36 protein-coding genes, 2 tRNA genes, 1 rRNA gene and 1 pseudogene are annotated in these 42,738 nt (G+C 53.0%); 18 read left to right on the top strand and 22 right to left on the bottom strand.

Translation table 11 applies throughout. The features are described from left to right. Positions 1 to 111 precede the first annotated feature (111 nt). Positions 112 to 227: ribosomal RNA gene (gene rrf / locus HA51_RS24880) — 5S ribosomal RNA — on the top strand. Positions 228 to 386: 159 nt separating this feature from the next. On the opposite strand, the gene HA51_RS24875 is transcribed toward rrf, so the two are convergent. The 14 genes from HA51_RS24875 to msrP form a co-directional block, all read right to left on the bottom strand. Beyond that, positions 387 to 1,148, bottom strand: a complete 762-nt coding sequence (locus HA51_RS24875) for an amino acid ABC transporter ATP-binding protein (RefSeq protein ID WP_084938030.1) — start codon at positions 1,146 to 1,148, stop codon at positions 387 to 389. Positions 1,149 to 1,156: 8 nt separating this feature from the next. Further along, the gene (locus HA51_RS24870) at positions 1,157 to 2,257 is read right to left on the bottom strand and encodes an amino acid ABC transporter permease (RefSeq protein WP_084938027.1); all 1,101 of its coding nucleotides are present in this window, start codon (positions 2,255 to 2,257) and stop codon (positions 1,157 to 1,159) included. A gap of 15 nt (positions 2,258 to 2,272) precedes the next feature. Beyond that, positions 2,273 to 3,451: an amino acid ABC transporter permease gene (locus HA51_RS24865; protein WP_084938024.1), complete on the bottom strand. Its 1,179-nt coding sequence runs from the start codon at positions 3,449 to 3,451 to the stop codon at positions 2,273 to 2,275. A gap of 66 nt (positions 3,452 to 3,517) precedes the next feature. Then, on the bottom strand, positions 3,518 to 4,543 hold the full coding sequence (locus HA51_RS24860) for an amino acid ABC transporter substrate-binding protein (RefSeq protein ID WP_084938021.1): 1,026 nt from the start codon (positions 4,541 to 4,543) through the stop codon (positions 3,518 to 3,520). Positions 4,544 to 5,084: 541 nt separating this feature from the next. Beyond that, positions 5,085 to 5,381 (bottom strand): DNA-binding transcriptional regulator Fis, encoded by a 297-nt coding sequence (gene fis, locus HA51_RS24855; RefSeq protein WP_003855228.1) that lies wholly within the window; start codon positions 5,379 to 5,381, stop codon positions 5,085 to 5,087. 24 nt (positions 5,382 to 5,405) lie between these two features. After that, positions 5,406 to 6,371 carry a tRNA dihydrouridine synthase DusB gene (gene dusB / locus HA51_RS24850; protein WP_084938019.1) on the bottom strand — a complete coding sequence of 322 codons (966 nt, stop codon included), beginning with the start codon at positions 6,369 to 6,371 and terminating at the stop codon, positions 5,406 to 5,408. A gap of 394 nt (positions 6,372 to 6,765) precedes the next feature. Then, positions 6,766 to 7,647, bottom strand: coding sequence for a 50S ribosomal protein L11 methyltransferase (gene prmA, locus HA51_RS24845; RefSeq protein ID WP_084938016.1), 882 nt, complete (start codon positions 7,645 to 7,647; stop codon positions 6,766 to 6,768). Positions 7,648 to 7,659: 12 nt separating this feature from the next. Further along, positions 7,660 to 9,105, bottom strand: coding sequence for a sodium/pantothenate symporter (panF, locus tag HA51_RS24840; RefSeq protein ID WP_084938014.1), 1,446 nt, complete (start codon positions 9,103 to 9,105; stop codon positions 7,660 to 7,662). Beyond that, positions 9,095 to 9,337 carry a YhdT family protein gene (locus HA51_RS24835; RefSeq protein ID WP_084938011.1) on the bottom strand — a complete coding sequence of 81 codons (243 nt, stop codon included), beginning with the start codon at positions 9,335 to 9,337 and terminating at the stop codon, positions 9,095 to 9,097. Before HA51_RS24835 ends, panF begins: the two co-directional genes overlap by 11 nt. A 71-nt stretch (positions 9,338 to 9,408) precedes the next feature. Then, complete coding sequence (gene accC / locus HA51_RS24830; protein ID WP_084938009.1) at positions 9,409 to 10,758, bottom strand: acetyl-CoA carboxylase biotin carboxylase subunit; 1,350 nt, start codon at positions 10,756 to 10,758, stop codon at positions 9,409 to 9,411. 11 nt (positions 10,759 to 10,769) lie between these two features. Next, positions 10,770 to 11,237 carry an acetyl-CoA carboxylase biotin carboxyl carrier protein gene (gene accB / locus HA51_RS24825; RefSeq protein WP_084938007.1) on the bottom strand — a complete coding sequence of 156 codons (468 nt, stop codon included), beginning with the start codon at positions 11,235 to 11,237 and terminating at the stop codon, positions 10,770 to 10,772. Between the two features lie 21 nt (positions 11,238 to 11,258). Continuing rightward, a complete protein-coding gene (aroQ, locus tag HA51_RS24820) occupies positions 11,259 to 11,711 on the bottom strand; it encodes a type II 3-dehydroquinate dehydratase (protein ID WP_038644361.1) in 453 nt (150 codons plus the stop codon). A gap of 232 nt (positions 11,712 to 11,943) precedes the next feature. Continuing rightward, positions 11,944 to 12,546 (bottom strand): protein-methionine-sulfoxide reductase heme-binding subunit MsrQ, encoded by a 603-nt coding sequence (msrQ, locus tag HA51_RS24815; RefSeq protein ID WP_084938004.1) that lies wholly within the window; start codon positions 12,544 to 12,546, stop codon positions 11,944 to 11,946. Continuing rightward, positions 12,547 to 13,551 carry a protein-methionine-sulfoxide reductase catalytic subunit MsrP gene (gene msrP, locus HA51_RS24810; protein ID WP_084938002.1) on the bottom strand — a complete coding sequence of 335 codons (1,005 nt, stop codon included), beginning with the start codon at positions 13,549 to 13,551 and terminating at the stop codon, positions 12,547 to 12,549. Between the two features lie 327 nt (positions 13,552 to 13,878). Here msrP and csrD point away from each other — a divergent pair, with 327 nt between their 5' ends. From csrD to tldD, 8 genes and pseudogenes are all read left to right on the top strand, one after another. After that, positions 13,879 to 15,825: an RNase E specificity factor CsrD gene (csrD, locus tag HA51_RS24805; protein ID WP_084938031.1), complete on the top strand. Its 1,947-nt coding sequence runs from the start codon at positions 13,879 to 13,881 to the stop codon at positions 15,823 to 15,825. 310 nt (positions 15,826 to 16,135) lie between these two features. Further along, entirely contained in the window at positions 16,136 to 17,179 is a 1,044-nt protein-coding gene (gene mreB / locus HA51_RS24800) for a rod shape-determining protein MreB (RefSeq protein WP_007891976.1), read from the top strand. Positions 17,180 to 17,324: 145 nt separating this feature from the next. After that, a complete protein-coding gene (mreC, locus tag HA51_RS24795; RefSeq protein WP_084937997.1) occupies positions 17,325 to 18,350 on the top strand; it encodes a rod shape-determining protein MreC in 1,026 nt (341 codons plus the stop codon). Further along, the gene (gene mreD, locus HA51_RS24790; RefSeq protein WP_084937995.1) at positions 18,347 to 18,835 is read left to right on the top strand and encodes a rod shape-determining protein MreD; all 489 of its coding nucleotides are present in this window, start codon (positions 18,347 to 18,349) and stop codon (positions 18,833 to 18,835) included. The genes mreC and mreD overlap by 4 nt, the downstream gene beginning before the upstream one ends. Before the next feature lie 8 nt (positions 18,836 to 18,843). Beyond that, the gene (locus tag HA51_RS24785) at positions 18,844 to 19,437 is read left to right on the top strand and encodes a Maf family protein (RefSeq protein ID WP_084937992.1); all 594 of its coding nucleotides are present in this window, start codon (positions 18,844 to 18,846) and stop codon (positions 19,435 to 19,437) included. Continuing rightward, a complete protein-coding gene (gene rng / locus HA51_RS24780) occupies positions 19,427 to 20,896 on the top strand; it encodes a ribonuclease G (protein WP_084937989.1) in 1,470 nt (489 codons plus the stop codon). The genes HA51_RS24785 and rng overlap by 11 nt, the downstream gene beginning before the upstream one ends. A gap of 47 nt (positions 20,897 to 20,943) precedes the next feature. Then, a complete protein-coding gene (gene yhdP, locus HA51_RS24775) occupies positions 20,944 to 24,762 on the top strand; it encodes an AsmA2 domain-containing protein YhdP (protein WP_084937987.1) in 3,819 nt (1,272 codons plus the stop codon). Positions 24,763 to 24,826: 64 nt separating this feature from the next. Continuing rightward, positions 24,827 to 26,271 (top strand): annotated as a pseudogene (tldD, locus tag HA51_RS24770) (metalloprotease TldD). 300 nt (positions 26,272 to 26,571) lie between these two features. On the opposite strand, the gene aaeR reads toward tldD, so the two are convergent. After that, positions 26,572 to 27,489, bottom strand: coding sequence for an HTH-type transcriptional activator AaeR (gene aaeR / locus HA51_RS24765; protein ID WP_084937985.1), 918 nt, complete (start codon positions 27,487 to 27,489; stop codon positions 26,572 to 26,574). Positions 27,490 to 27,747: 258 nt separating this feature from the next. On the opposite strand from aaeR, the gene aaeX reads away from it, so the two are divergent. The 5 genes from aaeX to HA51_RS24740 all read left to right on the top strand — a co-directional run bounded on the left by aaeX (position 27,748) and on the right by HA51_RS24740 (position 32,704). Further along, positions 27,748 to 27,951 (top strand): p-hydroxybenzoic acid efflux pump operon protein AaeX, encoded by a 204-nt coding sequence (gene aaeX, locus HA51_RS24760; protein WP_084937982.1) that lies wholly within the window; start codon positions 27,748 to 27,750, stop codon positions 27,949 to 27,951. A gap of 9 nt (positions 27,952 to 27,960) precedes the next feature. Then, a complete protein-coding gene (gene aaeA / locus HA51_RS24755) occupies positions 27,961 to 28,890 on the top strand; it encodes a p-hydroxybenzoic acid efflux pump subunit AaeA (RefSeq protein ID WP_084937980.1) in 930 nt (309 codons plus the stop codon). 11 nt (positions 28,891 to 28,901) lie between these two features. Further along, positions 28,902 to 30,854: a p-hydroxybenzoic acid efflux pump subunit AaeB gene (gene aaeB / locus HA51_RS24750; RefSeq protein WP_084937977.1), complete on the top strand. Its 1,953-nt coding sequence runs from the start codon at positions 28,902 to 28,904 to the stop codon at positions 30,852 to 30,854. 111 nt (positions 30,855 to 30,965) lie between these two features. Then, complete coding sequence (locus tag HA51_RS24745; protein WP_084937975.1) at positions 30,966 to 32,420, top strand: NAD-dependent succinate-semialdehyde dehydrogenase; 1,455 nt, start codon at positions 30,966 to 30,968, stop codon at positions 32,418 to 32,420. A 14-nt stretch (positions 32,421 to 32,434) separates the two neighbouring features. After that, on the top strand, positions 32,435 to 32,704 hold the full coding sequence (locus HA51_RS24740; RefSeq protein ID WP_084937972.1) for a barstar family protein: 270 nt from the start codon (positions 32,435 to 32,437) through the stop codon (positions 32,702 to 32,704). 59 nt (positions 32,705 to 32,763) lie between these two features. Here HA51_RS24740 and yhcN (HA51_RS24735) read toward each other — a convergent pair whose 3' ends face one another. From yhcN (HA51_RS24735) to argR, 4 genes are all read right to left on the bottom strand, one after another. Further along, positions 32,764 to 33,030 carry a peroxide/acid stress response protein YhcN gene (gene yhcN, locus HA51_RS24735; RefSeq protein WP_084937970.1) on the bottom strand — a complete coding sequence of 89 codons (267 nt, stop codon included), beginning with the start codon at positions 33,028 to 33,030 and terminating at the stop codon, positions 32,764 to 32,766. A 105-nt stretch (positions 33,031 to 33,135) separates the two neighbouring features. Continuing rightward, the gene (locus tag HA51_RS24730) at positions 33,136 to 33,402 is read right to left on the bottom strand and encodes a YdgH/BhsA/McbA-like domain containing protein (RefSeq protein WP_084937967.1); all 267 of its coding nucleotides are present in this window, start codon (positions 33,400 to 33,402) and stop codon (positions 33,136 to 33,138) included. Between the two features lie 90 nt (positions 33,403 to 33,492). After that, complete coding sequence (yhcN, locus tag HA51_RS24725) at positions 33,493 to 33,756, bottom strand: peroxide/acid stress response protein YhcN (RefSeq protein WP_084937965.1); 264 nt, start codon at positions 33,754 to 33,756, stop codon at positions 33,493 to 33,495. Between the two features lie 490 nt (positions 33,757 to 34,246). Further along, a complete protein-coding gene (gene argR / locus HA51_RS24720) occupies positions 34,247 to 34,717 on the bottom strand; it encodes a transcriptional regulator ArgR (RefSeq protein WP_084937964.1) in 471 nt (156 codons plus the stop codon). Between the two features lie 422 nt (positions 34,718 to 35,139). Between argR and mdh the strand changes: the two genes are divergently transcribed. Beyond that, complete coding sequence (gene mdh / locus HA51_RS24715; protein WP_084937963.1) at positions 35,140 to 36,075, top strand: malate dehydrogenase; 936 nt, start codon at positions 35,140 to 35,142, stop codon at positions 36,073 to 36,075. Between the two features lie 45 nt (positions 36,076 to 36,120). Here mdh and mscM read toward each other — a convergent pair whose 3' ends face one another. From mscM to rsgA, 3 genes are all read right to left on the bottom strand, one after another. Further along, complete coding sequence (gene mscM, locus HA51_RS24710; RefSeq protein ID WP_084937962.1) at positions 36,121 to 39,456, bottom strand: miniconductance mechanosensitive channel MscM; 3,336 nt, start codon at positions 39,454 to 39,456, stop codon at positions 36,121 to 36,123. Positions 39,457 to 39,470: 14 nt separating this feature from the next. After that, positions 39,471 to 40,367, bottom strand: a complete 897-nt coding sequence (gene asd, locus HA51_RS24705) for an archaetidylserine decarboxylase (RefSeq protein WP_084937961.1) — start codon at positions 40,365 to 40,367, stop codon at positions 39,471 to 39,473. 92 nt (positions 40,368 to 40,459) lie between these two features. Further along, the gene (gene rsgA, locus HA51_RS24700) at positions 40,460 to 41,506 is read right to left on the bottom strand and encodes a small ribosomal subunit biogenesis GTPase RsgA (RefSeq protein ID WP_084937960.1); all 1,047 of its coding nucleotides are present in this window, start codon (positions 41,504 to 41,506) and stop codon (positions 40,460 to 40,462) included. Between the two features lie 103 nt (positions 41,507 to 41,609). Here rsgA and orn point away from each other — a divergent pair, with 103 nt between their 5' ends. The 3 genes from orn to HA51_RS24685 all read left to right on the top strand — a co-directional run bounded on the left by orn (position 41,610) and on the right by HA51_RS24685 (position 42,734). Continuing rightward, on the top strand, positions 41,610 to 42,158 hold the full coding sequence (gene orn / locus HA51_RS24695) for an oligoribonuclease (protein WP_084937959.1): 549 nt from the start codon (positions 41,610 to 41,612) through the stop codon (positions 42,156 to 42,158). A 346-nt stretch (positions 42,159 to 42,504) separates the two neighbouring features. Further along, a tRNA-Gly gene (locus HA51_RS24690) sits at positions 42,505 to 42,580 on the top strand. A gap of 78 nt (positions 42,581 to 42,658) precedes the next feature. Then, positions 42,659 to 42,734: transfer RNA gene (locus HA51_RS24685), tRNA-Gly, on the top strand. The last annotated feature ends 4 nt before the right edge of the window (positions 42,735 to 42,738 follow it).

The raw sequence follows: 42,738 nt of genomic DNA, 5'->3' as shown, positions 1-42,738 counted from the left end.
CTGATATGGCTCAGTTGGTAGAGCGCACCCTTGGTAAGGGTGAGGTCCCCAGTTCGACTCTGGGTATCAGCACCAGTTTTAAAGCGTGAGTTCGGTAAATTACAGAATTTGCCTGGCGGCTTTAGCGCGGTGGTCCCACCTGACCCCATGCCGAACTCAGAAGTGAAACGCCGTAGCGCCGATGGTAGTGTGGGGTCTCCCCATGCGAGAGTAGGGAACTGCCAGGCATCAAACACTGAAGCCCTGAACGAAAGTTCAGGGCTTTTTTGTATGCAAAATTCCATATAAATCATCCTGAAATGCCCTTTTTCTAACCAATACTTGTCCAAAAGCTGAAAAAAAGCCCCTGTTCCTGGGAACAGAGGCGCGGCCTAACGCATTAAATTTTAATGAATAACTTGGGACAAGAATGCGCGAGTACGTTCTGATTTTGGATTAGCGAAGAACTCTTGTGGCGGAGCTTCTTCAACGATCTCACCACGATCCATAAAGATCACGCGGTCTGCCACAGTGCGCGCAAAGCCCATCTCGTGTGTGACGCACAGCATGGTCATACCATCTTCTGCCAGACCAATCATGGTATCGAGGACTTCTTTAACCATCTCTGGGTCGAGTGCGGAGGTGGGCTCATCGAACAGCATAATTTTCGGTTTCATACAGAGCGACCGAGCGATCGCCACACGCTGCTGCTGACCACCCGAAAGCTGGCCGGGAAACTTATGAGCATGTTCCGCAATCCGTACGCGCTGAAGATAATGCATCGCCAGCTCTTCTGCTTCCTTCTTCGGTAGCTTGCGCACCCACATCGGTGCCAGAGTGCAATTCTGCAAAACGCTCAGGTGCGGGAATAAATTGAAGTGCTGAAATACCATTCCAACTTCAGTGCGAACACGCTCAATATTGCGGACATCATCATTCAAATGGATGCCATCTACCACAATACGGCCCTGTTGATGCTCTTCCAAATGATTGATGCAGCGAATGGTGGTCGATTTACCCGAACCCGAAGGCCCGCAAAGTACAATGCGTTCGCGAGGTTTCACCTGCAAATTGATATCTTTCAAAACATGGAACTGTCCGTACCACTTATTTACGTTCTCGAGCGTAATCATCATGGTGTCAGCCGCATTCGTCATAATTTGTGTCATGTAAAACCTCAGTGCGATTTAAGCCCGGTGTGGAAACGCTTCTCCAGATACTGGCTATAGCGCGACATGCTAAAACAGAAAATCCAGTAAACCATGGCAGCAAAGACATAACCTTCGGTCGACATTCCCAACCAGGTGGGGTCAACGGTCGCTTGCTGCACGCTACTGAAGAGATCGAATAGGCCGATGATGATCACCAGGCTGGTATCTTTAAACAGTGCAATGATGGTGTTCACCAACCCGGGGATAGTCAACTTCAGTGCCTGCGGTAAAATCACCAGCATCTGCGTTTTCCAATACCCGAGCGCCAGCGACTCCGCTGCTTCTGTCTGGCCCTTTGGCAGCGCTTGCAAGCCGCCACGTACCACTTCCGCAACATAAGCTGACTGGAATAAAATGACGCCGACCAAAGCACGTACCAGTTTGTCGATGGTTGTGCCTTCCGCCATAAACAATGGCAGCATCACTGAAGACATAAACAGAACGGTAATCAGTGGTACACCGCGCCAGAACTCGATGAAGATCACCGATAACGTGCGAACTACCGGCATTTTAGAGCGACGCGCCAGCGCCAGCAGAATACCCAGTGGCAGTGCGCCAGCAATACCTACCGATGCAATGATCAGCGTGAGCGTCAAGCCACCCCATTGGCGGGTTTCAACGCGCTCCAGCCCCAAATAACCGCCGTAAAGCAGCAGCCAGACGACAATGGGATAAACCACGACCCAGCAGGCAATGTAACGACCACGGCGAGGCATCGATTTGATAAACATCGGTACCAGTGAGAGCAAGCCAATCACCAGCGCTAGATTAATGCGCCAGCGAAGTTCGTGAGGGTAAAGCCCATACATAAACTGGCCAAAACGCGCATGGATAAACACCCAGCACGCGCCCGCTTTGGTACAGTCGGCACGAGTTTCACCAATCCAGTTGGCCTGAAAGACCAACCAGTTCAGTGCTGGCGGGATGAAGCTCCAGATAATCCAGAAACTGAACAATGTCAGTAGTGTATTTAACCAACTGGAGAACAGGTTTTTACGTGCCCAAAGCCAGGCTTTTCCAAGTGGATTGCTTGGTACTGGCGGTGTTTCATGTGTGGTAACAGACATAATGATCCCGTTCTCTTAACGCTCAACCAGCGCGATTTTGCGGTTATAGAGGTTCATCAGCAGCGAAATGATCAGACTGATAATCAGATAGACCGCCATAGTAATCGCAATGGTTTCAATTGCCTGGCCGGTTTGGTTCAGTACGGTCCCGGCAAACAGCGATACCATATCGGGATAACCAATCGCGGCCGCAAGCGATGAGTTCTTCACGATGTTGAGATATTGACTGGTCAGCGGCGGGATGATCACACGCATTGCCTGCGGGATGATGACCTGGCGCATCGTGACGGGGTTTGGCAAGCCAAGCGAGCGGGCTGCTTCACTCTGACCGTGCGGAACGGACTGAATACCTGAACGGATAACTTCTGCAATAAAGGATGAGGTGTAGACCGATAATGCGACCGTTAGGGCTGCCAACTCCGGAATCATGACAAAACCGCCGCGGAAGTTGAATCCGCGTAGCTCAGGCACATCCCAATGTGTTGCTGCACCAAAAATCGTGTGTGCGATCAGCGGCAGCAGCACAATTAATCCGGCTGCGGCGGGCCATGTAGTGCGTAGCTGTCCGGTTTTTAGTTGGTGCTTACGGTTAAAACGAAACAGCGCCCAGCTCGCCAGTACAGCTATCGCCAGTGCAATCAGGAAAGGCCAGGTACCTGGTGCATATTCAGGCCAGGGTATGTACAGGCCGCGGTTACTGACAAAGGCCAGATCAAAGGCATTGAGCGCCTGACGCGGCCCTGGTAGGTTACGCAGTACGGCAAAATACCAAAAGAAGATCTGCAGCAGTGGCGGGATATTACGGAACGTCTCTATATAAATGGTGGAGAGTTTACGCAGCAGCCAGTTATCAGAAAGGCGCGCAAGGCCGATGGCGAAGCCAAGAATAGAGGCAAACACAATACAGAGTGCGGAAACCAGTAAGGTGTTAGTTAACCCCACCATAAACACGCGTGCGTAGGTATCGCCTTCGGTGTAATCGATCAGATGCTGAACGATACCGAAGCCGGCATTGCGTTCAAGAAATCCGAAGCCGGATGTTATGCCGCGATTGGCCAGGTTGATCACTGTGTTGTGGATCAGATACCCCACCACAGCGAACACGACCACAATCGCGACGATCTGGTAAAGCCAGGCGCGAACCGTAGGATTACCAAACGAAAAATCCCTCTTTACGGTTGGGCGTTGTGACATGTTGAAACCTCACTGAATAAAACGCGTGGGCACCGCAGGGTGCGGTGCCCGACTGGCAAACCAGAATTAGCGTACTGGTGGAGCGTACTGAATACCGCCCTGGTTCCAGAGTGCGTTCTGACCGCGCGCGATTTTCAATGCACTGTCTTTACCAACGTTACGATCAAACACTTCCTGATAGTTGCCGACCTGCTTGATGATGTTGTAAGCCCATTTATTATCCAGCTTCAGGTCTTTACCAAAGTCACCTTCTGCACCCAGCAGGTGAGCCATGTCAGGTGTCGTCGGTTTTGCTGCCATCTGGTCAACGTTCTTCGAATTGATGCCCATTTCTTCCGCGTTCAGCATCGCAAAGAGCGACCACTTAACAATGGTGAACCAATCATCATCACCACGGCGAACCACTGGACCCAGAGGCTCTTTAGAGATCACCTCTGGCAGCACGATGAAATCATCCGGCTTGCCGAGTTTCACGCGCAATGCATACAGCTGAGATTGGTCAGAAGAGAGGGTATCGCAGCGACCGCTGTCGAGCGCTTTAGCAGATTCATCAGAACGGTCAAAGGTCACTGGCGTGTACTGCATTTTGTTGGCTTTGAAGTAATCAGCCACGTTCAGTTCGGTATCGGTACCGGCCTGAATACAGACGGTAGCGCCATCCAACTCTTTGGCGCTTTTCAGGCCCGCTTTCTTGTGGGTCAGGAAGCCGATGCCGTCATAATAGTTGACGCCAGCAAACAGGAAGCCCATGCCACCATCACGTGAGGAGGTCCAGGTGGTGTTGCGTGAGAGAATATCCACTTCACCTGACTGCAATGCGGTGAAACGCTCTTTAGCTGTCAGTGGGGTGTACTTCACCTTGCTGGCATCCCCGAACACTGCTGCTGCAGCTGCACGGCAAACATCAACGTCAATACCGGTGAACTTGCCGCTGGCATCAGCGTAGGAGAAACCCGGTAAGCCATCACTGATACCGCACTGTACAAAACCTTTCTTTTTAATGGCGTCCAGCGTGGTGCCTGCGTGCGCTTGTTGAGCTACGGCTAACAGTGAGGCTGCAGCGACCAGGGTGGAAAGCATCATCTTTTTCATAAAGCATCCTGTGTGACGTGATCGTGTGTTGTTATGTTTACGCGTACTTTTATGTACGCTTTTTTCTGTCTATGGCGGTGTGCCATCCACAACTCTGCAAAGGTAATGCCAGGTTTGCAGAATCCTGAATTCACTGGAAAGATCTTTTAATAATCGGAAGTAACCTGAAAACAGTCGATACTATCGCGCACCAAAAGGCAGCATGACGAGACGCCACGATCACAAATAGTGCAAAAAGTTTCACTATATGGAAGTAGTGTGAGCTACCACTCAGGACAAAATGAACAGGTTTGAAGGCTTGCGACTGAAACAGTGCAAGATCACAGAGAGCAGGGTGCGGCGGGCGTTATGGCGCACGGCATGAAGCCATTTTGGGACAATGACAGGGTTTTGAGAAAGGCTAAAGGTCACGGAAGCAATTGCAACTATCGTTACCATATCCGCGACAATTGTTTCATGCGTTGTTAACGCAGAGAAACTATTAGGAAAAGACAAACAAAAACGCCAACCCGAAGGTTGGCGTTAGCGCAGCAAAGAACAATTAGTTCATGCCGTATTTTTTCAGCTTCTTACGCAGGGTACCACGGTTGATACCCATCATCAGGGCTGCACGGGTCTGGTTGCCACGGGTGTACTGCATCACCATGTCCAACAAAGGCTGCTCGACTTCAGCCAATACCAGCTCATACAGATCACTAACATCCTGACCATTCAGTTGAGCAAAATAGTTCTTCAGTGCCTGTTTCACCGAATCACGAAGTGGCTTTTGCGTCACCTGATCCTGTGAGTTAACGGTAGAAACGGTCAGTACATCAGAATTTACGCGTTGTTCGAACATAGTTCTTTCAGCTCTTTATTTCGTTTACGCAAGATTTTCGAAGTATGCCTCCAACGCCTCCAGCTGTTCGCTGGCATCCTCTATGGCGTTGAATGTGCGCCGAAACTGGTCATCAGGAGCACTTTCCTGCAAATACCAGGAAACGTGTTTACGAGCAATACGGTATCCCTTGCGCTGACCATAAAAGTCGTGCAGCTCCCGTATGTGCCCAATCAGCATTTGCTTCACTTCAGCCAGCGGCTTCGGTGCCAGCAGCTCCCCTGTGTCCAGATAATGCTGGATTTCCCGGAAGATCCACGGTCTTCCCTGAGCAGCGCGACCAACCATCAGAGCATCAGCTCCGGTATAGTCGAGCACCGCTCTGGCTTTATGCGGGTCAGTAATGTCACCATTCGCGATAATCGGAATGGAAACGCTCTGCTTAACTGTCCGAATGCTGTCGTATTCAGCTTGCCCTTCAAACAAACAGGCGCGCGTGCGGCCATGAATGGTGAGAGCCTGAATGCCACAGCGTTCAGCCAATTGGGCAATCTCTACACAATTACGATTTTCTCTGTCCCAGCCGGTGCGAATCTTCAGCGTAACCGGTACATCAACGGCATTCACGACCGCACGGAGGATTGACTCCACCAGTGACGGATGCTGCAGCAACGCTGAACCAGCCATCTTACGATTCACTTTTTTAGCCGGGCAGCCCATGTTGATATCAATAACCTGCGCGCCAGACGCCACATTAATGCGCGCGGCAGCAGCCATCTCATCAGGATCGCAACCGGCAATTTGCACGGCGCGAATACCGGGCTCGTCACTATGCACCATACGCAAACGGGATTTGTCACTGGCCCAAACTTCTGGGTTTGATGACAGCATCTCGGAGACAGTCATACCGGCGCCGTTCTCATAACATAACGTGCGAAATGGCTTATCGGATACTCCGGCCATAGGCGCAGCAATGAGTCGATTACGTAGCTGATGATGTCCAATGCGCATGAAAAAGAAGTGACCCTAACTGTTCGCAAGGCGGCGTATATTACGCATTTTTTACCGAAGATGAAAGGCCAAACTTTGAACAATTCGCCGTCAAACAGCAAGGAAATTAGCCTCTTCAGTAAGTAGCTAACTAAAAATGCATATAATTCATTTGGTTATAAAAAAATGCTGAAATTGTGAACAAACATTTTTCTTAAAACATGCGTGAAATCACAACATAAAAACCGCTACATCAGGGAATTAGCCAAAGAAATGACGGTGAAGTGATTATTAATTGTACTAATTTTGCGGCGAAGGGAGGGTTTTCAACGGTTAATGAAGTCACTGTCACGTAACGTCATTATTTTGCGATGGGCAGAGGAAATCGGCCAGAGGAGGCTGGCCGATGTTCGGTTTAGCGGCGCACACCCGTGATGCGGCACCACTCTTCTTTTTCAGCCACCGGATCAAGTGTGAAGCGCTCAATATAAGCTTCACAGACACCCTCAGCCTGGCTGGCCAGCACACCCGATAAGCCCAGATGTCCGCCCGCCTTTGGCAATACGCTAATCAGTGGCGCAAGCTCACGCAGCGGGCCTGCGAGGATATTGGCCACCACGACGTCTGCCAGGAGGTTCTCAGGCTGCTGATGCGGCAGATAGAGTGACAGGCGTTCAGATACGCCATTGCGTTCGGCGTTATCGCGGCTGGCCTGAATTGCTTGTGGATCGATATCGATACCAATCGCCTGCGCCGCGCCCAGTTTCAGTGCAGCAATGGCAAGAATGCCGGAACCACAGCCGAAATCGATGACGGTTTTGCCTTGTAGGTCGAGCCCGTCAAGCCAAGTCAGACACAATGAGGTGGTAGGATGGGTACCTGTACCAAACGCCAATCCTGGATCCAGCATCACGTTGACGGCATTCGGATCCGGCACGTCGCGCCAGCTCGGGCAGATCCACAAACGTTCACCGAAACGCATAGGGTGGAAGTTATCCATCCATTCACGTTCCCAGTCTTTATCTTCGATCTGCTCGATCTTATGGTGGAAATGCGATCCTAACAGCGGATGTTGACCCAACTCAGCGACCACATCATCCATTTCGGTTTCGGCATCAAACAGGCCGATGACATCGGTATCACCCCATAAGCGCGTTTCACCCGGCAGCGGTTCATAAACCGGGTTGTCATGGGTATCCTGGAAAGTCACGGATACGGCGCCGGCATCCATCAACGCATCGCTGAGCGGTTCGGCATTTTCACCGGTACTGTTAATTTTGATTTGAATCCAAGGCATAGCGTTTCTCTTTTATTCCACTGCAGCATTGCGCGCGTCAGGCGTGCTGCCAAACAAGTTGCCCACCACAAAGGCCAGCAGGCTTAAGATCAATGAGGGAACGATAGGGTGGAAACCCCACAGTTCGATATTCATGCTGGCGAGTAGCGTATAACAGGCTGCGCCAATCACCATGCCACTGATGGCTCCTGTTGAGTTGGCGCGTTCCCAATACAGTCCCAGTACCAGCGGCCACAGGAACACCGCTTCAAGGCCACCAAAGGCCAGCAGATTGAGCCAGATAATCATATCTGGTGGATTCCACGCAGCCAGCAGCAGTAATACACCCAGTACAAACGTGATAGTGCCCGAAAGCATGCGCAAGCGTGCTTCATTCTCGCTGTGCTGCGGTGCAATGCGCAGATAAAGATCTTTGATCAGCGTAGCGGAGGATTGTAGGAGCTGCGCATTAATCGTCGACATGATCGCTGCCATGGGCGCGGCGAGAAATATGCCCGCTGCCATCGGCGGTAGTACGGTGATCATCAGGGTGGGGATAACCCGATCCGGGACCGTCAGGTTCGGAATAATCGCGCGGCCCAATGCACCGGCCAGATGCATACCAAGCATCAAGATAACCACCACAATCGTGCCGAGCACAATGCCCCGGTGCATGGCCTTACTGTCTTTATAGGAGATACAGCGTACTGCCGTGTGCGGCAAACCAATCACGCCAAAGCAAACCAGTACGGCAAAGGAGCTGAGGAAGGTGGGATTGATAACATTGCCCACGCCTTCCGGTGACACCAGCTGCGGGTCAATAGTGCGTAGTTTGATGACGGCGGTTTCCAGCCCCCCAGCTTGATGTATCACCGCAAACAGCAGCAGGAAGGTACCAATCAGCATCACCAAACCCTGCATCGCATCATTGAGCACGCTGGCGCGAAAGCCGCCAAACGCGGTGTAGAGTGCGATGGTGCCGCCAAAAATCAACAGACCGGTGTCGTAAGGAATACCTGCCGCGGTTTCCAGCAGGCGCGCGCCACCGATAAACTGCACCGTCATTGCGCCGATGAAGGCTACAAGCAAGCTAATGCTGGAGAGCCAGATCAGTAGCGTGCTGCCATAACGGCCATACAGCATGTCATTCAGCGTCACAGCGTTATAGCGGCGGGCCAGAATGGCAAATTTTTTGCCCAGTACGCCAAGCGAAAGCCACACGGCGGGTACCTGAATCATCGCCAGCAATACCCAACCGAGACCATATTTATACGCCGCACCGGGGCCGCCAATAAACGAGCTGGCGCTGATGTAAGTGGTGGTAATGGTCATGGCCAAGACAAAACCGCCCATCGAACGGCTGCCAAGGAAATATTCAGTCAGGAAGTTGCCTTGCCGCTGTTTGCGCATGGCAAATACGGAAACTGCAGCGATGAGCACCAGATAAGCTAACAGGGGAAGAATGATTTCAGAGTCCATCATTGTCCTCCAAAGACATATCACGGAACAGGATGCGTACCATCAGCCAGCACAACACGATAAACAGTAACGGAGCGAATACGCAGGAAAACTCAAACCAACGTGGTAAGCCAAACATGCCGATCTCATTTCCGCCCAACCAGGCAGAAAGCCCCCAAACGGCGAGGTAAGCCAGCGTGAGATAAAACGACCAGCGCGCCTCTTTGTTCGCTTGTAAAAAACGCCAATCCATTATGCAACCTCAAAGGCAACAAAAATGAAAAAGGCCGGATTAACCGGCCTCTGTTTTGCTCTGCGCTGCAATTACTTCTCGTGCAGGCCGAGTTTTTTCTCCAGATAGTGGATGTTGGTACCACCCTGCTGGAAGTTTTCATCGGACATGATTTTCATCTGCAGTTCGATGTTGGTCTTGATGCCATCGATAATCAGCTCCGCCAGCGCGTTCTTCATGCGCGCAATCGCCACTTCACGGGTATCACCGTAAGTGATCAGCTTGCCGATCATTGAATCGTAGTACGGCGGCACGCTGTAACCGGAATAGATATGCGATTCCCAACGCACGCCAAAACCGCCTGGCGCGTGGAAACGGGTGATCTTGCCCGGGCTTGGCAGGAAGGTGTTCGGGTCTTCGGCGTTGATACGGCATTCCACCGCATGACCGCGTACGATCACGTCTTCCTGTTTGATCGACAGCGGCTGACCGGCAGCAATGCGCAGCTGCTCTTTGATCAGATCCACGCCGGTGATCATCTCGGTCACCGGATGCTCCACCTGAATACGGGTGTTCATCTCGATGAAGTAGAATTCACCGTTCTCGTACAGGAACTCGAAAGTACCCGCACCGCGATAACCGATTTCGACACAGGCTTTTGCGCAGCGCTCGCCAATGTAGCGACGCAGCTCGGCCGTGATGCCTGGCGCTGGCGCTTCTTCGACGACTTTCTGGTGACGGCGCTGCATTGAGCAGTCACGTTCCGCCAGATAGATAGCGTTGCCCTGACCGTCAGCCATGACCTGAATTTCGATATGGCGTGGGTTCTCGAGGAATTTCTCCATGTAGACCATGTCGTTGTTGAAAGCCGCTTTGGCTTCCGCTTTCGTCATGCCGATGGATTGTTCCAGATCTTTTTCGTGGCGCACCACGCGCATACCACGACCGCCGCCGCCGCCAGAGGCTTTGATAATCACCGGGTAGCCGATGCGCTTAGCGATGGCACGGTTTTTATCCATGTCTTCGGTCAGCGAGCCGTCAGATCCTGGCACGGTAGGTACGCCGGTTTTCTTCATCGCGGTGATCGCGGACACTTTGTCGCCCATCAGGCGGATGGTGTCAGCTTTCGGACCGATGAAAATAAAACCAGAGCGCTCAACCTGCTCGGCAAAATCGGCATTCTCAGAGAGGAAGCCGTAGCCTGGGTGGATCGCCACTGCGCCAGTGATTTCGGCGGCGGAGATCAGTGCAGGGATGTTCAGGTAGCTTTTGACCGACTGCGGCGGACCGATGCAGACAGTTTCGTCTGCGAGCAGCACATGCTTCAGGTCGCGATCAGCGGTTGAGTGAACCGCAACGGTCTTGATGCCTAATTCTTTACACGCGCGGAGAATACGCAGAGCGATCTCACCGCGGTTAGCAATGACAATTTTATCCAGCATGCTTCGCCTCGTTATTCGATGACGACCAGCGGCTCGTCAAATTCAACCGGTTGGCCGCTTTCCACCAAGATCGCCTTCACAACGCCGGATTTATCGGCTTCGATCTGGTTCATCATTTTCATCGCTTCAACGATGCACAGGGTATCGCCTGCGTTCACTTTCTGGCCCACTTCCACGAAGGCTTTCGCGTCCGGGCTTGGGGTACGGTAGAAAGTGCCGACCATCGGAGAACGCACGATGTGGCCAGTGATTTCCGGCTTAGCCGCTTCAGCAGGTGCTGCAGCAACAGGGGCAACAGCGGTAGCCAGTGCAGGCTGTTGCATCATTGGTGCAGCATAAGCCTGCTGCATCATTGGGTAGCCAGCGTTCGCAGGTGAACGGCTGATACGAACGGACTCTTCGCCCTCGGAGATTTCCAGCTCGGAGATGCCAGACTCTTCTACCAGTTCGATCAGTTTCTTAATTTTACGAATATCCATGAGTGTGGTTCCGTACTCTGTTTAATTGGAATGTGACAGGCGTTTTACTGCCGTTTGTAAAGCCCATGAGTATCCATCAGCGCCAAGTCCACAGATGACGCCGGCAGATACATCAGAAAGATAGGAGTGATGTCGGAACGGTTCGCGGGCATGCACGTTCGAGAGATGCACCTCGATAAAAGGTATGCTGACCGCCAACAGGGCATCACGCAGTGCAACGCTGGTATGCGTGAACGCAGCCGGATTGATGATGATGTAATCCACATTGCCACGGGCCTCGTGAATACGATCAATCAGCTGAAACTCTGCGTTCGATTGCAAATGACTTAATTTCACATCGTGCTGTTCAGCCTGTTGTGTCAGATCGCCGACAATTTGCGCCAGCGTGGTGTGACCATACTTATCAGGCTCGCGCGTCCCTAACAGATTCAGATTGGGACCGTTCAAAAGCAGTATGTGAAATTTGTGCGCCATCTTGCTGCTATCTCCTGCAATCAGTGAGGCATCGCGTAAAATACCGCGACATCTGCCGTTTGTCACTCCTGAGAGTGAAAAAGACGACTTCGCTTGCAATAAAGCCGGGCATTATATCCGTTTCGTCGCAATTCGCAGCAAAATACTGGTCTTATCTGCGAAGTTGATCGGATGCGGCCCTTGGGCCACACCTTTTAACAGATCTCGTGACAGGAAAACAACCTTGCGGGGATTATCGACGCAGAAGATTACGCAACTTATTGTAACGCCAGCCTAACAACACCAAAGCCAGCAGCGCATAAATCCAAGGCTGTGGGGAGAAGACTTTCACAGACCAAAGATAGTGGATAGGTGCGAGGATCGCGACAAGATAGATGCCGTTGTGCAGGGTTTGCCAGCGGCGACCCAATTTACGTTGCGCACGTTGAAACGAGGTGATGGCCAGCGCAAACAGCACTATCCAGCAGATCATCCCCAGCAACAAATAAGGACGTGAAACAATCTCTTTACCCAGCAGTTGCAGATGGTTGTAACCCAGCTCCAGCAGGTAGTAGCTTGTCAGATGCAAACAGGCCCACACAAAACACCACACACCCAGCATGCGCCGAGTGCGGATCAGCAAAGGTTGCTTCAGGTAGCGTGTTAAAGGGCTGACTAATAGCGTAGCCAGCAGCAACTTTAGCGCCATCCTGCCGGTAAAATGCTGAATATCTTTAGCCGGGTCGGCGCTCAGCCAACCTTGGCTGGCTGCCATGAATAAATAGACGAACGGCAAGAAGGCTGCCAGATGCAGCACCACTTTCAGCAGGGTGATTTGACGTAACGTCAGTCGCACTCAGTAGTTCTCCCGTAAATCGAGCCCGCGATAGAGCGATGCCACTTCTTTAGCGTAGCCGTTAAACAGCAGTGTTGGCTGACGTTCCACGTTGAGAATACCGCCAGAACCAATGAAACGCTCCGTCGCCTGTGACCAACGTGGATGATCAACGTGTGGGTTCACATTGGCGTAGAAACCATACTCATTAGCGGCGATCTGGCTCCATGTTGTCGGTGGTTGATCGCGGGTCAGCGTGATCTTGACGATCGATTTAATCCCTTTAAAGCCGTATTTCCACGGTACTGTCAGGCGAATCGGGGCGCCATTCTGGGGAGGAAGCGCTTTGCCGTACACGCCAGTGCTGAGTAACGTGAGGGGATGCATGGCCTCATCCAGGCGCATCCCTTCCACATATGGATAATCCAGCCCACCACCGATAAAACGATCTTTTTGGCCGGGCATTTGGTCCGGTGCATAGAGCGTCTGGAAAGCAACATAGCGCGCATTGCTGGTGGGTTCAGCCAGCTTGAGCAGTTTATTGAGCTCAAAGCCTACCCATGGGATCACCATTGACCAGGCTTCCACGCAGCGCATGCGATAAATACGTTGTTCCATGGCAAAACGCTTGAAGATGTCATCCATATCCAGCGTGATAGGTTTAGCGACTTCACCTTCAATACGTAACTGCCAGGGTTCAGTTTTCAGGGTGCCAGCATTGGCTGCCGGGTCGGCTTTATCCAAACCGAATTCATAAAAGTTGTTATATCCGGAAACCTTGTCGAACGGCGTCAGCGGCAAATTTGCCTGCCACTCTGCGGGCTTGGTGAATTGCAGGTCGCGGCCTGCGGGTGCGGGGGGACGATCGTTGCCTTTAAACCAGCTCAATACATCCGCCTGTGCGACACCGGGCAAGCTGGCCGCTGCTGCACCCAGCCCCAGCGCTTTCAAAACCTGACGGCGGCGCATATTAAAAATGCTTTCAGGCGTGACGTCGGCTTCTGTGGGGTATTGCTTCAGCTTCATGACATTCTCCGGCGAAAAAGTAGATAACTCACAGCTTGCTCAAATGGCAGGTGCCACGCCACTTTGCTCAGAAAAATATGAAATTTCCTGGTGGAGTCGCTCTGTTGAGAATAGGACGAAAAAGCCAGAGTAAAAGGTGGGGTATCACACTTTGCGGCTATACTCGCGGCGAAGGGCCAATTAGCATGGCGCACCACATCAATTTGATGCATGTCTGGCGCTGATTCAGACTATGTTTTGTGATATTTTGCTCAGGTTTGCGCCAGTGAGCTGTTTGGCGCGGGTCGGATGGCGGCCGTTAAGAACCGCAGTGATACGGGCACAGGGATGCGATTAACAACTAAGTTTTCTGCGTTTATTACATTATTAAGCTTACTGGCAATGCTATTGATGCTGGTTGGCTGCGCTTTTAGTTTTATCTGGCTGTCGCAGCAGCGGGTAGAGACGCGTATCAACACGCTGGCTACCGAAGTCGATAAAGCGCTCGCAACACAATCGCCGCAAGAACTCACGCAATGGCTGACAAGGCTGATGCCGGTGATTAATGCCGAACAGATTGAGATGCGAAACGGCGATGACGTCATTTTCCAGCTCAATCGGCATGAAAATCCCATGCTGGAAGACGAACTGAACCGTTTTATCCAATTTGACATCCCTCTGGCGCATTCACCAGGTCTCGGGTTGCGTGTTGTGGTGCTCGATCCCGCTAAAACATGGTTCCGCTCCTTCACCGGCGCCTATACCTTAATTGTTTTGTGCACCGTCGTTGCTATCATGTCGGCTTTGTTGGTGATGACGCATCGCTGGATCACCCGCCGTTGGCAGAACATGGAGCATTTAGAAGATCGTTCCGAACGTATTCTGGCGGGTGAGCGGATTCCTCAAATCGGCCATGACAGTGAATGGCCACCCAAAGCCAGCCGGGCGATGGATGCCTTATTAAATGATCTTCAGGAAGCGGGCGAGCAGCGCTTACGCATTGATACCCTGATTCGTACCTTTGCTGCTCAGGATTCGCGAACGGGAGTAAATAATCGTCTTTTCTTTGATAACCAACTGGCGACCCTGCTGGAAGATCAGGAAGATGTCGGTACGCATGGCGTCGTCATGATGGTGCGGTTGCCGGATCTTGAGACGTTGCACGAAACGCTGGGCCCGACGCTGGTGGACGAATACCTGTTTGATATGATCAACATGTTATCGACGTTTGTTCTGCGTTATCCCGGCGCCTTGCTGGCGCGCTATTTCCGCAGTGATTTTGCCGTGCTGCTGCCACATCGTACGCTGAAAGAGGCCAACAGTATTGCGGATCAACTGGTCAACGCCGTTGATTCGCTGCCACCCATGCGCATGGTCGATCGCGATGACATTATTCACATTGGCATTAGCGCCTGGCGGAGCGGCCAAAGCGTTCCTCAGGTGATGGACAGCGTGGAAATGGCAACGCGGCGTGCGATGCTGCAGGGGGGCAACAGCTGGTCAGTGGGTGAAGGCAACACGCTGGATATGGGCCGCGGTAGCGTACGTTGGCGTACCTTATTGGAAAACACCCTTAACCGTGGTGGCCCAAGGCTTTATCAGAAACCCGCCGTACTTTTAGACGGTAAAGTTCATCACCGCGAAATGCTGGCTCGTGTTTTTGACGGTGATAAAGAGGTGGTGTCAGCTGAATTTATGCCGCTGGTCTTACAGCTCGGCCTGACCGATAGCTGGGACCGCCAGCTTGTGACACGTATTGCTGCACTGTCTGAAGTATGGCCCGATGAAACTCTGGCCCTGCCGGTGAATATTGATTCATTATTACAGCGACCTTTTCAACGTTGGCTGCAAAAGCTGCTGTTGCAGTGCACTAAATCGCAAAGAAAACGTTTTTTATTTGAACTTGCCGAGGCCGATGTTTGTCAACACATCAATCGCTTAGTACCGGTTTTCCGAATGCTGACGGCTTTTGGCTGCCGTATCGCGGTGGATCAGGCGGGATTGACCGTCGTGAGCAGTGCTTACATCAAGCAATTTCCCATTGAAGTGATCAAGCTTGATCCGGGCTTAGTGCGTAATATTGAGCGCCGCACTGAAAATCAGTTGTTTGTACAAAGTTTGCTGGAAGTGTGCAAATCCGCTCAAACCCAGGTTTTCGCAACGGGAGTGCGTACGCGTGCGGAGTGGCAGAGCTTGGCCGGGTTAGGTGTTTCGGGTGGACAAGGCGACTTCTTCGCACCTTCATTACCTGTTAACAGTAATGTGAAAAAACACTCGCAACGTTACCGAATTTAATGTTTACGAGCGTGTTATGAGGTAGAAGGTCATTTTTATATCCTTTATATTGCCGCTTGCGCAGCTCACGTAGTAGGAAATGTTAGATTTTATGTCGGAATTCACTCGTGCTCGACGGGTGAATTTGCGTTTAATAGGGCGGCTTAGCGCTATTTAACGGTGGCCAGGGATAAGCGAATCGGCCCAAAAAATTATTCAGCGTATTTTTTCACCGAAGCAGAACGTTTTTGCGCCTTGTAGCGGCTTCGCGTGGTTGGTAAAGTAGGCGGATTTTATTTTCCGCCCCCAGCTTGCAGGATTATCCCTTAGTATGTTTAAAAAATTTCGTGGCATGTTTTCCAATGACTTGTCCATTGACCTGGGTACCGCGAATACCCTGATTTACGTAAAAGGACAAGGCATCGTGCTGAACGAGCCTTCCGTGGTTGCCATTCGTCAGGATCGTGCTGGCTCGCCTAAGAGCGTAGCTGCTGTGGGTCATGACGCGAAGCAGATGCTTGGCCGTACGCCGGGCAACATCGCGGCTATCCGTCCAATGAAAGACGGTGTTATCGCCGACTTCTTCGTTACTGAGAAAATGCTCCAGCACTTTATTAAGCAAGTGCACAGCAACAGCTTTATGCGTCCTAGCCCACGCGTACTGGTTTGTGTACCTGTCGGTGCAACTCAGGTTGAGCGTCGTGCTATCCGTGAATCAGCACAGGGCGCGGGCGCGCGTGAAGTGTTCCTGATTGAAGAGCCAATGGCTGCTGCAATTGGTGCTGGCTTGCCAGTATCCGAAGCGACAGGTTCAATGGTGGTGGATATCGGTGGTGGTACCACTGAAGTTGCCGTGATCTCATTGAACGGTGTGGTCTACTCTTCTTCTGTACGTATTGGTGGTGACCGCTTCGACGAAGCCATCATTAATTATGTACGCCGCAACTACGGCTCACTGATTGGTGAAGCCACTGCGGAACGTATTAAACACGGTATTGGCTCGGCCTATCCGGGTGATGAAGTGCACGAAATTGAAGTGCGTGGTCGTAACCTGGCTGAAGGTGTGCCGCGTGGCTTTACGCTGAACTCCAATGAGATCCTCGAAGCGCTGCAAGAACCGTTGACCGGTATCGTGAGTGCCGTCATGGTGGCGCTGGAGCAGTGCCCGCCGGAACTGGCTTCCGATATCTCCGAGCGCGGCATGGTGCTGACCGGTGGTGGCGCATTGCTGCGTAACCTCGATCGTCTGCTGATGGAAGAGACGGGCATTCCGGTCGTTGTGGCAGAAGATCCGCTGACCTGCGTCGCTCGTGGCGGTGGTAAAGCGTTGGAAATGATCGACATGCATGGCGGCGATTTGTTCAGCGAGGAGTAATTCCTCATCGGCTGAGACCGTGGTCAAATTGCGCAGGGAGTCGCGCTAATCGACGCTGCGCACGACGGCGTGATGCGTCCAGCCCTGGAGGCGTTGGTCATATGGCTAACGCTTCTTCCCTGATGTCGAGGAACACGCAGATTTTATGAAGCCGATTTTTAGCAGGGGACCTTCCCTGCAGTTGCGCCTCTTTCTGGCAGTCATTGTGGCTATTGCGATTATTATCGCTGACAGCCGCGTGAGCTCCTTTTCCCAGATCCGCAACTACCTGGACACATCGGTGAGTCCATTTTATTTTCTGGCCAATGGGCCACGACAGCTTCTGGACGGCGTCTCTGAAACGCTAGCCTCGCGCCAGCAGCTCGAACTGGAAAATAAAGCCTTACGCCGTGAGCTCTTCCTGAAAAACAGTGACCTGCTGATGCTGGGGCAATACAAGCAGGAAAACGCGCGCTTGCGTGAGCTGCTCGGCTCGCCGCTGCGCCAGGACGAGCACAAGATGGTGACCCAGGTGATCTCTACCGGGACCGATCCTTACACCGATCAGGTGGTGATCGACAAAGGCAGCGTAAACGGTGTTTACGAAGGCCAGCCGGTGATCAGTGATAAAGGTGTCGTCGGTCAGGTAGTGGCGGTGGGGCAAGTGACCAGCCGTGTTCTGCTGATTTGCGATGCTTCACATGCGCTTCCGATTCAGGTGCTACGTAACGATATTCGCGTAATAGCGGCCGGTAACGGCTGTAGCGAAGATCTGCAGCTGGAACATCTGCCGGGTAACACGGACATTCGCGTGGGCGATGTACTGGTTACGTCGGGCCTCGGTGGTCGTTTCCCTGAAGGCTATCCGGTTGGCGTGGTGTCCTCAGTCAAAGTGGATACCCAACGTGCTTATACTGTGATTCAGGCGCATCCAACGGCGGGTCTGCAACGCCTGCGTTATCTGTTGCTGCTGTGGGGCGCGGATAAGAACGGTGACATGCCAATGGCACCGGATGAAGTGCACCGTGTGGCGAATGAACGTCTGATGCAGATGATGCCGCAAGTCCTGCCGCCCGCAGGCGAAATGGGGCCTCCGGCACCCGATATGATGCAACAGATGGGGCCGCCAGCGCCCGCTAATGGCAGTCGTTCGCAAGGGATTCCTGCGAACACACGCGGAGGCCAGCCTTGAGTCGATATCGCAGCCAGGGCCGATGGGTTATCTGGCTGTCCTTTCTGATTGCCCTCATTCTGCAAATCATGCCTTGGCCGGAACAGATATTCATGTTCCGGCCTTCATGGCTTTTGTTGATCCTGATTTACTGGGTTCTGGCGCTGCCACACCGCGTGAATGTCGGGACCGGCTTTTTTTTGGGTGCCGTCATGGATCTGGTGGCCGGTTCAACACTGGGCGTCCGTGCGCTGGCGTTCAGCATCATCGCGTATCTGGTGGCCTTCAAATTTCAGCTATTCCGAAATCTGGCGTTGTGGCAGCAGGCATTAATGGTTATGGTGCTGTCGCTTGCAGTCGATGTCATTGTTTTTTGGGCTGAATTTTTGGTGATCAATGTCTCATTCCGTCCTGAAATCTTCTGGAGCAGTGTAGTCGACGGCATCCTATGGCCTTGGCTATTCTTATTAATGAGAAAGATTCGCCGCCAGTTCGCTGTTCAGTAAGGAAGACTATGATAACCCTGTATCTCGCCTCCGGCTCACCGCGTCGCCGTGAGCTGCTCACACAGCTTGGCCTGCAATTCGAACGTCTTATTACGGATGTCGAAGAGCAGCGCCAGCCGGATGAGGCGGCGGAAGCCTATGTGCGTCGCCTGGCGTCGGACAAAGCGCGGGCAGGGGTGGCTGTTGCACCGCAGGATCTACCGGTGTTAGGTGCCGACACTATCGTCGTGCTCAACAACGAGGTGCTGGAAAAGCCACGTGATGCCGAGCATGCTGCAGAGATACTCAGTAAACTCTCTGGGCAAACGCATCAGGTGATGACTGCGGTAGCGATAGCCGATGCGCAGCGTGAACTGGATTGCCTTGTGACCACTGACGTGACATTTCGCAATATCACGGCAGAGGAAATTTCGCACTATATCGCCAGCGGCGAGCCGATGGATAAAGCCGGCGCGTACGGAATACAGGGCCTGGGCGGTAATTTCGTCCGCAGGATTAATGGAAGTTATCACGCCGTAGTGGGATTACCGCTGGTTGAGACCAATGAGCTGCTGAGCCATTTTCAGTCGCTGCGTGCGTTAAGGGGACAAGATGACGGCTGAACTGCTGGTAAACGTTACACCTTCTGAAACTCGTGTTGCCTATATTGATGGCGGCATCTTGCAGGAAATCCACATTGAGCGCGAAGCACGGCGCGGCATCGTGGGTAACATTTATAAGGGACGCATCAGCCGCGTCTTGCCAGGCATGCAGGCAGCCTTTGTCGATATCGGCATGGATAAAGCCGCCTTCCTGCATGCTTCCGACATCATGCCGCATACCGAATGCGTTGCGGGTGATGAAAAGAAGAATTTTGTGGTCCGTGATATCAGTGAGCTGGTGCGCCCCGGCCAGGATTTAGTGGTGCAGGTGGTGAAAGATCCGCTGGGAACCAAAGGTGCGCGCCTCACCACTGATATTACGCTGCCATCGCGTTACCTGGTGTTTATGCCCGGCGCTTCCCATGTGGGGGTTTCGCAGCGTATCGAAAGCGAAGCCGAGCGCGATCGTCTGAAAGCGGTGGTTTCCGCTTACTGCGACGACCTGGGTGGCTTTATTATTCGTACCGCCGCTGAAGGCATTTGCGAAAACGATCTGGCGCAGGACGCCGCCTTCCTCAAACGACTGTGGACCAAAGTCAGCGAGCGCAAGAAGCGCAACCAGACACGCTGCCTGTTGTACGGTGAGTTAGCGCTGGCGCAGCGTGTATTGCGTGATTTCGCGGGCGCAGCGCTGGATCGCATCCGGGTTGATTCGCGTCTGACCTGCGATCTGCTGGTGGAGTTTACCGGCGAATATATCCCGGAGATGGCCAGCAAACTGGAGTTATACAGCGGTAAGCAACCGATCTTCGACTTGTTTGACGTTGAGAATGAAATCCAGCGCTCGTTGGAACGCAAGGTTGAATTGAAGTCAGGCGGCTATTTGATCATCGATCAAACAGAAGCCATGACCACGGTGGATATCAACACCGGTGCCTTTGTCGGGCATCGAAATCTTGACGAAACTATCTTCAACACCAACATTGAAGCGACTCAGGCGATTGCTCGCCAACTGCGGCTGCGCAACCTAGGTGGCATTATCATCATCGATTTTATCGATATGAGTAATGACGAACACCGTCGCCGTGTCCTGCATTCGCTGGAGAGCGCGCTAAGCAAAGATCGTGTGAAAACCGGCATCAACGGTTTCTCGGCACTGGGCTTGGTGGAAATGACGCGTAAGCGCACGCGTGAAAGTATCGAGCATGTTCTCTGTGCCGATTGTCCGGTATGTAAGGGGCGCGGTACGCTCAAAACCGTTGAGACAGTGTGTTATGAGATCATGCGTGAAATTGTTCGCGTGCATCACGCCTACGATTCTGACCGCTTCCTGGTGTATGTGTCCCCAGCGGTAGGGGAAGCGCTGAAAAGTGAAGAGTCACATGCGCTGGCGGAAGTGGAAATCTTTGTCGGTAAGCAGGTTAAAGTCCATGTTGAGCCGCTCTATACACAGGAGCAGTTTGACGTCGTCATGATGTAAATCGTGAGGTTGAAGGCTGTAATCCAACAGAAAGCAAGGAGAGGTGTGTGAGGCGGTTGCCGAGGATATTGTTACTGCTGCTCGCCGCAATCATCGTTATTGTGGCGCTGCTAGTCAGCGGGTTGCGCCTCGTGATGCCGCATCTCAACAGCTATCGCAGCGACATACTGCAGACGATTTCACGCGTCAGCGGCATGAAGGTGGACGCCAGTGAACTGCAGGGGAAATGGGAGAACTTCGGCCCGACCCTGCAGGTCCGCGATTTCAATGTCGCCATGCCGGATGAGGGAAAACTCACCATTGGCCGCGTCAATCTGGCGCTCAATATCTGGCAATCCTTGCTGCACTGGCGCTGGCAGTTCCGCGATCTCACCTTCTGGCAGCTGCGTCTCGAAACCAACCATCCGTTGCTCACCAGCGATCAGCAAAAAAATAGCTTTAGACCGGCGCAGATTAACGATCTGTTCCTACGCCAGTTTGACCATTTCGATCTGCGTGATAGCAGTATTCGCTTCCTGACGCCCTCCGGCCAGCATGCCGAGTTAGCGATCCCGCGTTTGACCTGGCTTAACGAAAGTACGCGCCATCGTGCGGAAGGGGAGGTCAGCCTCTCCAGCTTTACCGGTCAGCATGGTGTTGTGCAGGTCAGACTCGATTTGAATGATACCAATGGACTGCTTAACGATGGCCGTATCTGGATGCAAGCGGATGACGTAGACGTGCGGCCGTGGATTGGCCCTTGGCTACGAGACAATACCAGTCTGGAAAGTGCGCGCTTCAGCCTGGCGGCTTGGGTCAATTTGCGTGATGGCGATGTCTATGCCGGTGATTTACTGCTGAGCAAAGGCGGCGCGCGTTGGCGTGGTGAGCAGGGCGATCACCAGTTGCAGGTAGATGGATTAACCGCACATCTGTCGCGTTTCCAAAACGGCTGGAGTCTGTCAGTGCCGCAAACGCGTCTCAGCACGGATGGCATTGCCTGGGCACCGGGCCATTTTTCTGTGCTGTGGAAACCGGAAGATCAGCAGATGTTAGGCGCGAACAGTGGCGCAGAAGTGCGCGTGCGCGCCACGCAGCTCGATCTGGAACGTCTGGCACCGTTAGTGCCGCTGTTCAAGCCGTTATCGCCGACCTTACTGGATAACTGGCGTGCACTGCAGCCGCGCGGCAACATTGATGCGCTGGCGCTAGATATTCCGCTGAATCAACCTGAGCAAACACGTTTGCAAGCCAAATGGCGCAATCTTGCTTGGCAGCAATGGGAGCTGCTGCCCGGTATCAGCAATTTGAGCGGCAGTGCGGCAGGCAGCGTGAGCAATGGACAGCTTGATGTGGCGATGGGACAAGCAGAAGTGCCCTATGGTGATATGTTCCAGGCTCCGCTGCAGATTAAGCAGATCACCGGCAAAGTTAACTGGTTACGAGATGCCAACGGTTTAACGCTGGATGGCCAAAACCTCGATGTACAAGCCCGCTCACTGTGGGCGAGAGGGGATTTTCGCTATCAGCAGAATCTCGGTAAATCGCCTCGCCTCGACATTCTGGCAGGCATTCGCGTTACCGATGCGGGTGATGCCTGGCGCTACTTCCCGGAACCGCTGATGGGGCACGATCTGACGCACTTCCTCAGTGAGTCGATCAAAGGCGGACAGGTGGATAACGCCACGCTGCTGTTCGCGGGGGACCCGAGCTTATTCCCGTTCAAACATAATGACGGCATGTTTGAGGTCTGGGTACCGCTGCGCAACTCTACGTTCCAGTTCCAGCCCGGTTGGCCAGCGCTGGAGAACCTCGATATCAATCTCGACTTCTTAAACAATGGACTGTGGATGAAGGCGGAGAAGACCAAGCTGGGCGATGTGGACGCGCGCAACGTCAGTGCGGTGATTCCTGACTATCTCAAAGAGAAGCTAATTATCGATGGCGATCTCAGTGGGGAAGGCCAGCAAATTGCCGATTACTTTGAACAGACACCGCTGAAATCAACCTTGGGTGCGGCGCTACAGCAGTTGCAGATTGGTGGCAACGTGCGCGGTTCGCTGAATCTGGATATTCCGTTGGATGGTGAGCTGGTGCACGCCAGTGGCAACGTGCTCTTGAACAACAATAGCCTGCACATCAAACCGTTAAAAACCACGTTAAACAATCTCACCGGACGTTTCCGTTACAACAACGGCAACCTCGAAAGTGAAGAGATGCAGGCTAACTGGTTCGGGCAGCCAACCGGCGTCAGCTTCAGCACTACGGAAAATCCAAATGACTTCGGCGTTAACGTCAAATTGTCGGGTGACTGGCAGCCAGCGAAACTGAACGTGTTACCGCAAAGCCTGACCAGCCAGTTAAGTGGCAGCTTGCCGTGGCAGGGAAATGTGGATATCACGTTGCCGCACAAAGGCGGTGCCAGTTATAAAGTGGATTTGAAGGGAGAAGGTAAGTCGGTAAGCAGTCACTTACCTGCTCCGCTCGATAAATCGGCTGGTGAGGCGATGCCGATTGCTATTAACGCTACTGGCGATCTTCACGGTTTCACCTTGAGTGGCAGTGTGCGTGAGCATAACCGTTTTAACAGCCGCTGGATTCTGGAGCCGCAATTGCGTGTCGACCGCGGTATCTGGCTCAACGATGCCAAAAGCACGCCGAAGCTGCCTGAGAAACGCGGCATGGAGTTGAATCTGCCCGCACTGGACGGTGAAGCGTGGCTAAGACTGATGGGAAGTTCCGGTAACGCACGTAACGCGCAGGGCGAAACAGAAGTCGGTGGTGCGCTGGTGCCGGGCGATGTGATTTTGCGGACGCCAGCCCTGACGCTAGGGGGCCAGAAATGGCATGACGTCAACGCGACCGTGACGCAAGGGCCGACAGGTAATACCCAAGTTCAGCTTGAGAGCCGCGAAGCGCGCGGCAGTTTGATGACTGCTCAGCATGTGCCCTGGCAGATTGACCTCAGCTATCTTTATTACAATCCAGAATGGCCAGATAAACAGGACAGCGCGGCTTCACCGTTCGGTGACAACAGCAGCAGTCTCAACTTCAGCAGTTGGCCTGCTATACAGTTTAACTGTGACGAGTGTTGGTTACGCGGTCAAAAGTTTGGCCACATGCAGGCCAGACTGCAGCCTAAAGGCGATACGTTAGCACTCACTAACGGCAGCGTGGATACCGGCAGTTCTAAGTTGCTGATCAACGGTGAGTGGGTGAACAAACCGGGCGATCAGCGCACCTCTTTGAAAGGGACGCTGAGCGGTAAGAATATTAATGACGCCACCAACTGGTTCGGCATGAACACGCCGCTGCGTGATGCGCCATTTAAACTTGATTATGACCTGCACTGGCGCTCTGCACCGTGGCAGCCGTCAGAAGAGACCTTGAGTGGCACTCTGAAAACCCACTTCGGCAAAGGCCAAATCGCCGATGTGAATACCGGCCGAGCGGGTCAGCTGCTGCGTCTGTTCAGTTTTGATGCCCTACTGCGCAAGCTGCGTTTTGACTTCAGCGACACCTTCAGCGAAGGCTTCTACTTCGACTCGATTAACGGCACGGCCTGGATTGAAAATGGCGTGATGCGCACCGATAACTTGCTGGTAGATGGGCTAGAAGCGGATATCGCCATGCAAGGTCATATCGATCTGGTGAAACGCCAAATTGATATGGAAGCCGTAGTGGCACCCGAAATTTCCGCTGGTGTAGGTGTGGCGACCGCTTTTGTGGTCAACCCGGTGATTGGTGCGGCGGTGTTTGCCGCCAGTAAAGTCTTGGGGCCGATATGGAATAAGATTTCGCTACTGCGTTATCACATTAGCGGACCACTGGATAAACCGGAAATCAGTGAAGTGCTGCGCAAACCGCGCGAAGACGATAATAAGTGAATTTGACGTTGTCGGGGAATTGCCTCAGGCTATGACTATCCGAGCACATAATGAGTGAGAAACGATGACTCTGAATCTGGTAAGTGAGCAGTTACTAGCTTCGAACAGCATTAATCAGCAGGACCTTTTTTCCCTGTTAGGGCAGCTTTCAGAACGTCGTCTGGATTATGCCGATCTCTATTTCCAGTCTAGCTTCCATGAATCATGGGTGCTGGAAGACAAAATCATTAAAGATGGCTCCTACCACATCGATCAAGGCGTGGGTGTGCGAGCCATCAGCGGTGAGAAAACTGGCTTCGCCTACGCGGACCAAATCACCCTAAACGCACTGCGCCAGTCGTCTGAAGCGGCGCGCAGCATCGTGCGGGAGCAGGGGAATGGCAAAGCGCATACCCTTTCTGCCGTGGTCAATCGTTCACTGTATGCCCCCATTAACCCACTGGATAGCCTGACGCGCGAAGACAAAATTGCATTACTGCATCGCGTCGATAAAGTGGCCCGCGCAACCGATCCACGCGTGCAGGAAGTGAATGCCAGCCTGAGCGGTGTGTATGAGCAGGTGCTGGTGGCGGCGACCGATGGCACACTGGCGGCAGATATCCGTCCACTGGTGCGTTTATCTATCAGCGTGCAGGTTGAAGATCAGGGCAAGCGCGAGCGCGGCTCTAGCGGCGGCGGCGCGCGTACCGGTTATGAGTTCTTCTTCGCTGATGAAAATGGCGATGTGCGTGCTGATGCATGGGCACGTGAAGCCGTTCGTTTGGCGCTGGTTAACCTGTCTGCAGTTGCGGCACCTGCCGGAACCCTGCCGGTAGTGTTGGGCGCAGGCTGGCCTGGCGTGCTGCTGCATGAAGCGGTGGGCCACGGTCTGGAAGGTGATTTCAACCGCCGTGAAACCTCCGTATTCAGCGGTAAGATGGGGCAGTTGGTGGCCTCAGAACTCTGCACCGTGGTGGACGATGGCACCATCGAGGGCCTGCGCGGTTCTCTGGCGGTGGATGATGAAGGGGTGCCAGGTCAGTACAACGTGCTGATTGAGAACGGCATACTGAAAGGCTATATGCAGGACAAGCTTAATGCGCGTTTGATGGGCGTGCCGCCGACAGGTAATGGCCGCCGTGAGTCTTATGCCCATCTGCCGATGCCACGTATGACCAACACCTATATGCTGGCGGGCAAATCCACGCCACAGGATATTATTGAGAGCGTGGAGTATGGCTTGTATGCGCCAAACTTCGGTGGGGGTCAGGTGGATATCACGTCCGGCAAATTTGTCTTCTCCACTTCAGAGCCTATCTGATTGAGAACGGCAAAGTGACCAAACCGGTGAAGGGCGCAACGCTGATCGGTTCCGGCATTGAAGCGATGCAGCAGATTTCAATGGTGGGCAACGATCTGGCGCTGGATAAAGGCGTTGGCGTTTGCGGTAAAGAGGGGCAGAGCGTGCCAGTAGGTGTGGGTCAGCCGACCCTGAAACTGGATAAAATCACGGTTGGCGGAACGGCCTAATGATTCCTGGTGCGCATAAATGCGCACCCTACGAATTACTGTGCAGTCTGATTGCCCCCAAGGCGCACCCTACGAATCACTGTGCAGTCTGATTGCCCCCAAGGTGCACCTTACGAATCACTGTGCATTCTGATTGCCCCCAAGGCGCACCTTACGAATGACTGTACAGTGTGAGTGCTTCCGTGGGGCACTCTACTGCCCACTCTACATATTACCCTTCAGTCTGGGTGTTCCTGTGCTACAGCCTATGAATGGCGGCACCTTCCATCGTAGGGGCGCCATTTATGGCGACCTGGGGTCTCAGCTTTTACGATGCTGCTGATACTGCTGCGCCACTTGCTTGAAGTACTCGGTCAGATAATCAATACACACCTGCACTTTCAATGGCATCTTGTCCTTCTCGGTATAAAGCGCATACACCGGACGGGGTTCTGAATAGTATTGCGGGAACAGAATGTCGATCTCCCCGGCGTTGATTTCGTCAATCACCCACATCAACGGCACATAAGCGATGCCGCAACCCGCCTTCAGCCAGCGAATCAGCGTTTGTGAATCATTGGTCACGAAGCGCCCTTGCGGTGTGAGCTTGGTCACCAGACCTTCTGGCGCCACTAGCTCAAAGGTGTTATCCGGGCGAACGCTATACTCCAGCCATGAAAAATTATCGATTTCGCCAGGTTTATCTGGGGTGCCATTGAGCGCCAGGTAGCTTTTTGCCGCACACACCACCATCGGCATCGCGCCGAGGCGACGGGAGAACAGGTTGGAATCCTGTAAAGCGCCGACGCGAACCACCAGATCTAGCCCATTCGCAATCAGGTCCGGAGCCGGAATGCCTGTTACCAGATTGACGCTCAGACCGGGATATTCTTTCAGCATTTCGCTGGTCATCGCCGACAAAACATTTTGCGCCATGGTTGAAGAACAGCCGATACGCAAAATGCCGATTGGCGTATTATTGAAGGCGTATAGCTGCTCATGGACCTGTGATGCTTCTGCTAGCATACGGCGACAACCTTGATAGTAGATCCTGCCAGCTTCGGTCAGGCCAAGGCTGCGTGTGCTGCGATTTAACAATTTAACCTGCAGTTCATCTTCCAATTTGGCAACGATCTGGCTGATTGACGAAACGCTAAGATGGAGTTGACGGGCCGCCGCAGTAAATGAGCCTAATTCAACCACTTTGGCGAAAATGGACATGCCTTTGAGTCGTTCCATTGTTTACTCTGGCTAAAAAGTGATTTAGCTCACAATATGTAGAAAACGTATAGTCAAGCGCGTTACTATACGCACGCTGGGTCTGTTCACCGCACCTTAACACGGCTGTGTTTACTCGATGATACGCTATCATTAGCGCAATGCGGCCTGAATGTTGCCATCAGTCTCCCAATTATCCCCTGATTATCAACCCATCTTGCTACGTGGCATGTGGGCGGGTATCGGTGCGATCCGGCAAGGTCGAACTAAGGAACCGAAATGAGTGTGCTTCCGGTATTTGTGGTATTCGGGCTGAGTTTTCCGCCCATCTTCATTGAACTACTGGTTTCGCTGGCGCTGTTCTGGCTGGTGAAACGCGTGCTGACGCCCAGCGGACTTTACGATCTGGTGTGGCATCCGGCACTTTTTAACACAGCGTTGTACTGCTGTGTGTTTTACCTTGTATCCCGTCTATTCGTCTGAGGTTTTTAAGTGAAAGCGCTAATAAGAAAAATCGCGCGTTACGCGATTACGCTCCTGCTGGTTATCATCGCAATCGTGATCATCTTCCGCGCCTGGGTGTTTTACACCGAATCACCCTGGACGCGTGACGCCAAATTCTCCGCCGATGTCGTGGCAATCTCACCCGATGTCACCGGTCTCATCACTGATGTGCCAGTACGTGATAACCAACTGGTGAAAAAAGGCGACACGCTGTTTGTGGTCGATCGTCCGCGCTATCAAAAAGCGCTGGATGAAGCCCAAGCCGATGTCGAATATTACCAGGCACTGGTAAACGAGAAACGCCGTGAAGCAGCGCGTCGTAACCAACTCGGCACCAGCGCGATGTCACGTGAAGCTATCGATCAAGCCAACAACGATCTGCAAACCAGCGAACACCAGTTGGCGAAGTCTGTCGCGACACGCGATTTGGCAGTGATCGACTTGGATCGTACCACCATTAAAGCACCGTCCGACGGCTGGGTGACTAACCTCAATGTCTATGAAGGTGAGTTCATCACACGCGGTTCTGTCGCCGTTGCGCTGGTACAGCAGCACTCGTTCTATGTGTTGGCCTATATGGAAGAGACCAAACTGGATGGCGTACGTCCGGGCTTCCGTGCCGAAATAACCCCGCTGGGCAGTAATACTGTGTTGCGCGGCACCGTGGACAGCATTGCTGCCGGTGTGACCAACAGCAGCAGCAGCGTTGATAGCAAAGGCATGGCGACCATCGATTCCAATCTTGAGTGGGTGCGTTTGGCGCAGCGTGTGCCAGTGCGTATTCATCTTGACGATCAGCCGGGTAACCGCTTCCCTGCGGGAACCACCGCCACCGTGGTGATCACCGGTGACAAAGACCGTCAGACCAAAGTCTCGCCGCTGACGCAGTTCTTTAACCGCCTGCGCGAGTTTGGTTAAGCGAGGGCGTTATGATTGAGTTTTTGCGTTTCCCGGTAAAGCTGACATTCGCGCTGGTTGCCGCGTTGATGATTGGCTTTCACTTTAATCTGGAAACGCCGCGTTGGGCGGTGATGACTGCCGGTATTGTGGCCGGTGGTACCGCTTTTGCTGCAGGGGGAGATCCCTACTCTGGCGCACTGCGCTATCGCGGCATTCTTCGCATCATTGGTACTTTTATCGGTTGTATCGCTGCGCTCACCATCATGATTGCCACAGTCCGTGCGCCGGTGGTCATGCTGTTGCTGTGCTGCTTGTGGGCAGGGATGTGCGTCTGGCTCTCTTCACTGATTAAAGTGGAGAACTCCTACGCACTCGGCCTCGCGGGATACACTGCGCTCATTATTGTGGTCACGGCGGATGCCAGTGGCGGCCTCACGCTGGCACCGCAGTTTGCTGTGGAACGTTGCAGCGAAATCGTAATTGGTATTCTGTGTGCGATTCTCGCTGATATGCTCTTTTCACCGCGTTCGATTAAAAAAGTGATCGACGCGGAAGTCGATGCGCTGCTGGTGGCACATTACAAACTGCTGCAACTGTGCGTGGCGCATGGTGACAAAGACGAAGTCGATAACGCCTGGAGCGCGCTGGTACGTCGTACCACCGCACTTAACGGCATGCGTAGCCAGTTGTTGATGGAGTCATCTCGCTGGAAGAACACCAGCCGACGCCTGCAGATGTTAAATACGCTGTCGCTCACCTTGATCACCCAAGCGGCAGAAACCTTCCTGATTCAGAATTCACGCCCCGAATATATTCCGCCTCAGTATCGTCTGCTGATTGAGAAAGAGGTCAGCAACGTTAACGATGTACATAAACGTATGAAGGTGATGCGCCGCTTGATTGGCATCACCAGTAAAACGGTGCCGATGACGGTTGCAAGCTGGGTCGGTGCGGCCACAGAGTATCTGCTGTTAATCAACGGAGTGAAAAGCAACAGCCGCATTACCACGCTGGAAGAGAGTATTTTACAGCGTGAAGTGGTGATTCAGGCGCGCTCTGCAGAAACCCATCATGCAATGATCAACGGCGTGCGTACGTTTGTCGCCACGGCGCTCGGCTCGCTGTTCTGGCTGTATACCGGCTGGACCTCCGCCAGTGGCTGTATGGTGATGCTGGCGGTAATCACCGCGCTGGCCATGCGTATGCCGAATCCGCTGATGATGGCAAAAGACTTCTTCTACGGCATGGCGTTTGCCGTCCCGCTCGGTTTGCTCTACTTCGTCTATATCCTGCCTGCAACGCAGCAAAGTGCGTTGCTATTGTGTATTTCGATCGGCGCTTTGGGCTTTATTGGCGGTATTTTTGTGCAGCGGCGGCAGATCGGGACGCTGGGTGCGCTGATTGGTACCATCAACGTGCTGGTGCTGGATAATCCGATGAAGTTTGAGTTCAACGTGTTCCTTGATAACGCGTTGGGTCAGTGGATTGGCAGCTTCGTGGCGATGATGGTGATTCTGCTGATCCGCGATAAATCGAAAGCGCGTACCGGCCGCAAACTGCTCAACCGCTTCATGTATGCCGCTGTGGCCGCCTTGACAACCAACCAGGCGCGCCGTCGCGAGAACCATTTACCTGCGCTGTATCAGCAGCTGTTCTTGTTGCTCAATCTGTTCCCTGGAGATATTGATAAATACCGCATCGCGTTGACGTTGATTATTGGGCACCAGCGACTACGCAATGCGGAAGTCCCGATCAATGCTGAACTGTCAGCGTTTCACCGACAACTGCGTTACACCGCAGATCGGATCATCTCAGCCACCAGCGATGATAAGCGGCGTTATTACTTTGAGCGGTTGCTGAAAGAGCTGGAGATCTATCAGGAAAAACTCCATCACTATTCGGCACCGGAGAGTGTGACCGAGCCAGTGAAGCGGCTATCGCTGATGCTGGATAAGTACCAGAACACCCTCATCCAAATCTAAAAACGGCCGCTGCATCTTGCAGCGGCTTTTTTGATCCCACGCTGACACAAAACCCTGCGATTTTGGCATCTATACTTTTCTGACAGGATGCAAACTGACAGGAGAAAAACGATGTCCAACACTCTTCAACAACACACGCTATTCAAAACGGGTTACTTCGCGGCGGGGCAATGGCACACCACCACGTCGACCTTTGATGTGACTAATCCCGCGACCGGCGAAGTGCTGGCAAAAGTTGCCAAGGCCGGGAAAGCGGAGACAGAACAGGCGATTGCCGCAGCGCAGAAAGCTTTTCCCGCCTGGCGCGATAAAACCGCGAAGCAGCGCGCAGAAATTCTTCATCGCTGGTATCAACTGATCATTGAGAACAAAAGCTGGCTCGGACAGTTGATGACCGCTGAACAAGGCAAACCCTTGAAAGAAGCCGAAGGTGAAGTGGAATACGCCGCGAGCTTCATTCAATGGTTTGCCGAGCAGGCCAAGCGTGCCAATGGGGAGATAATTCCTCCGGCTAAGCCGGGATCGCGCATTCTGGCGACGCGTGAACCTATTGGAGTTGTCGCGGCCATCACGCCGTGGAATTTCCCGATGGCGATGCTGACGCGTAAATTAGGTCCGGCGCTGGCCGCAGGTTGTACTGGCATCATCAAACCCGCCAATAACACACCGCTCAGTGCGTTTGCTTTGTTGGCATTGGCGCAGGAAGCAGGGGTGCCAGACGGCGTATTAAACGCGGTGGCGGGTGATACGCATGCTATCAGCGACGCCATTATGGCAAGCCAGGCTGTACGCAAAATCTCCTTCACCGGCTCGACTGCAGTGGGTAAGACGCTGATGCGCAATGCTGCTGACACCATGAAGAAAGTCTCCATGGAGCTGGGGGGGAATGCGCCCTATATCGTGTTTGAAGATGCGGATATCGACGCCGCCGTGCAGGGGGCGATCGCCAATAAATTCCGTAATGCCGGACAGGTGTGCGTCAGCGTTAACCGCTTCTATGTTCACAACGCCGTTTACGACCAGTTCGTCAATCAATTGGCTGACGCGGTCGGCAAGCTCAAAGTGGGCAATGGCGTCGAAGAAGGCGTGATTGTCGGCCCATTGATTGAACCTTCTGCCCTAGAAAAAGTGGAAGAGCATGTGAAGGATGCCGTGAGTAAAGGCGGTAGATTGCTAACGGGTGGCGAGCGTCACCCGCTGGGCGGCAACTTCTGGCAGCCTACTGTGATAGGCGATGCGCATGAAGGCATGAAACTGGCACAAGAAGAGACATTTGGCCCAGTGGCGGCCTGTTTCCGTTTCGATGATGAAGCAGATGTGATTCAACGTGCTAACAACACTGAATATGGTCTGGCTGCCTATTTCTATACGCAAAACCTTCAACGTGTGTTCCGCGTGTCGGCGGCTTTAGAGGCGGGGATGGTCGGTATCAACGAATGTGCAGTGTCTACCGAGCTGGCCCCCTTTGGTGGCGTGAAGGAGTCGGGACTCGGTCGTGAAGGGTCGGTGCTGGGGATGGAAGAGTATCTTGAGGTTAAAGCGCTGCACATTGGCGGACTTGCCTAAAAGAGGGCATCACCATGAGAACAGAGCGTTTCGATTTCGACGAAATCGTCGATCAGGCCCATTTCTACCGGCAGTTCAGCGACCGTTTTGTGTTGACGGATCTGGCTATTAGCGATCTTGACGATCTCTGGGACGCGATCATGGGTGAGAAGCTACCTTACCCCCTGGAGATTGAGTTTGTGAATCTGGGGAAAGGGCAGAAACGCCGCTATGGTGCATTGATTCTGTTGTTTGATGAAGCAGAAGAGGAGCTGGAAGGTCAGCTCCGCTTTAATGTGAAGTGACAAGCCTAAAAAGGGCCCCGGCGAGCGGGGCCAAAGGGTTCGTCAGAATTGACGAGGAATTACTTGTACAGCTCAGCGGTGAGGTGATAGCTGTCACCGGTTTTTGCTTCGATCACTTTATAGGCGCTGGCACCTTGCTCATCGGCTTTCTGAGAAAGCTCTGCGCGATAATCCATTGGTGAGCCACCGGTGCCGCTGATGGTGACAGTGCTGCCGGTAGGTTGCAGATTTTGCGCCTGCTCATCTGTTACCAGTTGTGCTGCAGAAGCACCGAAGGCAAACAGGGAAAGAAGGCTGGCGGCTGCGATGGTTGTTTTGATTTTCATAGTTTTCTCCTCGTTAGAATCAACAACCTGCGGCATAAAAGTGGGTGTGGCGGGTCGTCGATCAATTGTCTGGCGCCGATCAGGCGCCTGACGCTCGATGTATTCTTATTTGTACAGTTCTGCGGTCACGTGGAAGGTATCACCACGGTTGTTCTCAATGATGCGGTAGTGGCTGGCACCTTGAGCATCCGCTTTCTGCGACAGTTCCTGACGGACGTTAGTCTGGTCACCGTCAATACCGCTCACACTGATAGTTTGATTCAGCGGCTGCAGTTGTTCGGCTTGTTCGTTAGACACCAGGCTGGCAGCGCTGGCACCGAAAGAAAGTACGGAAGCCAGACCCAATACTGCGATAGCTAATTTGGTTTTCATGATTCACTCTCCTGAAATTTGGTTTGGCAACCTGAGAGGCAAATGCGTCTCAAGCGGGTCGCCATCACACTGCGTCTTGATTCAGCAAACTTATTTATAAAGCTCAGCGGTGATGTGATAGCTGTCGCCGGTATTCGCTTCGATCACGCGGTAGGCTTTTGCACCTTGCTGATCGGCTTTGGCATTCAGCTGGTCACGGAAATCCATCGGAGAACCGCCTACGCCGCTGACGCTGATGGTACCGGCAGGCTGCAGATTCGCTGCTTGTTGGGCATTAATAGAATCTGCTGCGAAGGCACCAAATGACAGGGCAGATAGAACACTCAGGGTTGCGATAGTAGCTTTAACTTTCATGGTTTTTTTCCTCGTCTTCTGTTTTTATCTTTTTGTTTCGTGTGATTCGCATCACGAAAAGAAGTATAGATCTAATCACCCATGAAATTAATATCTGGCTAATAATGTTTGGTTGTTATTCTTTGTCCTTATGACACATTTTTAGAACCTGAAGTTATAAAAAACGCCTGGATCTTAACCATGGGCTGTTATTTATTCGTAAAAACAATGATCTGCATCAAATTATCTTTTTGTGCGAAAGATCATGGTCGATCCCGCTGGCTGATACGCCATTAGAAGCTATAACGGCTGATCACGATATGTAAAGCAGTGTAAAATAGCGCATATGGTTAAGCAGGGGAAAAGGTCGTACCAATATGACAGCTGATGCAGAACAGGCTGTTATATAGGTAACTTATTATTAAGAAAGGAGTTTGTAACAAACGTGACGGGGAACTGCGAATTGAGAGGCCTGTTACCGGCAGGTGATCTGCCGGTAAATAGCAGGGTTTTATAGTTCTTGTTCGAATAAAACCAGCACAGCGTCGTGTAACTGCTTCACCGTAAATGAACGCGCGGGGGTAATAAAGATCGTATCATCACCCGCGATAGTACCCAGGATGCCCTCTGCTTTACCCAATGAGTCCAGCAGGCGTGCTATCAGCTGTGCGGCACCTGGGCTGGTGTGGATCACCACTAAGGCATCATTGTAATCGATATCCAGCACCAAGTTTTTCAGTGGACTGGTGGTGGTCGGCACCCCCAGTTCAGCAGGCAGACAATACACCATTTCCATTTTGGCGTTGCGAGTGCGGACTGCACCGAACTTGGTCAGCATACGAGAAACTTTTGACTGATTGATGTTCTCGAAGCCGTCTTCTTGCAGTGCCTGCACGATCTCGCCCTGCGAGCTGAATTTCTCTTCCTTTAATAAAGCTTTGAACGCTTTAATCAGGTCGTCTTGTTTTGATGGGTTTCGCATAAGCTACCAATGAGAGAGGAGTTGCAGCAGGCAACAGGCCTACGGCAGATAAATTATTATGCATTTAGATGAATTTTTATGCAATAAAACTTGATGAGTCAATCGCGACATAACGCTGCGGGAGTGGCATGTTATCAGAGAATCCCACTGCACCAAAATCGCGGGGTAACGCGCAAAGCGAAGGTTGCAATGTTGTTATAGTATTGAAGTGGTAACAACATTATCGATGATCATTGCCGTCCATTGTCTTCTGGCTGCGAATGTATCATTCAGGCGACTTCTGAAGTGGAGATGTCTCGGGAGCCGATTGCGGCGTTTGTTAATGCGCGACAGGTGTGTCGCTATCGCCTGAGAAGTTGATTAAAATCGTAACCTGATGGATTTTCGGCATATCTCTGCCCCACCTTAATAAGGAGTTCAGGATGAAAGTTGCCGTTCTCGGTGCCGCTGGTGGTATTGGCCAAGCGCTTGCACTGCTGCTCAAGACCCAATTACCCGCAGGTTCAGCTCTCTCACTTTATGACATTGCGCCCGTCACACCCGGTGTGGCGGTGGATCTCAGCCATATTCCCACGGATGTGAAGGTAGAAGGATTCAGTGGTGAAGATGCGACTCCCGCGCTGCATGGCGCCGATATCGTACTGATTTCTGCTGGCGTGGCACGTAAACCTGGGATGGATCGCGCCGACCTGTTTAACGTTAATGCAGGGATTGTACGCAACCTGATCGAGCAGGTGGCGAGCACCGCGCCGAAAGCCCTGATTGGTGTGATCACGAATCCTGTGAATACCACCGTGGCGATTGCTGCTGAAGTGCTGAAAAAAGCGGGTGTCTACGATAAGAATCGGCTGTTTGGTATCTCAACGCTGGATGTCATTCGCGCCAATACCTTCGTTGCCGCGCTAAAAGGTAAAAAGCCTAACGAAATTGAAGTGCCGGTCGTGGGCGGTCATTCTGGCGTCACCATTCTGCCGCTGCTTTCCCAAGTCAAAGGCATCAGTTTCAGCGATCAGGAAGTGGCTGACCTCACCAAACGTATTCAAAACGCCGGTACCGAAGTGGTGGAAGCCAAAGCCGGTGGCGGCTCCGCGACGCTGTCGATGGGACAGGCTGCAGCGCGTTTTGGTCTGTCTTTGGTTCGCGCCATTCAGGGCGAAGCGAATGTCGTGGAATGCGCCTATGTAGAAGGTGATGGCGAATATGCGCGCTTCTTCTCACAGCCGCTGCTGCTGGGGAAAAACGGCATTGTGGAACGCCGTGCATTGGGGCCATTGAGTGCATTCGAACAGCAAGCCCTTAACGGCATGTTAGATACACTGAAGAAAGATATTGTGCAGGGTGAAGAGTTCGTCAAATAACGCTCAGTAGATAAAACACGCCCGGCGATTGCCGGGCGTTTTCGTTTATAAGCCACCAGACTTGAAGGTCCGACTAGAGGTTGACCCATTGGTCGCGGGCGTTTTGCGCCCTAGCGTTTCCATGCGCACCTGGAACGGTGGGAACGGCATCTCTATACCGTGCTCCTCGAAACCGCGCAGAATCAGCTGGTGCAGCTCATGGCGGAGCGGCATGCGATGGCCCATCTCAGCGGCGTGCACACGCAGCTCAAAGAGTTGAATCCCCTGTTGCAGATCCACGAGAAACACGTCTGGTGCGGGCATATCCAACACGTAGGTGCAGCGATCGGCGGCCTGCTTGAGAATATTCGTGACTTCATCACTGTTAACATGGGCGGGAGCTGGGATGGTGAGCACCACACGCGTGACGGAATCTGACAGCGACCAGTTAACAAACTGCTCGGTGATGAAGGCCTTGTTGGGCACGATAATCTCTTTACGGTCCCAGTCAGTGATGGTGGTGGCGCGCGTATTGATACGCGTAATGCTGCCCGTCAAATCGCGAATCGTCACGGTATCACCAATACGAATCGGCTTCTCAAACAGAATAATCAGACCAGAGATAAAATTGGCGAAGATTTCCTGCATCCCGAAGCCCAGTCCCAGACCCAAGGCAGCAACCAGCCACTGCAGCTTCGCCCACTCTACGCCAATAATTGAAAATCCGATCAACCCCCCGATCAGCATCAGCGCATACTTGGTTAAGGTCGTAATAGCGTAACCGGTGCCGGGCGTCAGGCTGAGGTGCTGCAACAGTGCCAGCTCCAGTAGCGCGGGCATATTGCGCACCAATTGGGTAGTAATGATAAACACCAGAATGGCAATCAATACCGAGCCCAGCGTAATCGGCTGCACGCTCTCCACGCCTTGAATGGTGGTGCTGACATCCCATAGCGGAATGTTGTCGAGGAAGCTAAAGGCCGAGTGAATTTCCGACCACAGCACAATCACGGAGACCAAGGCAATCAGCGTCAGGATCGAGCGTACCAGGCGCAGGGACTGGGCGCTGATCTCATCCAAATCCAGGCTGGGTTCATCAATCTCGATGGTATCTGCGTTAGAAGAGGTCTGTTGCTCTTTTTCTTCCTCGCTGCGCGCACGGTTGGCGAGCATATCGGCACGTCGTTGGCGAGCACGATCAAAGGCGATACGACGGCGTTGAATCAGCATCCAGCGGCGAATGATGTGATAAATCACCAACAGGAAGAACCAGATGCCCACGGAGGTTTCCAGACGCGCCAGGAGGGCCTGCGCCGTCGCCAGATAACCGATGCAGGAAGCCAGCGCTGCCACCAGCGGAATGGCTATCATCAGGTTCCACAGAATGCGGTTAACAAAGTTGTCGCCGTCACCTTGTTTATCAAGGTAGAGCGGAATACCGGCGCGTTTCAGGCTGACAGTAACAATGCTTAGGGCACCACAGATCAGGATAAAGCACAGGCGGCCGAGTGTGGCAGAGAACTGTGGATCGTCTAGATTCGCGAAGGCAATCAGCAGCATAATCAGTGGCACAATAAAGCCAACGGAAAGCGAGTAGTAGCGCATTGCACGTGCCACGCGTGCTTGTGGCCAGCGGAAATGCACCACAAACAGCCCATCGTGGCGAGCAAAGGCTGCACTGATCATAAAGGCCCACAGCAGCGGAAGGGTAGCCGTGATGCCATCACCAATCGCCACGGCAAAGGGATAAGGCCAGGCGTGCTGTAGCCCAAAGCCCAGCGCAGCCCAGAGTACAGGCAGGGGGACGGCGACCAGAATTGACCAGAACACGGTGCGCAGCGTCAGGCTGAAGCGGTCTTGCGTGACCTTGCCGACGCGGCTGGCGGATCGTGCCATAAAGTCATTGTAATGACGGCGAGAGCTGATACTGAAACCGACCAATAGCACCGCGCAAATAACAGGCACCACAGTTTCTTTACTGGTAAACATCATGGCCAGCGCTTTGCCGAGCTGCCCAATGGTATCCAGTGACAGCAAGCGGGTTAAATCTCGTGCCACCTCAATCGGATATTTCAGATCAACGGCGCTAACATCCGCAGTCCAGAACAGGTAGCGGTGCGTGGCTTCTCTGACTTCACCCAAAGCATCCTGCAACTGCGTATTGGATACCTTAAGTTTGGTTATTTCCAATATCAACGTGTCACAGCCGGAAATGAGCGAGTTGAGCAGCTCACGCTGGGTTTTCAACTGCGCGTCAAGGATGCGGATCTGCTCACTGGTGAAGGGTGTGCCGTCATCCTGCTTCTCTTTACGCAGGTCCTTTTGGCGCTCCAGCAAATCTTCATAGTGCAGGCGCTGGACGCGTAACTGGCCCATTTCACTGTCTATTTGCTGGGACTTCGGCATGTCTGGCAGCCGTGCGACTTGGGCACGAAGTGCCTCACCTAACAAATTCGATGCGCCAAGCCACTGGGATTGCTCCCGCAGCGTACTGAGTGCCTGGCGGACTTGCAGCGTCTGGTTCGTCGCCAGTCGTTGCTGTGAAGCGACCAAATCCATACGTTGGGCTTGTGCATTCAGGTCTGCCGATAACTCACGGTTTACACGGAATTGATCGCTGATTGAGGCGGGCAGATCGCCACTGTTCTCTGCCAGTTGTTCCGTGCGTTCCAATGCCAGCTCGGCTTCACGCTGGCGCTGGTTATTAAGCTGATTGCGCAGGTCTTGCAAATAGTTATCAAGCTGTGTGGCTTTGCGCTGATGGACCTCAGCACGCATGCGCGCCAATTCCTGGCGGTTATTTGCCGACAGTTGTGCCAGCTCTAATTCATCCACTCGCGCTTTGTTAGCCGCATTTTCTGCCTGACGCGCATAAATCTGCGCTTGGGCCAACGGCGTGGCGGAGGCTGAGAAACCTTGGGCACGACGATCGCTTTCGGTCATCGCACGGCGTGCATCGGTTTGCTGCTGCGGTAACTGTGACAGCGAGTCACTGATTTCGCGGGCGCGATCCTGCTCTTGCTGCGCCTGACGACCTTCCTCCAGCAACTGGCTACTGATTTGCAGGATTTCCTGATCCAGCTCGGCGCTGCTCATGTTATTGCGCACCGTTTTGCTACTGTCCGTCAGCGTAGCGATCTGCTGACGTAACTCACGCGCCAATCGAGGGAAATCGTCGATTACTTGCTGATACTGTTTGGCTCGCTCTAACGATTCATCACGCTCAGAAAGGAAATTGATCGCCGCTTCAATCGCCTGCACCTGTTCAGCTTGCGTGGGAGAGGCTTTAGCCGCTTTTGCCGTATCCAGTTCCTGCTTAAGCTGACTGGCGGGGGGAACGGTGGCGGCAAATACAGAACTGCTGAGCACCAGGCTCAGCAGTAGGGAGAGGAAAACGCGCACGGGAGAGGTTCCGGTTATTCAGCGAGCGGGGCGTTTTCGCCGGGCTGCGGCAGGGCGATGGCCAGCGGATGACCAAGGCGGGTTTTGCTTTCAGCCTCAAGGCTTTCTGCCAACTTGACGCGGCCTGGCGCGAACAGGTTGATAACCGTAGAACCCAGTTTAAAGCGACCCATTTCCTGGCCTTTTAACAGCACTACCGCACCATCATGTTCGGCAGAAGGGTAGCGCCAGCGCTTAATCACACCTTCACGCGGTGGCGTAATAGTGCCAGCCCACACGGTTTCGATGCTGCCCACAATGGTTGCACCCACCAGAATCTGCACCATCGGACCATGATCGGTATCGAATACGCAGATCACGCGTTCGTTACGTGCGAACAGGTTCGGTATGTTGCGTGCGGTGAGCGGGTTGACCGAGTAGAGATCGCCCGGCACGTAAATCATCTCACGCAGAATGCCATTACACGGCATATGCACACGGTGATAATCGCGCGGTGCGAGGTAAGTGGTCACAAACTCACCATCAATGAACTTTTCAGCCAAATCATCGTTACCGGCCAGCAGTGCTTGCAGCGTGTAATAGTGACCTTTGGCCTGGAAGATTTGATCGCCTTCTATGTGACCTAACTGGCTAACCGCACCATCGGCTGGCAGCGCCAGTAACGTCGCGTCTGGATCGACAGGACGCGCGCCCTCTTTTAAAGGACGAACGAAAAAGTCGTTGAAGGTGCGGTAGCTGCCAGTGTGCGGCTTGCTGGCTTCCGCCATATCTACTTTGTAGTACCAGACGAAAATGTCGATGACCGCTTTGGTCAGCCAGCCACCACGACGACTGGCGCCCCAGCCGGCGAGTTCGGTTAGCCCTTTCTTAGGCAGAATATGATTCAGGCCGAGTTTAAAACGATCAAACACCGTTGCCTCCTGGCTTAATTACGCTTGGTTTTACAAAAGGGGGCGGATTGTAGCAGCGCCCCGGTCAGTTGGCGAATGTGCTGTTGTACACGTTAAATGTCGTTATCAGGAAAGTTTTTACGCGTTTTTACCTGCGCCATACTCTCCAGAATTCGGTGGTAGTTAACGAAACGCGACCTGGCAATGACGCCATTGTTCACCGCCTCGCGCAGGGCGCAGCCGGGATCGGTGTCGTGCTTGCAGTCGCGGAAGCGGCAAGTACCGAGAAACTCACGAAATTCGACAAATCCGCGCGTGATTTGTTCCGGTTCCAGATGCCACAAACCAAATTCGCGTACGCCCGGGGAATCAATCACGTCACCGCCGTGCGGGAAATGGTACAAACGGGAGGCGGTGGTCGTGTGCTGGCCCAGGCCAGAGACATCAGAAACATCGTTCGTCAGAATTTCATCGCCTGCCACATCCAGCCCTAACAGGTTGTTCAGCAAACTGGATTTACCCACACCGGATTGACCAGCAAAAATGCTCACGCGTCCAGTTAATGCCGCTTCCAGTTCCGCCAGACCATTTTTAGCGTGGCTGGAAACCATCAACACGCGATAGCCAATGTGGCGATAGATATCCATCTGCTTATCAACCAGCTCACGGGCCTTTTCATCAAGAAGGTCGATTTTATTGAGCACCAGTAAAGGTTCAACGCCCAAAGTTTCACTGGCAACCAGATAGCGATCAATGATGTTGAGTGACAGCTCCGGCAGGATCGCTGACACGATGTTGATCTGATCGATATTCGCGGCAATGGGTTTAACGCCGTCATAGAAATCCGGGCGCGTCAGTACGGTTTTGCGTTCGTGAACCGCTTCCACGATCCCTTTACCGCCACCAATGGCTGCACGCCACACGACGCGGTCGCCAGTGACCAGCGAGCGGATGGTGCGACGAATATTGCAACGATGGACTTCGCCTGCGCCGTCTTCCACATCTGCGTGCATGCCGAAACGACTGATCACCACGCCTTCGGACGCTTCTCCAAACAGGCTGTCATCCGGTTCGGGCTTATCGCTCCGTTGCTGCAGACGACGCTGATGGTTCGCGCTTACGCGACGTTGTTGACCCTTCGACAGTTTATTTTTGCTCACGCATCCTCTCACAGCTTTCGCCAGGCTTCGCCCCGCTGGGCAAAACGTCTATGATACACCTGAATTGAGTGTAATGACGACTTTGGCAACGGGCGGAAAACGCATGACAGCTGGAAATGAAAATAATCTGATTTGGATCGACCTGGAAATGACCGGGCTGGACCCAGAACAAGATCGCATTATTGAGATCGCTACCATCGTAACGGATGCCAACTTGAACATCCTGGCGGAAGGGCCAGTGTTAGCGGTGCATCAATCAGATGCGCAGTTAGCGCTGATGGATGACTGGAACGTGCGCACCCACACGAACAGCGGGCTGGTGGAGCGTGTGAAGGCGAGCCAGTATGGCGATCGTGAAGCGGAACAGGCGACCATTGAGTTCCTGAAACAGTGGGTACCTGCGAATACCTCGCCGATTTGCGGCAACAGCATCGGTCAGGATCGGCGCTTCTTGTTCAAATATATGCCGGAGCTGGAAGCCTATTTCCACTACCGTTATCTGGATGTCAGCACGCTGAAAGAACTGGCGCGTCGCTGGAAGCCGGAAATTCTGCCAGGTTTCAAAAAATCGGGTAGCCATCAGGCATTGGATGATATTCGCGAATCGGTTGCTGAGCTGACCTATTACCGCGAACACTTCCTGCAGCTTTAAGTCGCAAAGGGTGCGCATGAAATCATCAGTTTGACGATTAAAGCAGCAAACGCGCTGAAAGCGCAAAATTTTGCTTCCAGACTCTTGCGACTGAAAGGATTTCTCGTATAATGCGCACCCCGTACCGGTGAAGAATTTATGACGGTACGAAGCAGTAGCACGAAGATTTAGAATCAAGTATTTCGGTTTGCGGCAAGACAGCAAAGTGAAAGACGAAGTTCCAGAATCGAGTATTTCGGTTTGCAGCAAGGCAGCAACTGAACGAATCACAGAGAGCTTACTCCAGTAAGTGACCTGTGTGAGTGAAGGAAGCTAACGCAGCGGCAAAGTGAAAGACGAAGATTATGCGGGAATAGCTCAGTTGGTAGAGCACGACCTTGCCAAGGTCGGGGTCGCGAGTTCGAGTCTCGTTTCCCGCTCCAAATCTTAGTGATGTAGCAAGATACCAAAATCAAGTATTTCAGTTTGCTGCAAGGCAGCAGGTTGATAAGAACGATGATGCGGGAATAGCTCAGTTGGTAGAGCACGACCTTGCCAAGGTCGGGGTCGCGAGTTCGAGTCTCGTTTCCCGCTCCAAAAT

It is taken from the genome of Pantoea rwandensis, from assembly GCF_002095475.1.
Lineage (GTDB): Bacteria > Pseudomonadota > Gammaproteobacteria > Enterobacterales > Enterobacteriaceae > Pantoea > Pantoea rwandensis.
The sequence above is the reverse complement of the archived record's forward strand: the minus strand, read 5'-3'. Positions and strand labels throughout refer to the sequence as shown.

Excerpts from the sequence above, each read along its gene's own strand:
- yhcN (WP_084937965.1), bottom strand. The coding sequence starts at position 33,756 with ATGAAAGTTAAAGCTACTATCGCAACCCTGAGTGTTCTATCTGCCCTG.
- yhcN (WP_084937970.1), bottom strand. The coding sequence starts at position 33,030 with ATGAAAATCAAAACAACCATCGCAGCCGCCAGCCTTCTTTCCCTGTTT.
- aaeR (WP_084937985.1), bottom strand. The coding sequence starts at position 27,489 with ATGGAACGACTCAAAGGCATGTCCATTTTCGCCAAAGTGGTTGAATTA.
- csrD (WP_084938031.1), top strand. The coding sequence starts at position 13,879 with ATGCGATTAACAACTAAGTTTTCTGCGTTTATTACATTATTAAGCTTA.
- accC (WP_084938009.1), bottom strand. The coding sequence starts at position 10,758 with ATGCTGGATAAAATTGTCATTGCTAACCGCGGTGAGATCGCTCTGCGT.
- aaeB (WP_084937977.1), top strand. The coding sequence starts at position 28,902 with ATGATTGAGTTTTTGCGTTTCCCGGTAAAGCTGACATTCGCGCTGGTT.
- prmA (WP_084938016.1), bottom strand. The coding sequence starts at position 7,647 with ATGCCTTGGATTCAAATCAAAATTAACAGTACCGGTGAAAATGCCGAA.
- HA51_RS24875 (WP_084938030.1), bottom strand. The coding sequence starts at position 1,148 with ATGACACAAATTATGACGAATGCGGCTGACACCATGATGATTACGCTC.
- aroQ (WP_038644361.1), bottom strand. The coding sequence starts at position 11,711 with ATGGCGCACAAATTTCACATACTGCTTTTGAACGGTCCCAATCTGAAT.
- mreB (WP_007891976.1), top strand. The coding sequence starts at position 16,136 with ATGTTTAAAAAATTTCGTGGCATGTTTTCCAATGACTTGTCCATTGAC.
- HA51_RS24785 (WP_084937992.1), top strand. The coding sequence starts at position 18,844 with ATGATAACCCTGTATCTCGCCTCCGGCTCACCGCGTCGCCGTGAGCTG.
- HA51_RS24835 (WP_084938011.1), bottom strand. The coding sequence starts at position 9,337 with ATGGATTGGCGTTTTTTACAAGCGAACAAAGAGGCGCGCTGGTCGTTT.
- argR (WP_084937964.1), bottom strand. The coding sequence starts at position 34,717 with ATGCGAAACCCATCAAAACAAGACGACCTGATTAAAGCGTTCAAAGCT.
- mdh (WP_084937963.1), top strand. The coding sequence starts at position 35,140 with ATGAAAGTTGCCGTTCTCGGTGCCGCTGGTGGTATTGGCCAAGCGCTT.
- mreC (WP_084937997.1), top strand. The coding sequence starts at position 17,325 with ATGAAGCCGATTTTTAGCAGGGGACCTTCCCTGCAGTTGCGCCTCTTT.
- HA51_RS24730 (WP_084937967.1), bottom strand. The coding sequence starts at position 33,402 with ATGAAAACCAAATTAGCTATCGCAGTATTGGGTCTGGCTTCCGTACTT.
- HA51_RS24740 (WP_084937972.1), top strand. The coding sequence starts at position 32,435 with ATGAGAACAGAGCGTTTCGATTTCGACGAAATCGTCGATCAGGCCCAT.
- HA51_RS24870 (WP_084938027.1), bottom strand. The coding sequence starts at position 2,257 with ATGTCTGTTACCACACATGAAACACCGCCAGTACCAAGCAATCCACTT.
- HA51_RS24745 (WP_084937975.1), top strand. The coding sequence starts at position 30,966 with ATGTCCAACACTCTTCAACAACACACGCTATTCAAAACGGGTTACTTC.
- rng (WP_084937989.1), top strand. The coding sequence starts at position 19,427 with ATGACGGCTGAACTGCTGGTAAACGTTACACCTTCTGAAACTCGTGTT.
- HA51_RS24860 (WP_084938021.1), bottom strand. The coding sequence starts at position 4,543 with ATGAAAAAGATGATGCTTTCCACCCTGGTCGCTGCAGCCTCACTGTTA.
- aaeX (WP_084937982.1), top strand. The coding sequence starts at position 27,748 with ATGAGTGTGCTTCCGGTATTTGTGGTATTCGGGCTGAGTTTTCCGCCC.
- HA51_RS24865 (WP_084938024.1), bottom strand. The coding sequence starts at position 3,451 with ATGTCACAACGCCCAACCGTAAAGAGGGATTTTTCGTTTGGTAATCCT.
- msrP (WP_084938002.1), bottom strand. The coding sequence starts at position 13,551 with ATGAAGCTGAAGCAATACCCCACAGAAGCCGACGTCACGCCTGAAAGC.
- fis (WP_003855228.1), bottom strand. The coding sequence starts at position 5,381 with ATGTTCGAACAACGCGTAAATTCTGATGTACTGACCGTTTCTACCGTT.
- dusB (WP_084938019.1), bottom strand. The coding sequence starts at position 6,371 with ATGCGCATTGGACATCATCAGCTACGTAATCGACTCATTGCTGCGCCT.
- orn (WP_084937959.1), top strand. The coding sequence starts at position 41,610 with ATGACAGCTGGAAATGAAAATAATCTGATTTGGATCGACCTGGAAATG.
- accB (WP_084938007.1), bottom strand. The coding sequence starts at position 11,237 with ATGGATATTCGTAAAATTAAGAAACTGATCGAACTGGTAGAAGAGTCT.
- panF (WP_084938014.1), bottom strand. The coding sequence starts at position 9,105 with ATGGACTCTGAAATCATTCTTCCCCTGTTAGCTTATCTGGTGCTCATC.